The organism is Thalassotalea fonticola (assembly GCF_032911225.1).
Classification (GTDB): Bacteria; Pseudomonadota; Gammaproteobacteria; order Enterobacterales; family Alteromonadaceae; genus Thalassotalea_A; species Thalassotalea_A fonticola.
Window position 1 is genome coordinate 4,325,363 of record NZ_CP136600.1, and the last position, 57,671, is coordinate 4,383,033.

Below are 57,671 nucleotides of genomic sequence, written 5' to 3' on the forward strand. Positions count from 1 at the left end.
GGTAACTAGGGTTATTTTCGCCGAGTACTTTAAAGTCTTGTACCTTAAACGTTGAATGCCAGTTATTAGCAAAATATGATAGTTCACCTATGCGCCATAAATATGCTTCCGATTTGCTAAATTGTTTACTGCCTATATCGACTAAGTAATTATCATCACTGATATCACTGTAATCTACATACACTCGATAATCATTGGCAAATGTACCTGCATGCTGAAACCTTGCTAAATAACGGGCATCATCGTTATTTATTAATTCTTCGTCTTTATCTAAATATTCTAAATCTATTTGCCCAAATTGCTGATCAGTCAAATATCTAAATTCTGTGTTTAATTGAGTGCCACGCTTTGACATATAATACGGGGTGATGGTGGCGTCCATATTATCAGCAATATTCCAATAAAAAGGTACGCCGAACTGAGCTCCCTTATTATTAGATGAAGATATAACAGGGTATAATAAACCTGTTTTACGCTCATCTGTAAGTGGGAAGTTAAAGTAAGGAAGATAAAAAACAGGGACGTCTTTTACTCTAAATACTGTGTTCCAAGCCTCTCCTTCATTATCTTCAGTCGATAAATTAATTTCACTTGCTGATAGTTGCCAGTCAGGTACTGTTTCAACACAAGTAGTAAAGCTTGAATCTGTTAGTGTTGCGCCTTGTTCACTTATTTTTATTTCACCAGCCGCACCTCTCGCTGATGATGAATGTAATTGATATTGAGAGTTTGATAAGACCATTTTTTTATCAATGGAGCTTGCTATTAAACCATCAGAATTTATGGTCATAGAGCTATCTTGAAAACGGGTATTACCAGTAGCTGATATTTTACCATTTACTCTGTCGACCAGTATTTCGTCAGCTGCTATTTTTTTATCAGCAGAAGCTAGTTTAACCCCTCCAGAAAAACGGGTTGTCTGATTTTTTTCAACGTATGATTTTTTTGACTCTATTAAAATAGATTGTTGGTCGAGCAGTGTTGGGTTTTCTAGAGTAATAGGGGCAGGAACAGGAATAGGGCACTTGACTATTAATGGTTGAATGTCATTTTCAGCAGCGATAGCAACGCTATTAGCAGCTAATAAAATGACCAAAAGTAAACTACGGGTGTGTGACATGCATAGTCCGGTAAATAAATGCTGCTTTGATCTGCAAAATTATTAACCTCAAAGATAATTGAGTTTTTACAGACTTTTTAATTATTATTACAATACAATAAGTTTAACATAGCTTTAGGCAATAATTTTACTAATAATTCAACAAATTATATTTTAGTATTTTTCATTAAGGTATATTGTAGTTAATTCTAGTTTATTCACATCAAATTTTGGGTACTTTCTTTGTCTGCTCTAACTCGTAAGCAAAAGCTTGAAGCTTGGTTGGCTCATCTATTTCCAGATGATTTATTCAGTATTAACCCTCTAACTGGTGATGCCGGTTTCAGAATTTATTACCGTTTAATTATGGAAGAAAACAGCTATATCATCGTCGATGCACCACCTGAACAATTGAACAATTTGGCGTTTGTAAGTTTAGCCCATTGTTTTCGTTCAGCCGGATTAATTGTGCCTGAAATCATTTACTACGATGAAACAAATGGCTTTATTTGTATATCGGATTTTGGCGATACTCTATTGAGTGATCAACTTAATAAAACCACGATAGCTGAGCTCTATGAAAAAGCGATAAAATTGTTACCAAAAATTCAAAATGTAAAAGCGCAAGAACAGTGGCCACTGCCAATTTATGATGCAGCGTTTTTACAGCTAGAAATGGATATTTTCAGCGAGTGGTTATTGCAAAAGCATCTAAATATTTGTTTAACGAATGATGAAATAAAGCAATTGCAACAATGTTTCGATTTGTTGATAACAAGTGCACTAGAGCAACCACAAGTAACCGTACATCGCGACTTTCACAGTCGTAACTTAATGTTAATTGAAAGTGGTGATATCGCTGTAATCGATTTTCAGGATGCTGTTACTGGGCCATTTACCTATGATTTGGTTTCATTACTTAGAGATTGCTATGTACGTTGGGATGACGAATTGATCGAACCACATATTAACCATTATTATTTAAATAGTAATGTCGATGTTAGTTATCAGCAATTTAAGCGTTGGTTTGATTTCATGGGTTTACAACGTCATATTAAAGCGAGCGGAATTTTTGCCCGTTTATATCATCGAGATGGTAAACAGGGGTATTTAAAAGACATTCCCTTAACATTGTCTTATATAGTCGATATTGCCGGAAAGTATCCAGAGTTAAGTTGGTTAAGTCATGTAGTTAAAAATAAAGTAATCCCGAACATTAAAGCACTTGAAACTGTGAACAAGGTTGAAGTATGAAGGCAATGATTTTAGCGGCAGGACGCGGCGAAAGAATGAAACCTCTAACCGACAATTGCCCTAAACCTTTATTGAAGGTAGCAGGAATATCTTTGATAGAACATCATTTGAATAATCTTAAGGCGGCAGGCATTACTGACATTATTATTAATCATGCTTGGCTAGGTAAGCAGATAGAAGAGTATTTTGACGATGGTAAGAAGTTTGGCGTCTCAATTAAATATAGTGCGGAGCTTGATGGTGCATTAGAAACTGCCGGCGGGATTGTTAAAGCATTGCCTTTATTGGGAAATAAGCCTTTTTTAATTGTTAATGGTGACATTTATTGTCAGTACCCATTTAAACAACTACCAGTATTAAAAGAGGGGGAGTTAGCTCACTTGATTTTGGTCAAAAACCCTGAACATAACCGACAAGGGGATTTTGCCTTTAGTAATGGCAAGAGTAATGACAAATTAAAGTGGGGTAAAGAACTTACTAATAAATATACTTATTCTGGTATAGGGCTATATCAGCCTAAATTATTTGCCAATATGAAGATTGAAAAAGCACCATTAGCACCCATCTTAATTGAAGCTATGAAAAAGGATGGTATAACAGGTAGTTTATATCCCGGCTTATGGAGCGATATTGGAACACCTGAGCGACTAGCACAAATTAATAAACAAATAATGGAAAAGTAATATGCGAATTTGGGGAAAAGTATTCGGTTTTGCGCTAGGGTTTATGGCGGGTCGAATAATTGGCGCAATTATTGGTTTATGGTTAGGTCATAAGTTTGATCAAGGTATGGGCATAGACTTCAACGCGTTCAATAAACAAAACGATAATGAACGTCAAAATGCCTTTTTTAAAGCGACGTTTTCGGTGATGGGCCATATAACCAAAGCGAGTGGTCGTGTTACCGAAGATGAAATTGCCTTTGCTCGTGGTGCTATGAAGCGTTGGGGATTAAATCAAAATACCACGACAATTGCCCAACAAGCATTTAATCAAGGCAAACAGGAGTTTTTTGACTTAGATAAACAACTAAGACAATTAAAGAGTTCTTGTTTTGGTCGACATGACTTATTGCAAATGTTTATTGAAATTCAAATTCAAGCGGCCTTTGCTGATGGTGAACTGCACCCTAAAGAGCGCCAAATCCTGCACAAGATTGCACGAAGTTTAGGCATATCGGCGCGAGAATTAGACTTTTTGTTAGATCGAATTGTTGCCGGAGAACAGTTCCATCAAGGCGGCGCAAAAACGCCTCAACAAGCGAAAACCCAATTGGAAAATGCTTATAAGATTCTTGGCGTTACTTCGAACACTGAGCATAAAGACGTGAAAAAAGCCTATCGCAAATTAATGTCTCAACATCACCCGGATAAACTTGTCGCGAAAGGCTTGCCACCAGAATTGATGGAAGACGCGAAACAAAAAGCGCAAGATATTCAAGCGGCATACGAATTAATTTCCGCCCAAAAATAAACGCATTAATTGTAGGGTCAGAGTCAAATTAAATAACTTTTGATATTTAATTTGACTCTGACCCTACTTTTTAATCGTAAAATTTAGGATCGGTTTTATTTGGTCTGGTTTTAAACCTACGATGCAGCCACATGTATTGCTCAGGCTCGCGTAGAATAGCCTGCTCCACCAGTTGATTTATTCTTATAATGTCTTGTTCATCATCACCGCTTGGGAAGTTTTCAAGTGCCGGTAAAAATTCTAGAATATAACCACTATCATCAGGCAAACGTCTAGGGATCAACATTAACGTTTTTACATTTTTGACTTTAGCAAATAACATTGTGCCGATAGTCGATGCAGTATGCTCTACATTAAAAAAAGGAACAAAAATAGAACGTTTTCGGCCATAATCCTGATCAGGTAAATACACGCAAGTCTCTTTTGCTCTAAGTGCTTTTATCATACCTTTAACATCGGTTTTATCGATCATGTACTTGTTTGAACGAGAGCGACCGCTATGCTGAAAATACTCCATTAATTCATTATGATTTGGACGATAAAAAGCCACGGTTGGATGAACATGACCGGTTGCGCGACCTGAAAATTCCAGACTAAGGTAATGCAAGGTGAGTAATAAAATGCCACTGCCATCAGCTTTTGCTTGTTCTAGATGCTCTAGCCCAGAAACCGTAATTTTCCGCTTTACCCGCCAATCAGGCCACCACCAGCCCATGCCGGTTTCAAATAAGCCAATACCTGTGTTTTCAAAATTCTTTTTCAGCATTACCTGGCGTTCTTGCTCAGAAAGTTGTGGAAAACAAACAGCAATGTTTTTCTTGGCAACTTTTAAGCGTGTGCCGCCAAACTTCATCATTAAGCGGCCAACCATACGACCCATCGTAAGTTGCACTTTATAAGGCAACCAGGAAATAGTGTACAAAATGATAACACCGAGCCAGGTTAGCCAATATTTTGGCAATAGGAAGCTAAGTTTAAATTTTTCTTGTATAACTTTATTTTTGCTCAAGGATCAATCAACTCATTGAAAAGCTTATGTTACACTATACTCAATAACACAAATAATTACCTGTTTAGGTCTAAGTTGAGTATCGAACTAGCATTTAGTATTCAACTATTATATCCATTTTGGAAACCAGTATGAAAGTAGATATCCCAAATTTTAATCAAGCCCGAGTTTTAGTCGTTGGTGATGTAATGTTAGATCGCTATTGGTCTGGACCTACAGCAAGGATCTCGCCAGAAGCGCCAGTACCTGTGGTTAAAATTAGTAATCATGAAGATAGACCAGGCGGCGCAGCGAATGTGGCATTAAACATCGCCAGTCTTGGTGGTCAAGTTACGCTTTCTGGGCTAACTGGTGACGATGATGTAGCCGAAAACCTAGACACTAACTTATCAGCGATGGATGTTATTTGTAAGTTTTCTCGCAACATTGATGTTCCGACCATAACGAAATTAAGAGTGTTAAGCCGTAATCAACAATTGCTGCGCTTAGATTTCGAAGAATCATTGCATCAATTAGATAAAACTGAACTCAATAATTTAGTGGAACAAAACATTAGGCAACATCACCTTTTATTACTGTCAGATTACGATAAAGGTACGTTATCTAACGTAAGTGAAATAATTGCTTTAGCAAAGAAAAATAATATTCCGGTGCTAGTTGATCCTAAAGGCTCTGATTTTTCAAAGTATAGAGGAGCAACATTAATCACTCCTAATTTATCTGAATTTGAAGGCGTTGTCGGGCCCTGTAAAGACGAGGCTGAATTAGTCTCTAAAGGTCAGCAGCTGCTGGTTGAACTCGACCTGGAAGCTTTGTTAGTAACTCGCTCAGAACACGGTATGACTCTAATTCGAGCGAATGAAGAAGAATTACATTTACCTACTCAAGCGCAGGAGGTTTATGATGTTACTGGTGCTGGTGATACTGTTATCGCAACGTTAGCCTTGGCTGTTGCCGCCGGTTCTTCTTTTTGCGAAGCTAGTGCATTAGCAAATATTGCAGCTGGTGTCGTTGTTGGCAAAATTGGTACATCAACTGTTAGTGAAGTGGAAATTGCCCAAGCTATTTCATCTGGACAAGAAAGCGGCTCAGGTGTGGTTAGTGAAGAGCAATTAAAAATTATGATCACGCAAGCAAAACAACGTGGTGAAAAAGTGGTTATGACTAATGGCTGTTTTGATATTTTACATGCTGGCCATGTATCTTATTTAAGTCATGCTGGTAATTTAGGCGATCGCTTAATTGTTGCTGTTAACGATGATGATTCAGTAAAACGACTAAAAGGCACCGGTCGTCCTGTAAATCCTATAGACAGACGTATGGCTGTTTTAGCTGGTTTAGGTGCAGTTGACTGGGTAGTAAGTTTTTCTGAAGATACGCCGCAACGATTAATTGCCAACTTATTACCTAATACCTTAGTGAAAGGCGGTGATTATAAAGTTGAAGATATTGCTGGCGGCAAAGAGGTAATTGCAGCAGGCGGTGAAGTACAGGTGCTTAATTTTGAAGAAGGCATTTCAACCACAGAGATAATTAACACAATCCGTTTAGAGGACTAGCCGAGTTACGAGGTTAACCATGAACTTGTTTCAGGGGCTTTATTACTAACGTAACGTTCGGATAAATTCGGAACAACCAAAAAATAAAGGCGACCAATCGGTCGCCTTTAAGTTTTCATACTAGTAGTTAAGTTTAGTTACTTTGCTAAAGTTAACCCTTGGTTGATTGCCGAAATATCTTCTTCTGAAATAGTACCTGCCGCTTCTTTTAAACGAAGCATATTAGTAATGTATGAGTAACGAGTACTCGATAGGTTACGTTTAGCATTGTACAAATTACGAGTACTTTCTAATACATCAACAATTGTACGAGTACCAACCTCAAAACCCGCTTCAGTTGCTTTTAATGCACTTTCAGCTGAAATTACCGACTGTTCGAATGCTTTTACGCCTGAGATAGTGGCGACAATAGTATTGTAAGAGTTGCGCGATTCACGAACGACACCGCGGTAGGTAATTTGCATATCTTGGCTCGCGGCAACATAGTTATGTTGGGCAGCGCGAACTTTAGAGCTGGTGTTACCACCAGAATAAATTGGCACACTTAACTGAATACCGATCGACTGATCATCTTGTTCAACCCCATTAAATGTATTACAACCACCATAGGAGCCATTCGCTACATCACATTCTCCATCAGTTTCAGTCGTGCCATAACTTCCCGTTAAACTCAATGTAGGCAGATGATCGGCACTTTCAATATCAATGGCTTCTTTAGCTATATCCATGCTGATTTTTTGCGAGATTAATTGTAGATTTTTCGCTTCGGCCATTTTCTGCCAGTCATTAGCACTACTTGGTGAAGGCATTGTCGCACTGAAACGCTCAGTGTTTAATACGTTTAAATCACGAGGGTAGCTACCGGTAATTTCACGTAAAATTTCTTCTGTAGTATAAACAGAGTTTTGCGCACGAATTTCTTCTGCTACTGAGTTATCAAATTGTGCTTGTGCTTCATGAACATCGGTAATCGCGGTTAAACCAACCGAGAAGCGTTGTTTAGTTTGCTCTAATTGACGTTCAATAGCCTTTTTCTCGGCAACTGCAAACTCTAAACCATCGTATGCGGCTAATACATCAAAGTAAGCACCTGTTACGCGAGTGATCATTTGTTGTTTAACAAACTGGTAATTTATATCACTTTGATGCGCACGTTTTTTCGACGTATCCAAGCCTAACCAGCTGCTGTGATGATAAAGTTGCATGCTTAGATCAAGACTCATACGAGTTCTTTCAGTTTCTTGGGTAAAAAGATCATTTTCTTCTTCAGAATCTGTAAAAGATGCATTGGCAGATAATTTTGGCAATAAAATAGAACGTGCTTGTTCAATGTTTTCTTGCGCAGCTTTATACTGAGCTTGCGCTTTCAATGAAGTTGGATCGTTTTGTAGTGCTAACTGGTATATTTCTTGTAAATCTTGCGCGGCTACCACTGAACTAGTACTAGCTAACACAACACCAACAAATAAAGAGTTAAGTCTGTTTGTCATGAGTTTCTTTTCCATTATTTACACAAACTGATATATATTTGCTAGTTAGTGTAACTGTTTTTAATGTTATGCTGAACAATAATAAGTCAATTCAACTTTAATAAAGTGTAACAGAATTTATTTGTAACAGACTGTTATTACTTATAAGAATTACAAACTATGCCAAAAAATAACATAATTAAACAGTATTGTTCTAACGATGTCACCGTTAAGGCACGCGATATTAAGTACCAAGGTTTTTTTCGTATTGATCAATATCAAATTAAGCATAGGTTATTTAATGGACAGTGGGGGAGTTTAATTTCACGTGAAATTTTTGAACGTGGTGATGCTGTTGTGTTAATCCCCTACGATCCAGTTAACAAAAAATTGTTATTAATAGAACAATTTCGTCCTGGTGCAATTCGTACAGAATCATGTCCTTGGTGTTTTGAATTTATTGCTGGCATGTTTAGCGATAATGAAAGCCCAATAGATGTTGTTATAAGGGAAGCCGAGGAAGAAGCTAACCTAGTTGTTAATGAAAGCCAAATGCGGCATGTAATGAATTATTTATCTAGCCCGGGTGGTACAAGTGAGAAATTGTACATGTATGTAGCTTTAATGGATCTTGCTAATGTGGTTAATGGTACTATCTCTGGTCTTGCAGAAGAAAATGAAGATATAAAATCGCATTTAATGGACTTAGATGAAGCCATTAATTTATTAAATGATGGTAAAATTAATAATGCCTCAACGGTTATTGGCTTACAGTGGTTGGCGTTAAACCACCAACATTTACTAGCAACTAAATAAAACTCAAAGGTGTTCTAAATAAATGACTAAATATCGGCCAAGTTTGAAAGGACTTGATCAATCATTTGAGAAAAACTATATGCTATTAACCCGGTTATTAGGGGGAATGGATGAGCCTTGCGAAGAGCGATATTTTTTTATTACCGATGTACTTGAATATAAGGTAGCTATATTAGAGAAAACTAAGTATACCCATTTAGTTGAATTTAAACAGCTTGTCAGTCAAACCGAGTCTTTAGCGAGTAAAGTACATTTGCCCAAGCCAAGTATGACAATACGCATTTATCATGACGCTCGTCTGGCAGAAGTGATCGAAAGCCAATACATAAAGCAAATTAAACCACGATATGATTATCCCAATCAGGAAATGCATTTACCTGATGAAAAACAACAAACTCAGCATTTTTTAACCGAGTGGCTTCACCTTTGTTTAACTGAAGGTAAAGCCAATATACAAGTTAATATCAAATAGTTAAAAACATAAAAGCTACAATTGCATATGAATCATTTAACCATAGCCCAATTTTCTGATTGTCATTTATTTTCTACGAAGGATGGTATGCATTGCGGCCGTAATGTATTTAGCAATTTATCCAGAGTACTTGCGGAACTTGCTGAAATGAAGTGTCTGGATGCGGCAGTTTTCACCGGTGACTTAACTCAAGATCACAGCGTTGCATCATATCAACTATTTAATCAAGCAGTTATAGATAGCAACCTTAATTGTCCTATATATTGGTTAGCCGGGAATCATGATGAGGTTGAGTTGTTGAATGAGCACTTAATAGCAAAAAATATTCAACCAGACAAAAACATACTAATCAGTAATTGGCGGTTGCTGTTAATCGATTCTAAAAGTGAAACGCCTGCTGGTTTGGTAAACAAAAAACAGCTAGATAGAATTCGACGCCAAAATGGTAAAGATGAATACACCTTAATCTTGATGCATCATCATGCTATTGATGTTGATTACTTTATTGATAAACATGGCCTTAAAAATCAAACTGAGTTTTGGCAAGCAATTAGCCAAAACAGCTCAATAAAAGCGATTTGTTGTGGCCATATACATAGGGGCTTAAATATAGCAGCAGAAAATCAAGATTTACCGCCACTATATACCTGTCCGGCTACTTCAATTCAATTTGACCCAGAAATTGAAACAGTTGCAGCGTTAAATATAGGACCGGGTTATCGAATGTTGAAATTATTTGCCAATGGCAACATAGAAACGTCTATCAATCATTTAAGCGAATAAAGCTATAACAGAATAAGATATGAAGAAAAAAATACTGGTGATTCATGGTTTTAACAGTTCACCACAATCTTTTAAAGCACAACTAACGAAGCAATATATACGACAACACCTTTCGCATGTGGACGTAGTATGCCCTCAGTTATTATCAAATCCCAATGCAGCAATTGCGCAGTTAATGGATATTATTGATAACGATAAGCAATGCCAATGGCACTTAACCGGCTCATCGCTTGGTGGTTTTTTTGCAACCTATTTAGCTGCTAAATACAACTTAAAAGCGGTTTTGATAAACCCTGCTATAAGGCCTTATGAATTACTAGAAGATATTCTAGGAGAGCAAATCAATCCATATACTAAGGAAGTGTATCAAGTCACCTTAGAGCATATGCAGCATTTAAAGGCATTTGAAATAGATAAAATAAACGCAAAAAATTTTTTAGTTATGGTACAAACAGGTGATGAAGTGTTAGATTATCAACAAGCAGTTGATAAATATCAGCACTGCCAACTTTGCGTACAACAAGGTGGTGATCATAGCTTTATTAATTTCGATGAAATGCTGCCCGATATCGTTAACTTTTTTCAGCTGAATAAAGCGGCTATGGATTAATATTAATTTAATAAAATAATTAATGACTAAACCGAATAGTTAACTTGATTCAAATGCTTAACTGAAGTAAAAATAAAACATAAACGCTGTTATAGATAATAAAATAACTAGAAGAATTCATGACTGATCAATATAACTCCGAATCCATTGAAGTATTAAGTGGTTTAGACCCAGTACGTCGCCGCCCGGGCATGTACACTGATACCGTTCGTCCAAATCACCTCGGCCAAGAAGTAATCGATAACTCTGTCGATGAAGCATTAGCGGGCCATGCCCAAAATATTCAGGTTATCTTACATGAAGACCAATCATTAGAAGTTATTGATGATGGTCGAGGTATGCCAACTGATATTCACCCTGAAGAAGGCGTCCCTGGTGTAGAGTTAATCTTTTGTCGGTTGCATGCTGGTGGTAAATTTTCAGGTGATAACTATCAATTTTCCGGTGGCTTACACGGTGTAGGTATTTCTGTTGTAAACGCATTATCTAATCGTGTTGAAGTAACCGTAAAACGCAATCAGCAAGTGTTTGAAATGGCTTTTGAACATGGAGAAAAAGTTTCAGACCTAACGGTTGTTGGCGAGGTTGGCAAACGTAACACTGGTACTAGAGTACGCTTTTGGCCCGATGCCAGTTATTTTGACTCACATAAGTTCTCGGTTTCAAAACTCATTCACATATTAAAAGCGAAAGCGGTACTTTGCCCTGGCTTAAATATAAAGTTCAATGACAAAGTGTCTAATACCAAACACCAATGGTGTTACCAAAATGGTTTAAAAGATTATTTAGTTGAAGCGCTTAAAGGTTATGTGAGTTTACCAGAAGAGCCTTTTATCGGTGCTTTTACTTCGACTCATGAAGCTGTAGATTGGGCTGTTTGTTGGTTACCTGAAGGTGGCGAAAGTGTTGGTGAGAGTTATGTTAACTTAATTCCAACCATTCAAGGTGGTACCCATGTTAATGGTTTACGCCAAGGCTTACTTGATTCAATGCGCGAGTTTTGTGAATTTAGAAATTTAATTCCTCGTGGCCTTAAATTAACACCAGATGATATTTGGGATAAATGTTCATATATTTTATCAGTTAAAATTCAAGACCCACAATTTGCAGGGCAAACTAAAGAGCGTTTATCGTCAAGACAATGTGCTGCTTTCGTATCAGGTGTAGTAAAAGACTCTTTTAGTTTATGGCTAAATGAACATACAGAAATAGCAGAAGCACTTGCCGAATTTTGTATTTCTAATGCTCAACGAAGATTACGAGCAAGTAAAAAAGTTGTACGTAAGAAAGTTACTCAAGGTCCAGCATTACCTGGTAAATTAACCGACTGTGGCTCTGGCGAGCCAGAGCGTACAGAATTATTCTTAGTGGAGGGTGACTCTGCCGGTGGTAGTGCCAAGCAAGCTCGCGATAGAGATTTTCAAGCGATTATGCCATTGCGCGGTAAGATTTTAAATTCTTGGGAGGTAGAGTCCGGTCAAATTTTAGCATCACAAGAGATTCATGATATTTCGGTGGCTTTAGGGATAGACCCTGATTCGGAAGATTTATCAACATTAAGATACGGAAAAATTTGTATTTTAGCGGATGCCGATTCCGATGGTCTGCATATCGCTACATTACTTTGTGCATTATTCACACAGCATTTTTTACCGCTTGTTCAGGCGGGGCATGTATTTGTTGCTATGCCACCGCTATACCGCATTGATATCGGTAAAGAAGTGTTTTACGCATTAGATGAACAAGAGAAAGATGGCGTACTCGACCGAATTGAGGCCGAGAAAAAACGCGGTAAAGTAAATGTACAACGTTTTAAAGGGTTAGGTGAGATGAACCCATTGCAACTTCGTGAAACCACCATGGATCCAAATACTCGCCGTTTAGTGCAACTTACCGTTGATGACTTTGATGTTACTATGGAACTGATGGATATGTTGTTATCTAAAAAACGATCTGGCGATCGTAAGGAATGGTTGCAAGATAAAGGAAATTTAGTCGATTTTGATTGATTTCTATAAATTATCGTAAACTTTAATGAGCCTAGATAACCGCAGGTTATCTAGGCTTTAGCCCTTCGAAAAGTTCATAATTACATTTCTAATACAAATTAATACCATTTACATACAGACAACATTTAATTAACAACTATACTTGTTAACAAGTTTAGTTATTTCAGTGAGTTAGTCTTTACATATTTACTGAATGTATATTGTAAAAATAATAAAAGGTAATGTTAATGAAAAAATTATTTGTAATACTCACAGCTCTAGTTCTATCTGCTTGTTCAGCGACCGGTGATACTCCGGCGGAACAAAAGTCTGCAATCGCTGCAATGAATAACCAAGTTATTGCTGATGTAGAAAAAGCTAGCCCTGGTGCTATGGCTCATATCAAATCTGCTCCAGGTTATGCGACCTTCAGTAATGCGCAAATAAATCTTATTTTTGTAGCTGCCGGTGGTGGTTATGGCGTGGTAAATAATAATCAAACTGGTAGTAAAACCTATATGGATATGTATGAAGGTGGCATAGGCTTTGGTCTAGGCGCTAAAGACTTTAGAGCTGTATTTGTTTTTAATACGGCCGAGTCAATGAATATGTTTGTCAAAGAAGGTTGGGCGTTTGGCGCAGAAGCTGATGCTGCAGCAAAAGCAGATGAAAAAGGTGGCGAAGTTGGCGGCGGCGTGACTATTGGCGACATCACAGTATATCAGCTCACTGAAACCGGCTTAGCTTTGCAAGCAACGGTTAAAGGCACCAAATATGTTAAAAATGATGAATTAAATTAATCCACTAATCGTAATTATACGAGAATGGCAACCAAGCAATTGGTTGCCATTTTTTTGCTCTGAAGCTGGCTACATGCTGTTTGTCATTAACCCCCCATGTCCTGATGTATATCATATGTTGTGCTAAAACTTTACAACAACGGATTGAAAATTAATGATAGAAAGAACTGATGAAACATATTGTTTTATCTTTGATTTCAATTTTATTGGCTTGTTCAAACACTTCTCCACTAGCAGGGCATCAGCGTGCAGGGATATTAAATATACAAGGTTCAACTATTGCGCAAGTTGATGTTAATGGGCAAACAACATTGATCTTTATTGATACTGCCCGGTTTTGGCAAAGTGATCGACTAAATTAAGTATTAATAACTTAATGGGTTACATTTAAGAAACATTACACTAACAAATCTATCGCACTTAATTATTCATTTAAATTTATAATCACCTTATTAAAAATAAACTTAAAAGTAAGGTATTTCTATGAAGTTAATTTTGGCTTTATTCGCTGCTATTGCCGTGTCAGGCTGTTCATCTATAGCAGATACTAGATATGAAATGGCAAATAATCATATGAATCAAATTAGTAATATCGAAGAAATTAGTCCTGGAGCACTAACTGAAATCAATGATGCACCAGGTTTTGCGGTATTTAGCACTGCAGAAGTTAACTTGTTGGTTGTATCAACGGGTACTGGTCATGGTGCGGTTTATAATAATGAAACTGGCGAAAGAATTTACATGGATGTGTTTGAGAGTGGTGTTGGTGTAGGGATCGGCGGTAAAGATGTAAACACTGTTTTGGTATTTAATACCATTGAGTCATTAGAGAAATTTACTAAAGATGGCTGGGTTTTTGATAATGAGCTGGATGCTACCGGTAATGGCTCCGTTGTAAACGGTGAAAAAATTGGTGATATAACTCTGTATCAGTCAACAAAGACCGGTGTAAATTTACACGCTATGCTAAAAGGTACGCGGTTTTCAAAAAGTGAATACTTGAATTAAATTGAAATAATAAAAAAAAGCCGGAAGTATTTTAAATGCCTCCGGCTTAATTGTGTGTACAATACTAATAAATACCTAAATAACAATGGTTTTAGTATGATTGAACAAGCTGACAAAACTCTTTGTCATATCTCCATAGGTACCAACAAACTTGCAAAAGCAAGCGAATTTTATGATGCATTGTTACCTACATTAGGCATCAATCGAGTAGTTGAGCATGAGCAAGCCGTTGCTTATGGAAAGAATAATTATCCAACATTTTGGCTGCAAATTCCTTATGACCAACAACAAGCTTCTGTTGGTAATGGCTCACATATAGGTTTTATGGCAAGCAATAAACAGCAGGTAAATAATTTTTATCAGTTAGCATTAGACTTGGGTGCCACTTGTAATGGTAAACCTGGAGCGAGATCTGAATACGGAGAACCGTATTATGGTTGTTTTGTTATAGACCTTGATGGACACAGAATTGAGGCAAGTTTTTGGGATGTAGAACTGGCAAAGAAAATATACGCTAAAAATCCCTAATTTATTCACAATTTCTATTTTGTGAATATCAAAATTGCGATAAAGTGGTAATATACCAAGTTAAATAAAATAATAATAAGCTAGCTAGCAGAGTGTACTGCCACTATAGGGAAAACCATTCGTTATGTCTGATGCAATCGAATTGAGTTTAGATGGGATTGAACAACTCCCACTTAGACGATTTACTGAAGATGCCTACCTAAACTATTCTATGTACGTGATCATGGATCGTGCTTTGCCGCATATTGGTGATGGCTTGAAGCCTGTACAACGACGCATTATTTACGCAATGAGCGAACTAGGCTTACATGCCGGCGCTAAATATAAAAAATCTGCGCGTACTGTTGGCGATGTATTAGGTAAATTTCATCCACATGGCGACTCTGCTTGTTATGAAGCTATGGTTTTAATGGCCCAACCTTTTTCATATCGCTATCCATTAGTTGATGGCCAAGGTAACTGGGGGGCACCAGATGATCCTAAATCATTTGCGGCAATGCGTTATACCGAATCAAAACTATCTAAATTTAGTGAGTTATTATTATCTGAGTTAGGCCAAGGCACAGTGGATTGGGCTCCAAACTTTGATGGCACAATGAAGGAGCCAAAAACACTACCAGCTCGTTTACCGCATATTATGTTAAATGGTATTACCGGTATCGCTGTTGGTATGGCGACCGATATTCCACCTCATAACGCCCGTGAAATGGCCAATGCATGTGTGCATTTAATTGAGCAACCTAAAGCCGAGTTAGGCGATTTACTTGAACATGTTCAAGGTCCTGATTATCCAACTGATGCTGAAATTATTACCCCAAGAAATGATATTGAAAAAATATATCAAACCGGTCGTGGTAGTATCAAAATGCGAGCTGTGTATGATGTTGAACAAGGTGATGTTGTTATCACTGCGTTGCCACATCAAGCATCAGGCGGGAAAATTTTAGAGCAAATCGCGGCACAAATGACCGCCAAAAAACTGCCGATGGTAGTTGATTTACGTGATGAATCTGATCATGAAAACCCAACGCGTTTAGTCATAATACCTAGATCAAATCGGGTTGATATAGAGCAGCTAATGCAGCATCTATTTGCCACCACTGATCTAGAGAAAAACTATCGTGTTAACTTAAACATGATTGGTTTGGATAACCGTCCTGCAGTTAAAAATTTAAAACAAATTTTAGCTGAGTGGATTGAATATCGCCGCGAAACAATTCGACGTCGATTGCAGTACCGCTTAGATAAAGTGCTAGCGCGATTGCATATTTTAGATGGCTTATTGGTGGCCTATTTAAACATTGATGAAGTTATTGCGATTATCCGTGAGTATGATGATCCTAAAGCAGAATTAATGAGCCGTTTTTCGTTAAGTAAAACGCAAGCCGAAGCAATTTTAGAAATAAAATTACGTCAATTAGCGAAACTTGAAGAAATTAAAATTCGTGCCGAGCAAGATGAGCTTGCAGCAGAGCGTGATTCACTCGAGCTAACCTTAGGCTCTAAAGCGCGAATGAACACGTTAATGAAAAAAGAAATTTTAGCTGCAGCAAAAGATTATGGTGATGAACGCCGATCAAAACTGATTGAGCGTGGTGAGGCGAAAGCACTGAATGAAAAAGACTTGATGCCATCAGAGCCTGTAACTGTTGTAGTATCTGACAAAGGCTGGGCAAGAGCTGCAAAAGGTCATGATATTGACGCATCAGGATTAAGCTATAAAGCTGGCGATGAATATTTATGTTCAGCCAAAGGGCGAAGTAATAGTCCGGCTGTATTTATTGACTCCAGCGGTAGAGCATTTGCCACCGATGCACATACTCTACCATCTGCTCGAAGCCAAGGTGAACCTCTTACTGGTCGTTTCAACTTAGCTGCCGGCGAAACCTTTACGCAAGTGGTAATGGCCAGTGATGAACAGAAATACTTATTAGCATCAGACAGTGGTTATGGTTTTATCGGTAACTTTGCCGATATGGTCTCGCGTAATAAAAACGGTAAAGCGTTATTAAGCTTACCACAGGGGGCGCAAGTGCTAGCGCCTGTTGAGGTGGATGATATTGACAACCAATTATGTCTGGCAATTACCACAGAAGGCAGAATGCTGTTATTCCCGTTAAAAGATTTACCACAATTGAGTAAAGGCAAGGGGAACAAGATTATTGGTATTCCTACGGCACGCGCAAAAGCGAGAGAAGAGTACGTAACCATTTTAACTATTGTCGGCACTGATGAGCCAATAACACTCTTTGCAGGTAAACGTAAGTTAACCCTTAAACCGAGCGATCTTGAACATTATCGAGGTGAGCGTGGCCGAAGAGGTAATAAACTTCCCCGTGGGTTGCAACGCGTTGAAAACATTTCTGTAGGCAACGATAGCGACGCTTAAACTACAAATAGTACCAACTTCAAATAACCCCAAAATACAATGTTTTGGGGTTATTTTTTGTGTATAATTGCGCCCTTATTCTTATTTTTAGGTTTTTGTGGGGCTTAAATTGTTAGCAGTAGTTCGTATTTTATTAGTAACCATCGCACTTTTGGTGATTTGTACCGTATCAATTTTGATGTGTATGGTAATTCCGTCTAACCGTAATAAGGCACACTACACCGCTCAGTTTGTTGGTGCATTGGCGAAACTATTTGGCATTGATGTAGAGATCAGAATGCCAAAAGAAGTCGAAGAGCTAGGCCCCGTTGTGTATGTTGCCAACCATCAAAATAATTACGATATTTTTACTGTAAGTGCGAGTTTACCTAAGCGTACGGTAAGTGTTGGTAAGAAAAGTCTGCGTTTGATCCCATTTTTTGGGCAAATGTATTGGTTTACCGGTAATATTTTGTTGGATAGAAATAATCGCTCTAAAGCCCATGGCACTATTTCTGCGACTGCCGATAAAATTAAAGAACGTAAAATTTCAGTATGGTTGTTTCCTGAAGGCACACGTAGTTATGGTCGTGGTCTGTTACCGTTTAAAACCGGCGCTTTTCATACCGCGAAACAAGCTGGCGTGCCAATAGTACCTGTATGTGTTAGCAATACCCATGATATGGTTGATTTAAACCGCTGGGATAATGGTAAAATGATCATTGAGTTTATGGCACCAATTAATATTGATGACGATTCTCGTGAATCAATTCGTCATATTGCCAATAACACCCACGAATTGATGCTCGCTAGAATTACTGATCTTAGTATTGAATCGGGCAATGAAATAATTAATGCTGAAACAGCAAAAGCAGGATAACTCGATGACAGAGCAAAGCGATACAAGATTAAATGCAGAAGAATTAAACGAATTACAAGAATGGTATGCTCATACAGAAGCGCTAGTAAATGAATTACTTGAAGATGGTTCGAACGATGAAGCCATGCATACCATCGAACACCACTTTGCCAGCTCAAGCTTTGAAGTGCTTGAGTCTGCAGCGATTGCAGCATTTAAACTTGGCTTAGAAGTTGAAGAACCAGAAGAAGCAGTGTTAGAAAATGGCGCTCGAGTTTTCGCTTTTGACATTGTTACAGAGCAATACCTTGATGAAGAAGATATCAAAGTAGAAACTAAAGCAATGTTCGAACTGGCGAAAAAATGTAATGTAGATTACGATGGTTGGGGAACTTACTTCGAAGAGTAGCTACTAGAGGGGATTTGATATGCAATGGTTAACGAATATTCTTCAGCCACAGATATTAGCTTTATTAATTCCGGTGATTGGTATAATCGCCTTTTTTGGCCATAAGGCTTTAAAGTCTCACCATCAACATTTAGAGCGTATGGAAAAGATCCGAAAAGGTATCGACCCTGATGCAAATGAATAAAACTCATCCATAAAAAGCGCTATTTAAGCGCTTTTTTTGATTCAGGGAATAATCAATGCAAATCACCATGGATGGTAATAGATTTGTAGATTCAGGGAATAATCAATGCAACGCCTTTCCATACATCCTGTATCCAAGGCATATAATACGTCCCTGTATAAATCACCATGGACCGTTCCATAACATCCAGTGATCATGGCATATATAACTTCTATGTTGAAAACGGTACTAGATTTGTAGATTGAGTAATAATTATTTTAAAAAGAATATTCTAAACCGACAATTAACAATACATCGTCGCTTTCTGGTAGCACACCATTCTCATCAGGGATCGGATCTTCGACTCGATCAACAATGGCTTTTAGCTCAATATCAAAATCTTTAACCACTTCAATATCGATACCTGTCTCTAAATGGTGAATTACTGAGCCAGACTCTTCACTAACAAATTTTGCGTTGTACAAAAATACATATTCAATATCGTCGGTAATATCACGTTCATAATTAGTACCAACAACCAATACTGGTGTTGTATCATCCTCTTCTTCATCTGCAGCAACATGATCGAAGGTGGTATATTGAACACTCGGACCGGCATACACATCCCATTTAGAGTCAGGTTCATCATAAATAATGTAACCTGCGGCAACACCTAAAGTTACTTGATGTTCGATATTAGTAAACTCGTTGGTATAATACTCAAAGCTGGGTAAACGGAAGAAAAAATTACGTGAGTAATACCAATCGTATGATGTATTAAAACGATGGTTCTCTTCAGTTTTTACTGTTTCACCCGTTTCCGGATCTTCAACTTCAGCAAAGATGCCTGTGTAACTTAACATTGTTCGAGATGTTGATGTTAAACGTCTGGCATTAGCTTGTAAGGCGTAATCAAAACGCTCAGAGTTACCACTCTTAAAATTCATACCTAAGCTTATATTACCGTCCCAAAGGCTCTCATCACTATGCTCTGATGCTGCAACGGTTAATAAGGTACTTCTAGGTATTGATACTCCTGGTTTGTCGATAAATGATACTTTATCTTCAGTTATCAATAATTGACCTTCATGGATTTCATCATTATCTAGGCGTATGCTCATAACATCTTTCGATCTAAGCTGAGCAATGTCTTTCATTTTAATGGTAACAATACCAAACTCATCGCTATCAAACTCCACTTCATCTTGATACATGGAGATGATATCACCGGCAACTAATTCACCATTTTTTAGTAGTATCCAGTCAAATTTTTTCGGAATTGCCGGCACATTAATTGGCCACTCAGGTGCAACTGAAGCTTCTTCTGCATTAACTACACTAGGCAAAACCGAGCTAGCAACAGTTACTAGCAAAATAGCTGGATAAAGTTTGAATTTTAATTTCATATAACTACGAATTAAACATTAATGTTTAGTATTTTAAACTACTATAACTTGAGTACACCTAAAAAAAAAGGTCAGTATAAAACTGACCTAGATTTAGTGATTTACAGGTAAACCACTGGTAAGCAACCGGTATATTAAAGGTTGGAAATTGTTTGTTTTTGCTCAGCTAACTTAGCTAGCATAGACTCAGCTTCGGCCAGTTTTTCTTGTTCTTTAGCAATAACCGCTTGTGGCGCTTTACTGACAAAGTTATCGTTGCTTAATTTACCACGGGTACGGGCCACGTCTTTTTCAAGCTTTTCAACGGCTTTACTTAAACGTGCCAGTTCAGCTTCAACATCAATTAAACCTGCCATTGGTATAAGCACGCTCATATCGCCTATTACGGCAGTTGCTGAAACTGGGCCATTATCATCGCTAGCTAATACTTCAATAGTGTCTAATTTCGCTAACGCACTTAAAAATGGTTTGTTGTCTTCTAAACGACGCGCATCTTCAGTATTCACTCCTTTAAGGAATACCGGTAATGGTTTGCTTGGCGCAATATCCATCTCACCACGAATATTACGAATAGCAATAATGAAACTTTTTACCCATTCCAAATCGTTAATTGCTTGCTCATCTAATTGCTCAGCATCAAATTGTGGGAAGCTTTGTACCATAATGCTATCTTCACTGAAATTAGCATTGGTAAGCGGTACGACGCGTTGCCAAATAGTTTCGGTGATGTAAGGCATTATTGGGTGCATTAAGCGTAATAATGCTTCTAATACTGTCACTAATGTATGACGAGTACCGCGTTGCTGTGCTTCATTACCTTTAAACAATACCGGTTTAGTTAGCTCAAGGTACCAGTCACAGAATTGATTCCAAGTGAACTCATATAACGCTTGTGACGCTAAATCGAAACGAAAAGAATCGAATGCCTCATGAACTGTTTTAACCGTTTGCTGGAATTGACCAATGATCCAACGATCAGCCAAAGATAATTCCATCTCACCACCAGCCAAGCCACAATCATGCTCTTCTGTATTCATTAATACATAACGACTGGCATTCCATAATTTGTTCGTAAAGTTACGGTAACCTTCAAGGCGCTTCATATCCCAGCTGATGTCACGTCCAGTAGATGCACATGCTGCTAAAGTAAAGCGTAGGGCATCAGTACCGTGAGCTTCTATGCCTTGTGGAAATTCTTTTTTGGTTAATTTTGTAATTTTTTGCGCCAGTTTGGGCTGCATCATATTACCAGTACGTTTTTCCAGCAAGTCTTCTAAGCCAATGCCATCGATCATATCTAACGGGTCGATCACGTTACCTTTTGATTTACTCATCTTATCGCCATTTTCATCGCGAATCAGACCAGTAACATAAACCTTTTTAAATGGTACTTGTGGTGTGCCGTCTTCATCTTTAACAAAGTGCATGGTCATCATGATCATACGGGCAACCCAGAAGAAGATAATATCGAAACCAGTAACCAACACATCAGTTGAATGGAACTTCTTCATTGCTTCTTCGTTGTCTGGCCAGCCTAAGGTAGAAAATGTCCAAAGTGCTGAAGAGAACCAGGTATCTAGCACATCATTATCTTGTGATAACGTAACAGCAGCATCTAAATTATTATTAGCGCGTACTTCCTCTTCGCTACGACCAACATAAACACGACCAGTGTTGTCATACCAGGCTGGAATTCTGTGCCCCCACCATAGTTGACGAGATACACACCAATCTTGAATGTCGCGCATCCAGGCAAAATACATGTTTTCATATTGCTTAGGCACGAACTCAATATCGCCATCTTCAACAGCTTTAATTGCTGGTTTGGCTAAAGTTTCTGCACGAACGTACCACTGGTCTGTAAGTAGTGGCTCAATAACAACACCTGAACGGTCACCATATGGTACGGTTAAGTCGTGATCTTTTACTTCATCTAATAGACCAAGTTCTTCGAATTTTGCCACGATAGCTTTACGGGCAACAAACCTGTCCATGCCAGCAAATTCTTGCGGGAGAGCAGGGCTGTATGCGTTTGAAACTTCACCATTACTGGCATAAATTTCTGCTGCCGATAGTATTGCTGCATTGCTATCAAAAATATTAATTAATGGTAACGAGTGGCGTTTACCTACTTCGTTATCATTGAAATCATGGGCAGGAGTTATTTTTACACACCCCGTGCCTTTTTCAATATCAGCATGCTCATCGCCAACAATAGGAATTAAACGGTTTACTAATGGTAATAAAATATTTTTACCAATTAAATCCTTATAACGTTCATCATCAGGGTTAACTGCAACGCCAGTATCACCAAGCATAGTTTCTGGACGTGTGGTGGCAACAACAATATAGTTTTTGCCATCAGCTGTTTTAACACCATCTGCTAATGGGTAGCGAAAATGCCACATGTGGCCTTTTTTGTCTTTGTTTTCAACTTCAAGATCTGAAATTGCAGTGTGCAATTTAGGATCCCAGTTTACCAAACGCTTACCACGATAAATTAAGTCATCTTCATATAAGCGGACAAACACTTCTTGCACGGCATTGCTCATGCCAGCATCCATGGTAAAACGCTCTCGGCCCCAATCGATTGAATTACCCAAACGGCGCATTTGCTTACCAATAGTGCCGCCAGACTCTTCTTTCCATTCCCAGATTTTATCGATAAACGCATCACGACCATAGTCATGACGGGTTTTATCTTCTTCGGCGCCAATTTTTCGCTCAACCACCATTTGCGTAGCAATGCCCGCATGGTCTGTACCCGTTTGCCATAACGTTGATTTACCTTGCATACGTTGATAGCGAATTAAGGTATCCATGATCGTTTGTTGAAAGGCATGGCCCATGTGTAGGCTACCCGTTACATTCGGTGGTGGAATAGCAATACAATAGCCATCACCTTCGGTAGTAGGACTAAAATAACCTTTCTCTTCCCAAGAAGAGTAAAGCGTTTGTTCGATATCAGCAGGGTTAAATGTTTTTTCCATGGTCTTCTATTTTTTACGCAGCTTGTACGGCAGGCGTTGTGCTTACATTAAAACCAAGCTGTTGATATGCGCGATATCTTAACCGGGCTAATTTTTTTAGCGCTTCGTCTGTTGGTACAAAGTCGATGATTTGTGAGAATTGACTGGCGAAGCTTGGTACTTGGCCAGACAAGTTAATTAATATATTTCTATTGTTCGTTGGTGCTTGCCAACTTATTTCAACGGGCGAACCACTATTTAAACCTTCACCAGGTAAATTATGTGGAACAAAACTGTTAGCATCAAATGCCCAGAGTAATTCATCAATTTTGTGCGCCATTTGTTGGTCATCACAAAAGATAAATACCCGTTGGTTTTGTCGGTAAAAGTCAGCGGCTTTTACGCAGGCTAAATTTAAATAACCAGTCAGGTGATCTTGTTCACTTTCAGTGTCGCTGTTTGCGTCGAGCAAATTAAAGAAAACCTGACCTGTCATGTTATTCGCCTTGTTCTTGACCGCTACGGTTTAACAAGAATTGGGTAAGCATACTAACCGGACGGCCCGTTGAGCCTTTGTTAGCGCCACTACGCCATGCGGTACCGGCAATATCTAAATGAGCCCAATGATACTTTTTAGTAAACTTAGATAGGAACACTGCTGCGGTAATTGTACCGGCTGCACGCCCGCCTAAGTTGGTAAAGTCGGCAAATGGACTGTCGAGTTGATCAGCGTAATCATCCCATAAGGGCAAACGCCATGCTCTGTCACCACTTTGATCTGAAGCGTTTAGTAGCTCATGAGCAAGTGGGTTATGAGAGCTTAATAAACCTGTGGCATGTGCGCCTAGAGCAATAACACAAGCACCGGTTAAAGTGGCTACATCGACAACAAGTTCTGGCTCAAAACGTTCTACGTAAGTTAATGCATCACAAAGAACCAATCGACCTTCAGCATCAGTATTTAATACTTCAACCGTTTGTCCTGACATAGTGGTTAATACATCGCCTGGACGGTATGCATTGGCATCCGGCATGTTTTCACAGCCCGCTAATACGCCAATAACATTAATTGGTAAGTCAAGTTGTACTAGTGAGTTCATCGCACCTAATACGCCGGCAGCTCCACCCATATCATATTTCATTTCATCCATAGCTTCTCCTGGTTTTAATGAAATACCACCTGAGTCAAAGGTTAAACCTTTACCAACAAGTACAATCGGTTTTGAATCATCGCCAGCGCCATTGTAGGTAATTACGCTCATTAATGATTCATTAACACTACCACGACCTACGGCAAGGTAAGAACCCATGCCCAGGCTTTCCATTTCAGCTTCATTAACCACATGAGTGCTGACTTTATCATTATTGGTGGCTAACTCTTCTGCTTGTTTAGCAAGGTAAGCAGGGTTACAAATGTTTGGTGGCAAGTTTGCAACGTCTTTACATACGGTAATACCGGCAGCAATGCCTAAACCGTGACTGATTGCTCGCTCACCCATAGGCAATTCACGACGAGTGGGTACATTGAAAACTATTTTACGAAGTGGACGACGTGCTTCTTCTTTACGAGTTTTTAAGCTATTAAAACTGTATAAACAATCTTGAGTTGCTTCAACTGCTTGACGAACTTTCCAGTAAGTGTCTCGGCCTTTAACGTGCAATTCTGATAAGAAACATACGGCTTCCATTGAGCCAGTTTCGTTAAGAGTGCTAATAGTCTTACTTATAATTTGACGATACTGGCGTTCATCCAGCTCACGCTCTTTGCCACAACCTACTAATAAAACGCGTTCGCTTAGAATATTCGGTACTTGATGTAATAATAACATCTGTCCTGATTTACCTTCTAAATCGCCACGACGTAAAAGGTTAGAAATATAACCGCCGCTGATCTCATCAAGTTGCTCAGCTACAGCTGACAAACGACGTGGCTCATACACACCAACTACGATGCAGGCACTGCGTTGTTTTTCTGGGCTGCCACTTTTTACACTGAACTCCATGAACACTCCTATTTAATACTTACTTTATGTTTAATTGCTTGTTTTTGGCTTATTTTGTCACTTTCAACTTGCTAAAATCTGCCTTTAGCAGATAGACTAAATAAGGCCTTTCGTTTTTATTTTCGCTGTATAAGCTATTATTATAGCTAGATTCAGCGCTGTTGCATTTTGGTTGCTAAACGAAACCAAAATTAATTATATATAAAAACGGTAAGTTTACTCAAAAATTGGCCAGTTGTCAGAAAAAAACTAAGTTTTTTGGATTAAATCAGTGATTATTTTTCGATATTTGTTAAATGAAGTAGGCAGAACACAGCTTGGTGTTTTCTTTGTGTTAATGACCATCTTCATCAGCCAAAAGTTTGTCCGTATTCTAGGTGATGCGTCTGATGGCGATTTCCCTGCGCAAATGGTTATAACCTTTATGGGCCTAACCATACCTCACCTTATGGGCATTCTATTACCACTTAGCTTATTTCTTGGTATTTTACTGGCTTATGGCCGTATTTATGCTGAAAACGAAATGACGGTTTTGCATGCTTGTGGTGTTAGTGAATGGTATGTGGTCAGAGTGACACTTGTTATTGCGTTTATCACCGCAGTTATCACTGGTGCATTCACACTTTACCTTTCACCATTAGCGGCTGAAACCGAATATCAAGTAAAAGAACAACTATCTAAAGATGTTGGTATTGCAGCATTGTCGGCGGGACGATTTCAAAAAACCAATAACGATGAAGCCGTAGTGTTTATCGAAAAAATTAATGATAACAATGAACTAGAAAAGGTGTTTGTCGCGCAATTGCCTAAAGGTGATGATGGCAAACAAGATCAGGTAAATGTAATTTATGCGGCCAAGGGTAAGGTCATTGAAGATGAAAGTGGTGCGCAGCGATTAATATTAGATATGGGCAATCGTTATCAAAAAAACAACATAAGTAAAGAATTTCAAACGTTATCTTTTGCTAATTATGAAATGCAAATTAAAGATCAAAAAGTAGAAGAACGTTTACGTAAATTAAGCGCAATTCCAACACTAGAATTATTAACAGATCCCTCGCATGAGGCTGCGGCTGAAGTGCAATGGCGCTTGTCCTTTCCGTTGTCAGTATTTATTTTAACATTGATCGCCGTACCATTGAGTGTTGTTAACCCTAGGCAAGGTAAATTTGCCAAAATGTTCCCTGCGCTTATGATGTTTTTAGGCTATTTCATTTTATTAACCAGTGCTCGTTCAGCAATGGATGACGGAAAAATTGCTCCAGAAGTGGGTTTATGGCCAATCCATTTAACCGCTTTATTTTTAGGATGGTCCCTACTTATAAAAAGTCGCGGTAGTGGTAAACGCTTAAAAGCCAGAATGTCTAGAGGTAAAAGCTAATGCGTATTTTAGACATCTATATTGGCAAAATTATCGCAACGACAACGTTTTTAACACTGGCTGTGTTAGTTAGCGTCAGTAGTATCATTAAATTTGTTGAACAAATGAGAGCGGTTGGCCGTGGTAGTTATGATTTAATTGATGCTGCCTTATTTGCTTTTTATGCAATGCCCAGAGATATCGAGATTTTTTTCCCTATGGCCGCGCTTGTTGGTGGCTTAATTGGTTTAGGGATGATGGCAAGTAATAGTGAATTGGTAGTCATGCAAGCTGCTGGTTTATCAAAAATACAAATTATTAAATCAGTGATGAAAACTGCAGCAATCTTGATTGTAATGAGTATGGCCGTTGGTGAATGGCTAGCGCCGCAAGGTGAAGCAACAGCTAGAGAGTTAAGAGCGCAAGCAATATCTGAAGGCAGCTTAATATCTTCTAAAAATGGGGTGTGGGCGAAAGACGGTGAACTTATTGTGCACATTACTGAGGTGGCAGATACTGGTACCTTAAAAAATATATCACTGTATAAATTTGATCAAAACTTACAAATGCAACAATGGTTAACGGCGAAAAATGCCAATTGGGTTGAAGACCATTGGCTATTGCATGATATAGAGATCTCTGAGTTTGCCCCGCAGCGTATTAATAATTCTATTGCAGATACGCAGGAATGGCAATCCTCACTCACACCAGAAAAATTAGGTGTAGTGACCGTAAAACCAGAAGCTTTATCGGTTCAAGGCTTGATAAGTTATTTAGATTACTTAGAGGAAAACAACCAAGATACTAGCCGTTATGAACTCGCCTTTTGGCGTAAACTGATGCAACCCATTACAGTCGCAGTCATGTTATTAGTGGCACTCTCTTACATTTTTGGACCACTTCGCTCGGTATCTATGGGCGCGAGAATTATGATGGGCATCGGGACAGGCATCACTTACGACTTTGCCAATCGAATGTTTGGTTCTATTAGTCAAACATTTCAACTGCCCCCATTTATTGGTGCTGTATTACCGAGTCTATTATTTGTTATGGTGGCTGTGTATTTGTTAAGACGCAAAGCTTAATTATCTCCGCTAAACAAAGCTAGAAAAATCACACCGTCAAACTGGAGGAGCCCTGGCGACATCCTGTACCCCCACCAGTAATAGTGTGCTTATAAAAATATTTTTTAGAGTCTCTGTACGCGTCGGGAGGTCCCTGATGTGGCTGCTCGGCAACTGCTCCTGAGTTGCACTACCTCATGTATCCAGCAGTCGTCCTCAGGGGGACTGCGTTCTTTTTAGGGAGAGGTTTGGTCTGCAATTCGCTCAGTTTAGCAAGTATTCAGCTGAATATTAATATCTACTTTATTTCGCCACTACGGGCTTTATTCGCTTCTAAGCTAAGCACAACTACTTCAGTGTCGGAAAATCTATCTTGTAGGGATAACTTGTTTTTACGATCAAAGATCACTATTAAATTACCTAAACCCATTAGGGTGAAAAATAAGCGCTTAACCCCCGTTTTCTTGGTAATTTTACTACCGTCAAGGTTTTGCACACGCAAACGCCAGGCTCGCATACCAATAGTTTGACCACTCTTAGCCCAAAAAAACACAAAGAAAAAACCAACCCAAAACAAACCCCAGCCAGTAATTATTGACTCATAAAAAAATGAATTGTTTTTTAAATCTATCGCATGCTCATAGCCTTGGTTATCAATAACCCCTTGCACAAACAAAAGCCCGAAAACCACAAATGCAATAGCACCGGCAAACATGTAAACGGCGATTGACAACAAAAAATCATAAACGTATGAGCCTAAACGACGCCTGAAACCTGCTCGAGGAAATGTTTCCATAAAATATTTAAAATGCCTAAATCAATTATGGCGCAAGTGTAGCATTTGCTATTTAAAAGGCAAAGAGGTTCCATATTTCTATCTGCGCGAGTACATAGTAACTATAAGTTTTTACCAGTGTTGAATTGTGCTTTCATTTTTAGAGTTAAAAATACCTGCCATTTTGTGGCGTTAATTATCGCTGGTACCTAATGTTTTAAATAAGCCAATGCTAAGGTAGAACATGTGAATCCTGGTAAGCTTCATAGCAGGTGACGGTTGGAGTTGAGAAGCACCGATTAGACTATAGTTAGAGGAACTGAACTAACGTATTGGTTAGCGCTTGTTTAAATTTTTTACAGTGATGTTCTACATTTTATTACTATTAATCTCAGTCTTATGCAGAGCTGAACAGCCTTTATCATCCGTTGATAATGTCGCTATCGCTCTTGAGAGGCAAACGCCTTTGAATCAAAATGTAGATTTAGATGGGCTTGTTTTTGCCAGTAAGAAGTCATTTTTTAATGCTTTTTTTATTGGTGGAGAGTTCACTTTCCTAGAAGAAGAAGTTGGCGATAGTCAATTTACGTTAACGCAACAACAAGTTATTTTAGGGTATAGGTATCCTGTTTCAACCAAGTTTGAAATGCGTTTGAGCATTGGCGGTATTCGAGAGGAATTAGAGCATACCAGCCAAAACTTTAATAGTAAGAGCGATGACGCATCTTTACAGGTAAAACTCACAGGGATATATGATGTTAATTTTATCCATTCATTGGGTAGTGCCTTGCATCATTATGAGCTTTATAATATTGAAAGATATTATTTAACCTTATTTTATCAATTTAAATTAACTCGAAAATGGCAAATTTATAGTCATCTGGAGTTAGGGTATAACACCAAGGTTGAGCATGATATTAATGGCTATCAATTACAACTTAAGTATGCCTTTTAGTTGTTCTCAGCTTTAAAGACTAAACATTACGGTAACCCCTGACTCACTTACTGGAATTACCCAGATGCTTTGTTGCGTGATATATAAAGCAAAACCACCAAATTTTTTTTCCACATATAAAGAATTTTTACCGCAAGATACTTCTCTTAATTCTCGGCCACCAGCGCCACTAATCACCATGTTTGGTAGCTGTGATTGTTCAATGTATTCTAAATTGTGTTCATGGCCTGACAGGTATAAGGGGACGTTGTAATGTATTAGTTGTTGTAAGAAATTGCCCTTTAAAATGTCTGTATCGCCATGACTACCATTTGAAAAGATAGGATGATGGCCAAAGACAATGTTAATTGCATTTGATTGTTGGTTTAGTTTTGAGCTGAGCCAAGCTAATTGTTCTAATTGTACAACCCCGAAAGTCATTGGCGTCGTGTCGGTAGCAATAATGTTTACCTGTAATGCTGAATCAGTATCAGCAATAGTTGCTGCATAATAGGGGCTTGGGTAAAACATATTTGAATGCTGTGCGCTAAAATCTATTAAGGCGTTAATACTGCCATCATGGTCATGGTTACCCGCGACAATATACCAAGGTAATTCATTTAATGAGAGTGGACCGTATATATCATGAAATTTTTGCATTCCGGCAATATCATCACTGTTCTTTAATCCTGAAGGGTAAAAGATATCACCAGTGTGAATGATGGCATCTAAGGGGAATTGTTGATGGTAGATATCTAAAATGTTGGCGCTGGTTAATTGATTCGAATCGCCGGTACCAGTATCGCCAATCACATAGAGGTGAATACCTGCTTGCAAAAAAATATTCGCATCAAAATCTTTTCCTTTGGTAGAGCAAACTCCACTAACTTGCTGTTGTACAGATTTATCGTCATCACCATTACAGCTTGAAATCAACAACAATACTGGGAAAAAGTAATAAAAGATTAACTTTTTAACATGCATGTTTCTCAGCCATTTAAAGCAGGTAACTAAATTATAGTCGGTAATTTTACTTTGTATTTATTCGGTCTTGCTCAGTTTACTCACCACACTTTCAATTGTTCCATTAACCAACTGCGTACGAATACCTGTACCTTCAACAACATCATTTATGCTTCTAACAATCTTGCCTTGTTCATCTCTGGTAATTGAATAGCCTCTGGCAATAGTTGCGAGTGGGCTTACAATATTTAAATTATGGGCAAATTTGGCTAGTTGCAATTGCTTGTTATCTTTAAGTAATAATTGCGCTCTTGTTAAACGACTCGCTAAATCGTAGAGCTTTACCTTAGCTAGCTGTACCTGCTGTTTTGGATTAGCACTCGATAATCTTTGTTGCAGTAATGTCGTTTGATTGTTTCTCTGGGCTTGTTGGGTAACGGTAATCTGATTTAAGCGCATAGTTAAATCATCAGCTCGTTGTTGCTGGTTTTGTAATTGTTTAACTGGGCTTGCCAGAGCTAATTGATGATTGAAGTACTGAAAGTTAGCTTTATGATCTTGCAGCGCTTGTTTGATTAAATGAGTTAAACGCTGGCGATAATGATTTATCTGGGTAAGTAATTGTTGGTTATCATTTGATACTAATTCCGCCGCTGCCGAAGGGGTAGGGGCGCGCATATCAGCAACATAATCAGACAAACTGGTATCAACCTCATGGCCTACCGCGCTGATAACCGGAATGTCACAATCAAAAATGGCTCTAACTACGGGTTCTTCATTAAAGGCCCATAAGTCTTCAAGAGAGCCTCCTCCTCTACCAACGATTAATACATTACATTCATCACGTTCATTAGCATTGTATATGGCATCACTAATTTGCTCTGCGGCTAAATCACCTTGTACTAGAGTAGGGTAGATCACAACTTCTATACTTGGATTTCTGCGCTTTAATACAGTGAGAATATCTTTCACTGCTGCGCCTGTGCTTGAGGTAATAATACCAACGGTTTTTACAAAATCAGGAATAGGCTGTTTATAGCGTTGCTCGAACAAGCCTTCAGCCATTAACTGGTTTTTCAACAATTCAAATTTTTGCCGAAGTAAACCTTCGCCAGCATCTTCCATTTGCTCAATAATTAATTGAAAATCGCCGCGCGGCTCATAAAGTGAAACCTTGGCTTTTACTAATACCTGTTGGCCGTTTTGTGGCTTAATTCGAGTGTAGCGATTACTGCCTTTAAACATAGCGCAGCGTACTTGTGCTTTACTGTCTTTTAACGATAAATACCAATGTCCAGAGCCTGCGGCGATGAAATTAGATATTTCACCACATAACCATAGGGTTCTTAGTTCGCTTTCTAAGATAAAACGTACTTTTTTGGTAAGCTCGCTTACCTGTAATATATGCTGTTTGCTCTGTTCTAAATGGTTCATTAGCTGCTTTTGTGATTATTTTTGAAATAAATGCTGTTTTTTACAAAATTTAAGTTTACCTAAGCGGGCAAAGTGGTTAAAATCCATTCGCAATTATTACTCCTATCTATTGGAGTACGACTCCCACATAAGCGAGAATGTTGCAATGCTAAGAATAGCCCAAGAAGCCCTAACCTTTGATGATGTACTACTTGTACCTGCCCACTCAACGGTTTTACCCCATACTGCAAGCCTAAAAACCAAACTTACCAGTAAGATTGAATTAAACGTGCCTATTTTATCTGCGTCTATGGACACAGTAACTGAAGCCCGTTTAGCTATAGCCTTAGCGCAAGAAGGTGGATTAGGTTTTATCCATAAAAACATGACTGTAGCAGAACAAGCTGCCAATGTTCGTCAAGTTAAAAAGTATGAAAGTGGCATTGTGACAGATCCTGTTACAGTTAGTCCAGATATTAGCATTCGTGAAGTGTTTTACCTTGCCGATGAGTTAAAATTCTCAGGTTTCCCTGTTGTCGATGGCGATAATAATCTTGTCGGTATTATTACTTCACGTGATTTACGTTTTGAAACAGACTTAGAAAAGAAAGTGTCCGACTTAATGACACCTAAAGATAAGTTGATTACCGTTAAAACTAATGCTGGACGTGAAGAAATTCTTAACAAAATGCATGCTAACCGTATTGAAAAAATCTTAGTGGTAAATGATGATTTTGTAATTATCGGCATGATCACCGCAAAAGATTACCAAAAAGCAGAAAGTAAACCAAACGCCTGTAAAGACGAACTTGGTCGTTTACGTGTCGGTGCTGCTGTTGGCGTTGGCGCAGGTACTGATGAACGTATCACGGCACTTGTTGAAGCTGGTGTTGATATCTTACTTATCGATACGTCACACGGACACTCACAAGGTGTTTTAGATAGAGTAAAAGAAACTCGTCAAGCTTTCCCCGATTTACAAATTGTTGCGGGTAACGTAGCGACTGCTGACGGCGCGAAAGCGCTAGCCGACGCTGGTGTTAACGCTGTTAAAGTTGGTATCGGCCCTGGTTCAATTTGTACAACTCGTATTGTTACCGGTTGTGGTGTGCCACAAATTACCGCTATTTCAGAAGCGGTTAAAGGTTTAGCTGGTACCGATATTCCTGTAATCGCCGATGGCGGTATTCGTTTCTCTGGTGATATAGCTAAAGCATTAGTTGCCGGTGCACACTGTGTAATGGTTGGTTCAATGCTTGCTGGTACTGAAGAAGCACCAGGTGAAGTTGAACTTTATCAAGGTCGATACTACAAATCGTACCGCGGCATGGGGTCACTGGGTGCAATGAACCAAAAAGAAGGTTCATCTGATCGTTACTTCCAAAAATCGGACGAAGCAGACAAATTAGTGCCAGAAGGCATTGAAGGCCGTGTTGCTTACAAAGGTCCTATGGCTGCAATCATTCACCAACAAATTGGCGGTATTCGCAGTGCTATGGGCTTAACCGGTTCTGCTGATATTGAAGAAATGCGTACTAAGCCACAGTTTGTGAAAATTACTGCAGCAGGCATGGGTGAGTCTCACGTGCACGACGTTACCATAACCAAAGAAGCGCCAAATTATAGATTGGGATAATTTTTCTATAGGAGTGGTTATTTGTCCCAATTTCGATTTTTAGTGTACTCATTTGCAAGAAACTCCGTGCACTAAAAACCGAACTAGAAACAAATTCCTCACTCCGGGCATAATCAATAGATAAATATGTTTTTGATTAAATCCAATAGTTAAATTATTACAACGTTAAGAAAATTTATATTTAATATTTAAGAGCTAAAAGAAAGCTTTTGAATCAAACAAAGAGAAAAGACTAATGAGTCAAGATATTCATGATCATCGAATTCTAATTTTAGATTTTGGTTCACAATACACTCAGTTAATTGCACGTCGTGTACGTGAAATTGGTGTTTACTGTGAACTTTGGGCATGGGATGTAACTGAAGAGCAAATTAAAGGCTTCAACCCGACAGGTATTATCCTGGCTGGTGGTCCAGAGTCTGTTACAGAGCATAACTCTCCACGTGCACCTGAATACGTATTTAACGCTGGCGTACCTATCTTAGGTATTTGTTACGGCATGCAAACTATGGCCGAACAACTTGGCGGTGCAGTACAAAGCTCTGAGCATAAAGAGTTTGGATACGCATCAGTTGAAGTATTAGGCGAGTCAGCTTTATTTAAAAATATTGAAGATTCAATTGGCTCTAATGGTAATGCATTATTAGATGTATGGATGAGTCACGGTGATAAGGTATCTGCAATTCCTGCAGGCTTTAATACTATTGCGCAAACACCAAGCTGTGCATATGCAGCTATGGCGAACGAAGAGAAGCAATTCTACGGCGTGCAATTCCACCCGGAAGTAACTCATACTAAGCAAGGTATGCGTTTACTTGAGCATTTTGTGGTTGATATTTGCCAATGTGAAAAGCTTTGGACCTCAGCAACAATCATCGAAGATGCTATCGCTAAAATGAAAGCTCAAATTGGCGATGATGAAGTGGTACTTGGGTTATCCGGTGGTGTTGATTCGTCAGTTGTAGCAATGCTTTTACATCGCGCAATTGGTGACAAGCTTACCTGTGTATTTGTTGATAATGGTTTACTTCGCTTAAACGAAGGCCAACAAGTTATGGATATGTTTGGTGATCACTTTGGTCTTAATATTATTCATGTAGATGCTGAAAATCGATTCTTAGATCGCATGGCAGGCGAAAGCGATCCTGAAGCTAAACGTAAAATTATTGGTAATGTTTTTGTAGAAATTTTTGACGAAGAAGCGGGCAAATTAAGTAATGCTAAATGGTTAGCGCAAGGTACAATTTACCCTGATGTTATCGAATCTGCAGCATCAGCTACCGGTAAAGCGCATGTGATCAAATCACACCATAATGTTGGCGGTTTGCCTGAAGATATGGAACTTGGTTTAGTTGAACCATTACGTGAATTATTTAAAGATGAAGTACGTAAGATTGGCTTAGAACTAGGTTTACCATATGACATGTTATATCGTCATCCATTCCCAGGACCTGGCTTAGGTGTTCGTATTTTAGGTGAAGTGAAAAAAGAATATGCAGACTTACTACGTCGCGCTGATCACATTTTCATCGAAGAATTACATAAACACGACTTATACAAAAAAGTAAGCCAGGCATTCACAGTATTTTTACCGGTACGATCTGTAGGTGTTATGGGTGATGCTCGTAAATACGATTGGGTGGTGAGTTTACGTTGTGTAGAAACTATCGACTTTATGACTGCTCGCTGGTCTCATTTACCATACGATTTCTTAGGGTTAGTATCTAACCGAATTATTAATGAAATTGATGGCATATCGCGTGTTGTTTACGATATCTCTGGTAAGCCACCAGCCACTATCGAGTGGGAATAATTTAAACTAGGACCAGTAAACTAGGGTCAGAGTCAAGTTTTTAAAAGCCTGCATTAGCAGGCTTTTTTAGTAAGGGGGGGGGACTGAATTAACTTAAGATTATCATGTATGGCTTAATTAACTTGACTCTGACCCTGTTTTTTATTTCAAATTTTGTTCAGCATAGTATTGCATTGCTTTACTGAAATGCTCGGCTAAACCTTCACCAAACTGATCAAAAGCCACCTTTTGATCATTATCATTGGCAATACTGTTGGCCATGGCATTAAATTTATCTTTGCTGATCAGTACCGATTTTTTTTGCAATGTTGATAAGGCAAATGTTGTATAGGCGAGGTAATGCTGGACAACAGCTTGCATCTCAGTTGAATCAATAGCTAACGTAAGTGTTTCAGCAATTTCTGCATTAACCGCTTCAGCCTTTTCTTTAAGTTGCATGGTTTCATCCATGGTTAAGTTCGCTAACTGCTCAAGACGTTGATCCACTTTATCATCACCAACACGTTCACGCGCTAGTTGTTCCTGACGTTCTAATTCTGCATTTTCAAATTCGTTGTCATTGTCTTTTTTATTTAGATCACTCATTGATATGTACCTTACTCTTAATTTTTAATGGCGCAATGTTGCCATAATGACTTAACTATAGCTATAGTAATGCCCTTTACATTTGTTTTTAAGGTTCATCATGATTTTATACGGTTCAACAACTTCTCCTTTCGTTCGACGCATTCGCTTATTTACGCACAGTATTCCCGTTGATTTCGTGGTGATGGATATTTTTGCCGGTGAAGACCGCAAAGTCCTTATCGAAAAAAATCCTACCTTAAAGGTGCCGTTTTTAGTAGATGGTGAGGTTAATGTTTATGATTCAAGAGTGATTCATCGCTACATTACTGATAAGTTCGAATTAACAGCGATAACTTGGCAACAAGAAAACACCTTAACCTTAATAGATTCAATTAGTGATTCGCTAGTGTCGATGTTTTTGCTTAGTCGTAGTGAAATTGACACTAGCGAGGATAAAATGTTTTTTAATTTGCAGCGCCAACGCAGTGAGATGGTTTTTGCTCAGCTTGAAAAGCAATGCTTAGCAGGAGAATTCGACGAATGGCATTATCCGAGTATTTGCTTGTATTGTTTGATCGATTGGGCACATTTTAGACCGCTTGTTGATTTTGCCGCTTACCCAACATTGTTAGAATTCTATAAAAATAATAGTAATCGTGAAGAGGTGAAAGAAACTGACCCAAGAGACTAGATTGGTTTAAAGAAAGACCAGATGCTTTAACTCCTGGTCTTTTTTGTTTGAGCGATTAACCAATAAACGCTAAATAACCCTGTAGAATTATTAAGTTGGCGATATCGATAAAGAATGCACCAACAATTGGTACCACCATAAATGCTTGTGGCGACGGTCCATTACGAGAAACCAAGGTACCCATGTTCATCACCGCAGTTGGGGTTGCCCCCATGCCAAACCCACAATGGCCACCGGCCATTACTGCCGCATCATAGTTTTTACCCATAAATTTATAGGTAATAAAGTAAGCAAATAGCCCCAGCATAATTGTTTGGCATACTAAAATAATAAGTAGCGGAATGGCTAAATCAAAAATTTCCCAAAGCTTTAAGCTCATTAGTGCCATAGATAAAAACAGTGCTAAAGAAACCGTACCTAGTATATCGACTGTTTCGTTATTAATTTTATAAGTTTTAGTGGATTCAGTGACGTTGGTGATGATTACACCGATAAATAATGCGTAAACAAAATTTGGGATCATTAAAGATTTTATCTCGAATGCGTCAATAAATTCTTTAAAGTATTTAGCCCCACCCACACAAATTAGTAATATAAACAATGTTTCAGACACTTTCTTGGCAGTAACTTTGTCTTCTTCTAATTGATTGTAAGTTACCAGTTCTGGATGAGTATCATGGTGATGGCCACCTTTGCCAAATTCAGACTCCAAACCATTTTTATCGATAATGCGCTGTGCTACTGGGCCACCGATTATGCCGCCCATAACTAAGCCAAAGGTTGCTGCAGCCATAGCCAATTCTAATGTTTGAATTCCGTACATTTCCTGGAACGTTGCAGCCCAGGCCGCGCCTGTACCATGGCCTCCTGATAAAGTAATAGAACCGGCTATTAATCCCATTAATGGTTCAAGCCCTAGTAATGACGCAAGACCTACTCCGACTCCGTTTTGGACAATAATATATAAAGAGGCAACACCTAAAAATATAAATACTTTTGCACCGCCCTGAGCAAGAAGTTTAAAGCTTGCCGACAAACCTACCGTTGAAAAAAACAGCAACATAAAAGTATCTTGTAAAGGTAAATTAAAAGTAATTGTTGTACCACTTGCATGCAATATAGTGATAATGATCGCTATAACTAATCCGCCTAATATAGGCTCAGGAAAATTGAATCGCTGTAATGGTTTAATTGAGTAGTTGATGAAACGCCCAATAAAGAGCACTAATATAGCGATAATTAATGACTCTATCGCATCGACTTCAATAACATTGTTCATAAGTTATTATTAACCTTTAATATATTCAGTTTTGGTTTGAAGGACCTTTTTAACTATAGAACAAAGTTTCTGTGATAGATTTTTTTTGACTGTTTTTTTCAATACATATCATTTATTTTACTTTTTAGGTCATACCGTGCTGTCTATTAAATAGACGAATGTCTAAAAAAAGCTCAGCTGCAGATTACAAATTCAAGCGCTTTTAGTGCTAGGTGTAACTGTTCTTTCTGGTTTTGTTCGTTGTTGTTTTTGTTTTGTATAAATAGCGTATTCAAGATGTTTTGATTTGTTTTTGTAGGGGCTTTATTACTAGAGATAATGAACTAAATCATTATGATTGCTCATCACAATCGTTGATATAGAAGTAGAGTTAAATAATGAACGCAATTAAAAATTCATTATCAGCTAAGGTTTTTCTTGGTTTGATATTTGGTTTAATCATAGGTTCGATGATTCAGTACGTTATCCCACCATCATGGGCAATGGTCTCATTTACAACAGAAGCTGCTGGCGGCTTAGGTGGTATGTTTGTATCAATGATAAAATTGATCGTTGTGCCATTAGTATTCATTTCTATCACTTGTGGAATTTGTGAATTAAAAGATTTATCAAGTTTTGGTCGTTTAGGCACTAAAACGTTTGGTTTATATATTATAAATACCATGTTAGCGATTGCCGGTACTATCGCCGTTGTAACTTGGTTAAAACCAGGTGTCGGTGTTAACTTAGGCGCAATGGCAGAATCCGTAACACTTGCCGCTACAGAAACGCCTAATATGTGGCAAATGGTGATTAATATTATCCCATCAAACCCGTTTGAAGCATTTGCGAAAGGCGATATGCTACAAATCATCTTTATGGCCATCATGACCGGTATTGCTATTCAAGCACTCGATAAACGCGGCGGTCCAGCGATTCGTACCTTTAAAATGGCTAATGAAGTCATGATGAAACTAATTACGTTAGTTATGTCACTTGCGCCATACGGTGTGTTTTTTCTAATGATTTCATTAGGTGCAACACTGGATTCAAGTAAAATGTTCGCAGTTGCCGGTTATATTGCACTGGTTGTAGCATCATTTATCTTTATGTTTATGGTTGTTTACCCAACAGTTGTATATTTGTCTACAGGTATTAAACCACTAACGTTTATCAAGCACACTCGTGAGCAAATCATGTTTTCATTATCAAGTGCTTCTTCAAACGCCACAATACCTGTAACGTTACGTACGGTTGTTGAAAAGTTAGGTGTGTCTAAATCTGTTGCTGGTTTTGGTGTGCCACTTGGCGCTACCATGAACATGTCTGGTGCTGCTATTTACACGACGATTGCAACAATGTTTGTGGCCAATGCTTATGGCATGCCAATGAGCCCAGAACAAATGCTACCATTGGCATTCACCGTATTATTACTTTCAATAGGTGCCGGTGGAGTTCCTGGTGGTGGTATCGTTTCAATCGGTATTTGTTTGCACACATTCGGTTTACCGGTTGAAGCATTAGCCATTGTTGCAGCGGTTGACCGTATTTGTGACATGTTCTGTACAACGGCTAATGTTGTTGGTGATACTGCAATTAACACTATTGTGGCAAAGTCAGAGGGTGAAATTCAATTATCTGTTGAACCTCAAATGGCGACAGCCAGAGTCGCTTAATAAACCCATAGAATTTTCAATTCAAGGATGAATTAACTTAAAAATGCCAAGGACGGTGTATATTCTGTTTACTACAGGGATGATGAGATAAAACTGTCATGGGCCATTACTGCTCCTTGTGAACATGGCATATACAGCTTCCATGTTGAAAACGCCCTTAAGTTTGTAAAGAGGGGGGAATGCAAATTGTTCTTAAATCATTTCCCCAGCATCAAAGCTGCATAAGTACCAGTTAGCTTTGTCATCCCAGTAAACTTTACCTTTTTCTAATTTCATCAAGCCCATTACAGGTTGTTGTTTTAAATAAGGCTGCCAATTAAATAAATTTTTATTACGGCTATACCAGCCACTGATCATTAATTTTATTTGTTTATTATTAACCTTAATAATTACAGCTTGGGCTTGAGCTTTAGCTGTATGTGAATTTATGTACCCCGATTCATCGGCAACTTTGTAAGTGACCATGCTATCGCGACAGATTTCCTGGTTAATATTGAATTCCAGTTTAACTGGATCATTAGTATTACTATTATTTGAAGCGATATCATTATTAATTGGAACTGGCGGAAAATTATTGCTTGTTGGTAATTCGCTCTCTTTTATTTGAATTTTATCCAATTGTTGTTGCACGTCAGAAGGATCAATATCTGCTAATAATACTTGAATGTCTGTTTTAATTTCTGGCTGTTCAGGCTCTTGAGCACAAGCATATAGAATGAATACTAAACCGGTATATAAAAATGAAGTTTTTAATAATTTATTGTTTTTATACATATTTTGACGTTTAATCTTTATTTTTTTGTTTTTTAGTTTAGCCATGTTTAAATAAACTTTCAGTTTGCATACCTGATTTATTGACTTTTCAATAGCATTGTTTCATTTATGAGCAGTTAAGCATAACAATTTTACAACAAATTAATTAATGTAATTTGTTTCTATTTACTCTATAATCGCGCCAATTTTTGACATATATATTAATTGAGGGCTTATCATGGCTATCGAACGTACTTTTTCTATCGTAAAACCAGACGCAGTTGCTAAAAACGTAATTGGTTCTATCTACAACCGTTTTGAATCAGCTGGTCTTAAGATCGTTGCAGCTAAAATGATGCACTTAAGCCGTGAAAAAGCTGAAGGTTTCTACGCAGAACACTCTGAGCGTCCTTTCTTTGGTGCTTTAGTTGACTTCATGACTTCTGGTCCTGTTATGGTTCAAGTTTTAGAAGGCGAAAACGCTGTTCTTAAAAACCGTGAAATCATGGGCGCTACTAACCCTGCTGAAGCTTTAGCAGGTACTTTACGTCACGATTTCGCTGAGTCAATCGACGAAAACGCATGTCACGGTTCAGATGCTTTAGAATCTGCTGCACGTGAAATTGCTTACTTCTTCTCTGATGAAGAAGTTTGTTCACGCACTCGTTAATTTAAACGAGCACTGAACTAGGAGTAAAGCACTAGGTTTATCAACTGTGCTTGTTCCACAAAAGGATTTTACTGTTTAAGGTAAAATCCTTTTGTTGTTTTAAGGCCTGTTTGTAACCAGCCTTAACAAAATCATAACAAAGCTAAATTGTTTCATTTGCTCGAAAAGTGTACAATTTGCACCCTTGAAATATTAAGTGAAGAGATTTACATGACCGACAATGCTGTTAAAAAGGTTAACTTACTAAATTTTGATCATCAGATGATGCGCGAATTTTTCGAATCAATTGGCGAAAAAGCTTTTCGTGCCGATCAGGTAATGAAGTGGATTTACCATTTTGGTTACGAAGATTTTGAGCAAATGACTAACCTGAACAAAGCATTGAAGCAAAAACTTGCCCGAATATGTGAAATCAAAGCACCAACCATTTCAGAAAAGCAAGTTTCTGAAGATGGCACTATAAAGTACGCATTATTACTTGAAGGTGGTCAAGAAGTTGAAACGGTATGGATCCCGGAAAAGGAGCGCGCTACTTTATGTGTTTCTTCACAAGTCGGTTGTGCGCTGGAATGTACGTTTTGTGCAACAGCAACACAAGGCTTTAACCGTAACTTGAATGTTTCTGAAATTATCGGCCAAGTTTGGCGTGTAGCTAATGATATTGGTGCAACTCGTATCGCCGGTACTCGTCCTATCACCAACATTGTAATGATGGGCATGGGTGAACCTCTGCTTAATATGAAAAACCTTATCCCGTCATTAGATACGTTTTTAAATGACTTAGGTTATGGTTTATCGAAGCGTCGCGTAACAGTAAGCACTTCGGGTGTTGTTCCTGCATTAGATATGCTTAAAGAAAAAATTGACTGTGCCTTAGCTATTTCTGTTCATGCTCCTGATAATGCATTACGTGATGTGTTAGTGCCAATCAATAAAAAATATCCATTAGAAGACTTTTTAGAAGCGAGCCGACGTTATATTGATGGTTCAAAAGCCAATAAACAAGTGACTGTTGAATATGTAATGTTAGATCACGTTAATGATTCAACCGAGCAAGCACATGAGTTGGCGAAAGTGCTTGAAGGCACACCAAGTAAGATTAACCTTATTCCGTTTAACCCATATCCAGGGTCACCTTACTCAAGACCGAGCAATTCTCGTATCGACAGGTTTGATAAAGTGCTACAAAGTTATGGGCTTACTGTTATCACTCGTCGCCCTCGTGGTGAGGATATTGACGCCGCTTGTGGTCAATTGGCCGGTGATGTATTTGATCGAACTAAACGCAGCGTTAAAAAACAACTGCAAGCTGACGAAATTTCTTTGAAAATGGTGTAATAGGTTTAATAGCAGGGTACACTGATGTTAAGTGTCACCCGCTTTATAACAATAACAAATATACCAGTGAGTTGCCGTATGCGAAAATTAGTACAAAATTCAGGGAAGATAGCATTTATTTTTATAGCCCTTGCTGGGCTTAGTGCCTGTGTTACTCAAAACTTTTCTGAAGATAAACCGGTTGTCGAGCGTGATTTCAATGACGATCAAAAAGCTCGAACTCGTATTTCTTTAGCTTTAGGCTATTTAAAAATGGGGAATACCGCACAAGCCAAGTATAACCTAGAAAAAGCCAAACAATTCTCACCAAATCTTGTCGATGTTTACACCGCTTTTGCTCATTATTATGAAAGTGTCGGTGAGTTTGAAAAAACTGAACAGTCATATTTAGAAGCACTGTCATTAGAAGATGAGGATGCTGATACTCTGAATAACTTTGGCGTGTTCTTATGTCGTCAAAACCGAGTAAACGAAGCAGAAAAATACTTTTTAAAAGCCATTGAAGTCCCGACCTATATTCGTGTTTCAGAAAGTTATGAAAACATTGCTCTTTGTCATTTGAAAGTTGATCAATACAGTAAAGCTGAACACGCGTTAAAGCGTAGTATTGCGCATAGCCCTAATAGCCCATCAAGTTTAATGCAAATGGCGCAACTGCAATACGCAAAAGGCAGTTATGAAAAAAGTTCTAATTACCTGAGCCGCTTCGAATTAGCAACAAGGCGGTTTACCCCGCAAGCAATTGCCCTGGCATTTAAAGTTCAGAAAAAACTGGGTAATGAAGAAGTGTCTAACAATTACGCCACTATGCTACTGAAAATGTTCCCTGATTCAAGCCAGGCTAAAGAATATTTAGATAATGAATTAGTACAAATAGAAGCGGATGAGTTGGCACTTAAATACCGAAAATATAAGCTTATAAATTCAGGTGTTAAGATAAATAAAAAGCCTATCGTTGTAGTCAATAAAGCAAAACCGAATAACCTTAACGCTGACGGTTTTAAACGAAGTGCGCCGACAATTACCGTAGTTAATGAAAAGTTAGTTGATGATGCAACTATCGCTCAGCAAACGGGTCAAAGTATTGCAAAGAATAGCCAAATTGATGCTCAGATGGCACCTAAAGCAGGACAATCACAGCCCGCTTCTCCATCGGTAACCAATGCGCCTAAAGCCGCAGCACCGATCAAATCAACACCGGTTAAAACTGTGGTGGTAAGTGCTAAGCCTAAATTAAACAGTGCAACCAAAGCTCAAACACCTGTGCCGGTAGCACAACAGAGTATTAGAATTGCTGATTTAGATAACCCTGTCCATACGGTACAAAAGGGTGAGAATTTATATCAAATATCAGTAAAATATAACATAACCATTAGTACTATTCGTCGCTGGAATGATCTTAAAAAAGAGACTATTCAAGTTGGCCAAGTGCTTAGATTAACGAAACCATAATTAGACTGAATATGAGTGACAACCAAGAACCTATTGATATCAGCGATGATATTGTTGTTATAGGGCCAGGCCAGATGTTGCGTGATGCTCGTACTGCGCTGGGGCTATCTGAAGCAGAAGTTGCTGAACATTTAAACCTTCGCCTTGCACTAATTGCCGATATTGAAAACGAACAGTTTGATGCTAATATCCCGTCAACATTTCTACGTGGGTATTTAAAAAACTACGCTAGATTTGTTGGTGTTAGTCAAGCTGATATTATTGCCAGTTATGAAATGTTAGCTGTAGCCGAAAAGCAGGGCGGCGAGATGAAAAGTTTCTCGCAAAGCACTCGCAAAAAAGCTGAAAATAATCGTTTAATGATGACTATTTATTTTATTGGCTTTGCTTTAGTCGCGTTATTTATTGTTTGGTGGTGGCAAGAGTCTAATGTTACTGCCCAAGAAGTTGTGGAAAATATTCCTGAGCAAACACAAACCTCCACTCCCTCTAAGATAGAAGTTCCACAAGTAGCCACTGATGCTGCAGCGACAAATACCAGTGAATTAACTGAAGAAGAACCTGCAGATAAAGCCTTTGAACAACATATGGCTAATAACGTTGAACCTCAAAATTCTGATACAGAATCGGTTGAAGTGAGTAAAATAGAAACACTACCAAGTGTGGCAGTAACTGCACCAGTAACTGAACAAGTCAGTCAATTAGAACAATTAGTGTTTCAATTTTCAGGTGATTGCTGGGTAAATATCTTTGATGCTGATGGTGAACGTTTAGCATGGGGCATTAAAAAAGCGGATTACATTATGACCTTGAACGGCAAGGCTCCTTTTTCAATTACCTTAGGAAAACCAGAATTGGTTTCAATAGATTATAATGAAGTAGCTATTGATATGAACCAATTCCAGCAAGGTCAAATTGCCAAATTTACTTGGCCCAAGTCATAGCAAAAAACATTGACAGTCTTTGTTATAAATAGATGAAATTATGTCAAGTAAACTTGGCTAAATTATTGAGTAATTATGTTTAGTGAAACCCCAATAAAGCGCCGTAAATCTACCCAGATAATGGTCGGCAATGTACCTGTAGGTGGTGATGCGCCAATTACCGTGCAGTCGATGACTAACACCTTAACTACAGATGTTGACGCAACCGTTGCGCAAATTCGTGCCCTAGAGAATGTTGGCGCTGACATCGTTCGGGTGAGCGTGCCAACTATGGATGCCGCAGAGGCATTTAAATTAATTAAACAGCAAGTGAAAGTACCGCTAGTTGCTGATATTCATTTTGACTACCGAATCGCTTTAAAAGTGGCTGAATATGGCGTTGATTGCTTGCGTATTAATCCTGGTAATATTGGTAATGAAAATAGAATTCGCTCAGTTGTAGAAGCCGCGCGCGATAAAAATATTCCAATTAGAATTGGCGTCAATGGTGGTTCTTTAGAAAAAGACCTGCAAGAGAAATACAAAGAGCCTAACCCTGAAGCGTTGCTGGAGTCAGCACTTAGACATGTTGATATTCTTGACCGACTTAACTTTGATCAATTCAAGGTGAGTGTAAAAGCTTCGGATGTATTCTTAGCCGTTGGTGCTTACCGTTTACTGGCCAAACAAATAAATAATCCATTACATTTAGGCATTACTGAAGCTGGCGGATTTCGCTCTGGTGCCGTTAAGTCGTCCGTAGGTATGGGAATGTTATTGGCTGAAGGTATAGGTGATACCTTGCGTGTTTCTTTAGCAGCAGACCCGGTTGAAGAAATCAAAGTTGGTTTTGATATTCTAAAATCATTACGACTGCGTAGCCGGGGTATCAACTTTATTGCTTGCCCAAGTTGTTCTCGTCAAGAGTTTGATGTTATTTCAACCGTTAATGCACTAGAAGAGCGATTAGAAGATTTAATCACCCCTATGGATGTATCGATTATCGGTTGTGTAGTTAATGGCCCAGGTGAAGCAACGGTTTCAGATCTTGGTTTAACCGGTAGTGCTCGTAAAAGTGGCTTTTATCTAGACGGTGAACGTCAACGCGAACGGATTGATAATGACAATATTGTTGATACGCTTGAGCAAAAAATTCGAGCTCGTGCCAGCCTTTTAGACGCAAATAATAAAATAGACGTTAAAGAAGTGTAAATAGGCGAACTACCTGAGAGTAATAATAGCGTAATGTGTTGTAAGAATGAGCACTTTTACCCTATAATGCCGCCTTTAATTTAATAAATTGCCAATGGTGTAAATACTAATGGCAATACTGATGAGAGCATCAAAAGTGAGTAAAGCGATTCAAGCAATTCGTGGTATGAATGACTGTTTGCCCGGTGAAACCAATAAGTGGCAAATGGTAGAAGACGCAATGCGTCGTGTTGCCGGTAATTATGGTTATGCAGAAATTCGTATGCCGGTTGTTGAATCAACCAACCTTTTTAAACGCGGTATTGGCGAAGTAACTGATATTGTTGAAAAGGAAATGTATACCTTTGACGACAGAAATGGCGATAGCCTGACATTACGTCCAGAAGGTACCGCAAGTTGTGTACGTGCTGGTAATCAACATGGTTTGCTTTACAACCAAGAACAGCGATTATGGTATATGGGGCCAATGTTCCGCCATGAACGTCCGCAAAAAGGTCGTTACCGCCAGTTCCATCAGTTTGGTATTGAAAGCTTTGGTATTGCAACGCCTGATATCGATGCAGAAGTTATTATGTTAAGTGCCAGACTTTGGCGGGAACTTGGCATCAATGAATTTGTCACACTAGAGTTGAATTCGTTAGGATCAAATCAAGCGCGAGCTGATTATCGTGATGCACTAGTTAAATTTTTAACGATACATGAAGATAAATTAGATGAAGATTCTAAACGCCGTATGCATGCAAACCCGCTACGGGTGTTGGATAGTAAAAATAAAGACGTACAAGCGCTGTTAGTTGATGCACCTAAGTTATCTGAATATTTAGATACAGAGTCAACTGAACATTTTGCCAATTTATGCCAGCGTTTAGACGCTGCTGGTATTAAATACAATATCAATGAGCGCTTGGTTCGTGGCTTAGACTACTACAATCGCACTGTGTTTGAATGGGTAACTGATAGCTTAGGCGCACAGGGTACTGTTTGTGCTGGTGGTCGTTACGATGGCTTAGTTGAGCAGTTAGGCGGAAAAGCAACGCCAGCTGTGGGGTTTGCCATGGGTATTGAGCGTTTAGTGTTAATGCTCACTGAGTTAGATAAACTAGCTAATATCCGCGCAACCACAGATGTTTATGTCGCTATGGTTGGTGAAAATGCGGAGCTTGCTGGAGTAGCATTAGCCGAACAATGGCGTGATGAGGTGCCTGGCATCCGTATTCAAAGTCATTGTGGTGGCGGTAAATTTAATAAACAAATGAAACGTGCAGATAAATCGGGTGCACAGGTTGCAATTATTTTAGGCGACTCTGAAATAGAACAACAGCAAGCTACGATAAAATATTTGCGTGAAAGTAAAGAACAGCAAACTGTGCCATTTAATAATGTTGCACAGCTATTAGAAGAATTAATTTAAGGGTAGAACAGTGGAAACTTATCAAACTGAAGAGCAACAAGTAGAAGCAATCAAAGGCTATTGGAAAGAAAATGGTAATTCATTAATTGCTGGTTTAGTTATTGGTTTAGGTGGTTTTATTGGTTGGAACTACTACCAAGACAGCGTGGTTGAAGCACAGCAAGTTGCTTCATACCAATTTCAACAGACTATGGAAGCCTTTGAAAGTAAAGAAACCGATTTCAGAGCAAATACCCAAGCATTTATTGATGCTAACTCATCTACTGCTTATTCAGCATTTGCTGCATTCGCATTAGCCAAGGATGCTGTTGAACATAAAGATTTTACTGGTGCTGAAGCTCAGTTAAACAAAGCTGTTGAACTTGCCGCCAGTGAAAACATTAAAGCTATTGCTTACTTGCGGTTAGCTCGTGTACAAGTGCAACTTGAAGCATTTGATAATGCACTAGCTACCTTAGCGCAAACTATGCCTACAACATTTAAGGCAAGCATTGAAGAGATCAAAGGCGACACTTACCTTAAACAAGGTAACACTGAGCTTGCTCGTGCAGCTTATCAAGCCGCAGCCGATGCTGGTGGTTTACAAGCTAACCCAACATTACAAATTAAATTGGATGATTTAGCGGTTAACGTAGCCGGTTAATGGAGAGTTTTGTGACATTTTTTAACAAACGAATTTTAACCGCTTTACTACTTTCTAGCGCTTTAGTTGCTTGTTCATCTGATGATGATGAAGAAGAGTTACCGGCCTTTGCCGAATTAACTGAAATTGAAGAGCAGTTTGAACCTGAAGTTATTTGGGATGAAGGTATTGGCGATGGTGTAGAACACTATTTCTCACGCTTATCTCCTACAATTGCCTATGGCAAAGTGTTCACTGCAGACCGATTAGGTGATGCCTATGCGCTTGATTTAGCAACAGGTGACGAGCTATGGTCTATTGACTTAAGTGATGTTAACGATGAACGTAGTTTCTTCGATGATCGCGTATCAGCTCGTATTGCTGGCGGCGCATCTACAGGCTACAACAAAGTTGTTTGGGGTAGTGAAAATGGCGACGTGTTTGCCTTAAATGCTGAAACTGGCGAGCTAGAGTGGCAAGTTAAGGTTCCAGGTGAAGTTATTTCAAAACCTGAATTTGATAGTAACTTAGTAATCATCAATACCGCCTCTGGCGCCTTAGTTGCGTTAGATGTAACAACCGGTGAAGAAGTATGGAAAGCAGAGCAATCGGTACCTCCGTTGTCATTACGTGGTGTTAGTGGCGTAGCTATTAATTCGGGTGGTGTGTTTGTTGGTTTAGCATCTGGCGAAATTGGTGTATTCATTATTGAAAATGGCCAACAAGGTTGGACGAAAGAAATTGGCGAGCCTAGTGGCTCTACTGAATTACAACGCATAGTCGATGTTGATGTAACTCCAGTTATTTTTGGTGATAAAGTTTTCGCGATATCTGCAAACGGTAATTTAGCGGCAATCGATCTTCGTAGTGGTCGAGAAGTATGGAAGCGCAAGTACTCGTCTTACCGTAAATTAACAATTTCAGGTAACCAAATTTTTGCTACAGACATACAAGGTCACTTGTATGCGATTAATCGTAATTCTGGTATGGAATTATGGAGTAATCTAGCACTGACGAACCGTGGTACCACTGGTGCCGCAAGCGTTGGTGATTACGTGGTTGTTGGTGATTTTGAAGGTTATTTACATTGGATAAGCAAAGAGGACGGCACTATTGTTGCCCGTCATCACGTTGATTCAAGCGGTATTTACGTAACACCTGTTGTGCATGAAGGCTTGTTATATGTACAAAGCCGTGATGGTGATTTAGAAGTGATTAAAACACCAGAAATCATTAAGGCTAGTGCCGAGTAAAGTTAGAAGGCGATAATTAATCTATCGTCTTTCTGACAGTTTGCTAAAATTATTAACGGTCGCACATTTCATGTGCGACCGTTATTTGTTTCATTTTATTGAGTTTTTAAGCTCTATATCTAATTTTTTGAGGTAGCCATGCTTCCTGTTGTAGCCCTGGTTGGGCGCCCAAATGTTGGTAAATCAACATTATTTAACCGCTTAACTCGCACACGTGATGCACTAGTTGCTGATTACCCTGGTTTAACCCGTGATCGACAATACGGCCAAGCGAACGTTGAAGGTTTGCCGTTCATTGTTATTGATACTGGTGGTATTGAAGGTAATGAGCAAGGCATTGACGCCAAAATGGCAGAGCAATCTCTTCTAGCAATTGAAGAAGCTGATGCAGTACTGTTCATGGTAGACGCCCGGACAGGTTCAACTTCTGCCGATATTGCGATAAGTGAGCATTTACGCAAGCAAAGTAAAAAAGTTTTCTTGGTTGCCAATAAAATCGATGGCGTTGACGCTGACTCTGCCGTAGCTGAGTTTTACGACATCGGTTTAGGTGAAGTGCATCCTATTGCCGCTGCCCATAATCGCGGTGTTACTCAGTTAATTAATTTAGCCTTGGCGCCACATATTGAAGAACTTTCTGCACAGGTTGAAGAAACTGAGATTATCGATTTAGCCGAAGGCGAAGAATATGATGACTCTGCAGAAACGCAACAAGACGATAAAATCAAACTGGCCATTATCGGTAAGCCAAATGTAGGTAAGTCAACACTAACTAACCGCATACTAGGTGAAGAACGGGTTGTTGTTTATGATATGCCAGGTACTACGCGTGATAGCGTATACATTCCAATGGAACGTGGCGATCGCGAATATACTTTAATTGATACTGCTGGTGTGCGCCGTCGTAAAAATATGACCGATGCTGTAGAGAAGTTCTCCGTTATTAAAACCCTACAAGCCATTCAAGACTCGAATGTAGTTATGTTACTTATCGACGCGCGTGACGGTATTACAGACCAAGATTTAAGCCTATTAGGTTTTGTGCTTGAGTCTGGTCGCTCATTAGTACTTGTTATTAATAAGTGGGATGGTTTAGATACTGACATTAAAGACCGAGTTAAATCTGAGCTTGATCGCCGTTTGGGCTTTATTGATTTTGCCCGTATTCATTTTATTTCAGCCTTGCATGGCACTGGTGTTGGTAACTTGTTCGAATCGGTTGAAGAAGCATTCGACTCTGCAACTAAACGAACTTCAACTGCGATGCTGACGAAAATATTGGAAATGGCGGCGTTTGATCATCAACCGCCGTTGGTTCGTGGTAATCGAATTAAGCTTAAGTATGCTCATGCTGGTGGTTATAACCCGCCATTAATTGTTATTCACGGTAACTTGGTAGATAGCTTACCGTTGTCGTACAAACGCTACTTAATTAACTATTTCCGTAAATCACTTAAAATTATGGGCACACCAATTAAAGTAGAGTTTAGAGGTACAGCTAACCCGTTTGCTGGTAAACGCAAGCTAACTTATACCGAGCGTAAGAAAAAAGCGCGTGAAACACAAGGCTGGAGTGACGAAGCTAAAGCCAATAAAAAGTAACTGTTTTTATAACTATCAAAGGCGACTATCTAAGTCGCCTTTTTTTACATCAAGGATGATGGAATGCCGACTTGCCATGGATGGCAATTAAGTCGGCTCACATCAAGGGTGAGGGAATGCAAACATCCAAATCTAATACAGTCATACCTTATTTACGTCATTTCCGCGTAGGCGGTAATCTAAAATCAACCATTCAAGCTTTTTTACAGGCAAAAAAAATGCCACCTAAGAAGGTGGCATAAAAAATAGCATTTCAGGGAGGAAAACTATATAAAGTTAACTGTGTTTAATAATACACGAACTGAAAATTAACTCTGTTATCCAAATGTAAAAGTAATAGCAAAGTTGTTTTTATGCATGTTAACCATTGATTTGTACAAAACATAAGCAGATAAACCACAACTCAAAAAAAACGCTTGCGAGTTAATACAAGTAATCTATAATGCCACTCATCAACTTACACAGTTGAGCATGTGTTGCCGGAGTGGTGGAATTGGTAGACACGACGGATTCAAAATCCGTTGCCTTCGGGCGTGCCGGTTCAAGTCCGGCTTCCGGTACCATTTAAAACCTAGCTATTGCTAGGTTTTTTGTTTCTAGTGTTTTAAAAAGTCTATTTATTCAATTTCTCTGATGCGTGTTTGTGCTTTCTTTATAGCATCATCAAGTAACCATTTAAGTTTTATTCTAACTTCTTCTAGTTGTGTTTTGTCTGATAGATTTTTTAATTCTTCAGGGTCGTTGTGATGATCGTATAATTCAGCACCCATGATGCCATCACCCCATTCACTATAACGGTACCTGTCGGTACGTATTGAATGCCCCCTAATTTTTGTATAAGCATATTCACCATTTTCTCCGCGGTTACGATTTAAAATTGTTGAGTATGCAGATGTTCTAACAACTTGAGTGGTGTCTTCTAAGCTTGGCGTTAAGTCAAAACCTTGTAAATATGCTGGCGGTGTTAAATTGGTTAATGCTGCCAGGGTAGGGTATATGTCTAATAGTTCGGTTGGGGCATTGATAACATTATGGCCCTTGGTGATTTTGGGTACTTTAATTATCATTGGTGTACGGGCTGAGCCCTCAAATAAACTGCCCTTTTGCCACAAGTCGTGTTGACCAAGTTCATAGCCATGATCTGACAAAAATACGACTATAGTGTTATCTGCTAGTTCTAACTCTTCAAGTACATCCATAACCCTACCTATTTGAGCATCTACATAACTAATTGCCGCATAGTAACCTCGAATAATTTTTTTTCGTTGTTCAATGGTTAAACTACGTTGGTGGGGCCTATCTTTTAATGCAATGGCAGGGATGTCATAACGATCGTTTTTTGGCGCAACATATGGTTTGATGTTTTCTAGCTCATAAAGGTCAAAGTATTTTTGTGGGGCTACAAAAGGTGTATGCGGGCGGTAAAAACCAGCGCCAATAAAAAATGGCTTACCTGTTTTGCTAGGGTGGTGCTCTTTTAATAGTTTGATTGTTTCATTAGCCACTATGCCATCGGTGTGCAGTTCATCGCCTTCTTGAGTTGCAAGAAAACTTAAAACACCACCAAACGATTGATTTTTTAACGCATCAGGGTTAAATGATTTAACTTTAGGCTCTAATGTTGCCTTATCAACACCAATTGGGTTAACCGCTTCATGCCAAGATAATTCATCATCTGCGCCAGAAGTACCAATTTGATTTGGGACCCCTTGATGATAAATCTTACCAACTCTTGCGGTAAAGTACCCCTGTTGCTTAAACATTTGCGGCATAGTTGTTACGTTGGGAATATGCGGGCGAAAGTGCGAAGTTAATTGCGTGTGTGAGCCATGGGCGATAACACCTGTCTGATCAGGATATAAACCCGTCATAAAGCTTGCTCTACTTGGTGTACACAGTGGTGCCTGACTATACGCTTTGGTAAAAACAGCTCCATTGTTAGCAAGCGCATCGATATTCGGGCTTTTAACCAGAGGATGCCCATATAGACCCAAGTCATTGTTCATATCATCAACAGTAATGAATAAAACGTTCAAAGGGGGTTCTATAGCAACAGCCTCACAAAAAATAAAGCTGATACATAAAACGACTAGTTTTGATAAAGTTCGCATTTTTCGCCTTCTTGCAATTATTATTTTAAACTAACAATTAATGATATCGTTGTCATTGCTTCATGGTATAAGATTTTAACTGTGAAATAAAAGCAAAAATTTAATAAAAATAATTAAGCCGACCTTTTTGTCCTAAATAAATCCCTGTATACTTCTTGTCTATGAGTAGTATTGCACCCCTGTCATCGAACTCGATGTTATTCCATAAAACAATTATCCACCCGTCTAGTAAAGAATGGGTCGTTTTTGTGCATGGTGCTGGCGGCAGTTCGTCAATTTGGTTTAAGCAAATTAAAGAGTACAAAAAGCATTTTAATTTAGTCTTTATTGATTTACGCGGTCATGGCCGTTCAGCAGCTGTTACTTTTAAAGAGTTACTCAAGAGTGGATATACCTTTAATGACGTTGCCCTTGATATTGTGCAAGTGCTCGATCATTTAAAAATAAAAGGTGCTCACTTTGTCGGGATCTCTCTGGGTACTATACTAATTCAAAAGCTGGCAGAGCTTGCGCCAAATAGAGTTAAAACAATGGTGCTGGGTGGAGCGGTGACTCGTTTTGATTTTCGCTCGAATACGCTGGTGAAGCTTGGCGACTTTTTTAAGCACGTAATGCCTTATATGTGGCTGTACCGACTATTTGCCTATATTTTAATGCCGCAAAAAGGTCAGGTAGAATCACGTAGCATGTTTATTAAAGATGCGAGAAAGCTTTGTCAAAAAGAGTTTAAGCGCTGGTTCAAATTAGCTGCCGATGTAAACCCCTTAATGAAGTTTTACAAAGAAAATGAAATCAACAAACCGACGCTATATTTGATGGGTAAGAATGATTATATGTTTATGCGTCCGGTGAAAGAAATGGTCGCTAGGCACAAAAGCAGTCAACTCACCGAAATTAGTGATTGTGGTCATGTATGTAATGTTGAAAAGCCAAAAGAATTTAATCAACATTCGATTGAATTCATCAAGAATAATGGTTGAGCGGGACAATGTTTTTAGAATAAATAACTAAGTCCAAGCAATATTAATAATCCTCCTAAATATTTACTAATTATTTCACCTTTTGGAAATGCCTTTTCTACCAGCACAACTAAGGTAAGTACTAAAATCCATTGTAAGTTCATCACTCCGGTAACAAATAAAATAGCCATTAAAAACCAACAACAACCCACACAATAGCTGCCATGTTTAATGCCTAAGCTGATAGCACTTTTTATACCCGCTTGCCAGTCTCCTGTCAGTAGAGAAAGTGGCGAACGACATAGTTTTAAACATTGCTGTTTTAACGGCGTGAATTGATAAATACCGGCAATTATTAAGATAATGGCACTAAATTTCAGGTTAGCACTATTCATCATTGGGCTAAGAAGCTCTAGGTGATGTAGCCAGGTTTGTACAATGGTGATTGCTAAGCTATAAACTGTCCAGGCAATTAGGTAACCCAAAGAAAAGAATATAGTAGGGGTGTAGCTAGCCCCGTTTTGTTGTCGTTGTTGGTTGATTTTATTGATGAGCAAAATAACGGGCAGAGCAGACGGCAGCATCATGCCAGCCATCATTATCGCCCACATCATAAACAAAAGAGCAATATCAGCATTCGACCAAGTAGCTACAGGAGCCATATTCATGGTCATACCGTAAAGCATGTAATACCAGCTCAAATAAATGAGCAGGCCTATGGTCATTAATACTAAGCATTTATTAACAATATTTTGCAATCGTAAACTCTACACGTTAAGCATTAGGCCAGTTAACAGTTGCTTTTGCCGCAAAGGTGTCTGAATAATTAAACGATAAATTGCCATGCTCTACCTTTAACGATGTTGTTTTGCCAACAAAGCCATCATTCCACATAAAACCGCCACCAGGAAAGGTGATATGAACTCTATTTTCTTCACCTGTTACCGGGTTTATATGCGGGGTTTGACCCGCTTCTAGAATACCTGAAATAGAGACGGTTGACGTATGATCTTGGGGATCCATTTCAATATCACTAATTATTGGACCATCGAATTCTGAAAATAGTGTTGCTATGGCTTCAACCGGCATGCCGCCAGCTTGGCCTGAGAAAATAGTTGCTAAAGCCGTTACTTGCTCTTCAGTGGCGACTCTATCAATAAATAGTGCGCCTTTGCCACCGCCATCATGCATAGCTTTTGGCCACATAGCGACAAACACCGCTTTTAACCCAGATAAATCTAGATCGTTAAAATGGCCTTTTATCACCTGCCAGCCTAAAATTGCATCACAACCGCCATTATCACTACTAGGGAAACCGCCGAATTGGCATCCACATCCATGACTGCAGCTACAACTTTCAATTTGGTGCATGGATAATGCCCACGGGTATTCGTTAGACATAATTAACTCCTTTATAAAAGTGGGTTAAGTATAGACTATAAGTTGTATGTTTTTTTAGGCAGAAACGAAATGTTATTCGTGAATAAAATGCTGTTTAAGCGAATTGTTCCAACCGTTAATTTAAAATTTATTAACGGCTGAAACTTGGCTGTCTACCTTGAACTTACCTTAATAACCACGATGTCTTGAGCCTTATCTGCAGGCACGTATTGCGCAATTTCAGTAAAAGACACCGGATTTTTCTTGTAAGCATTGATAAATTTTGCCGTTCGTAGTGAATTATAAGAATATGCGAAATCAGCGATGTTCTGTTCATTACACTTAAGATGATTGGCAATTACCTGATAAGTAAAACCATTATTTTTAACCGTTCTCGTATAGCGAAGCAAATTGTCTTGAACAGCTGCCACACAAACTTTAGTTAACGGATGATCATCAGAAGCAACAAACTTATACTGGCTAGCAAAAGTTGCAGGTGATATCCCTATTAATAGGGCGATAATCGACAATTTGGTAAACTTCATAATACCCTCCTTTACCAATTGTGAACAACATACTGTCTTAGCAGGTGCAGAGAGTTACCAGAGCACAAAAGCTAAGGGGTACCTAAGTATAGTAAAGATTCTGGATTTTGATCTATTGCTGCATAGGTATATTTATTGGGTAAAACGAGTACTGTTAAGTAATTGTATTAGCGTTTTATTTTAAATAAACGCTTCGTTAAGAAGCGCTTATTGATGAATACTCTAGCACTAATTAAGTAAATGTTTGTGCGGAAAGTAATTCATCACCAGTTAGTTTTTCACGATTTTTAGCAAACCATAAATAAAATATTGGTAATACGATTAGTGTAAATACAGTACCAATAAGCATGCCTGCAACTAATATAATGCCAATACTGTTACGAGCTTCGGCCCCCGCTCCGGTTACCAAAACTAAAGGGAAATGACCAAAAACGGTAGCACCAGTTGTCATCAAAATTGGTCGTAATCTCGTTGTTGCTGCAATAATAACTGCTTCAAATTTACTCTTGCCTTGCTCTTGAACATGATTGGCAAATTCAACAATTAAAATACCATTTTTGGTGATCAGGCCAACAAGAGTAATTAGACCAATTTGTGAGTAAATGTTTACTGTAGTTAATTCTATAAACGGTATTAATAAAGCGCCAGAGAGAGCTAATGGCACACAACCTAGTAATACAACAAGCGGATCACTAAAACTATTAAACTGCACCGCCAAAATCAAAAAAACGATAATTAATGACACCATTAATACTGTCACTAATGTATTGCCTTCTTTCCTGATTTGCCGTGACTCCCCAGCATAATCAAGTCGATAGGATTTTGGTAAAATATCTTGGGCAACTTGCTCAATGGCAGTTAATGCCTCTTCTTTACTAAATCCTGGTAACAAACCACCATAAATTTTCACTGAATTTACTTGGCTAAAAGTGGTAAGTTGCCTAGGACCTGTCACCCAATTTAATGAGGCAAAGCTAGATACCGGAATGAACCCGCCATTGGCCAGCTTTATATTTAGGTGCAGAATGTTTTCTGGTTTACCTCTTACTTCGCTCTCAACCATAGGAATAACTTGATATGCTTTACCGTTTGAATCAAAGCGGTTAACGTAATTACTTGATAAGAACACACTTAATTGTTGGTTCACATCATTAAAGTCCAAATCAAAATCAGCAAGTTTTGTTCGATCAATTTTCAATTCTATTTTTGGCAAATCTATTTTTAGATCAGAATCGGCAAACAAGAACATACCACTTTTCATTGCACTGCCAACAAGTTGGTCGGCATATACTTTCATTTCTTCATAAGGCGATGATGATTTTAATACTATTTCAACATCAAATTGTCCTGCGGTTGGTAAAGAGGGGGGTAATATTGGCAGTGAATTCAAACCAGAGTTTTGAACCAAATTCATATACACAGGAGGAACGAGTTCAGCAATGTTTTCATCACGTTGGTTCGGCTTCACAAAACCTAAGCCACCAAAGCCACCACTATTAAATATTACCTGCCACATTTCTGTTGCGTTTGGGATTGCCAGCAAGCCGTCAACCATTTTAGTGGTATTTTCAACGTTATATTCTAACGATGATTGTGGTGGTGATTGCACAATGATAATAATTTGGCTTTGATCTTCTATAGGCGCCAACTCTTTTGCTGAAAACAAATAAAACGGCACTGCCAATAAACTTATAATTATGGCAATAAAGAAAACCTGATATTTAACATCAAATATTTTGTTTAAAAGCTTGGCGTAAGTATTTTGCAATTTAGTGAATATATTATTCACCTTAATGGTTAGTTTTCCTTCTTCTCCACCTTTAGCAGATACATGCGCACTCATTATTGGTGATAAAGTGATTGCCACCACGCCAGAAATGATAACGGCTATAGCTAAAGTAAAAGCAAACTCTTTAAATAACATCCCTGTTAACCCAGATAAGAAGCCGATGGGAGCATATACGGCTGCCAAGGTTAATGTCATTGATATAATTGGCACCAGTAACTGTCTTGCACTAAGTAACGCCGCTTGTCTTCTGCTCATCCCTTCGCGCATGAATCGTGACACATTTTCAACCACTACAATAGCGTCATCTACCACTAAACCAACACACAAAACAATAGCTAATACGGTTAACAAGTTTAATGAAAACCCCATTAACGACATTGCTGCAATGGCACCTAAAATTGATATAGGTATAGTAATCAAAGGCACTAACGCAGCCCTGAAAGAGCCCATTAAGAA

Annotated in this window: 52 protein-coding genes and 1 tRNA gene (2 of these 53 running past the window's edge); 35 read left to right on the top strand and 18 right to left on the bottom strand. The window is 38.7% G+C overall.

Features of this window, described 5'->3' with window-relative positions; translation table 11 throughout:
- Window positions 1-1,120: the 5' portion of an LPS assembly protein LptD gene (gene lptD, locus RI844_RS17760; protein WP_348395981.1), read on the bottom strand. It extends 1,166 nt beyond the left edge of the window; only the first 1,120 of its 2,286 coding nucleotides appear in the window; its start codon is at window positions 1,118-1,120; the stop codon falls past the left edge of the window.
- Between the two features lie 222 nt (window positions 1,121-1,342).
- Here lptD and RI844_RS17765 point away from each other — a divergent pair, with 222 nt between their 5' ends.
- Genes RI844_RS17765 through djlA form a run of 3 tightly spaced genes read left to right on the top strand, consistent with a single transcriptional unit; the run spans window position 1,343 to window position 3,826 of the window.
- Window positions 1,343-2,353, top strand: a complete 1,011-nt coding sequence (locus RI844_RS17765; RefSeq protein ID WP_348395982.1) for an aminoglycoside phosphotransferase family protein — start codon at window positions 1,343-1,345, stop codon at window positions 2,351-2,353.
- The gene (gene murU, locus RI844_RS17770; protein WP_348395983.1) at window positions 2,350-3,036 is read left to right on the top strand and encodes an N-acetylmuramate alpha-1-phosphate uridylyltransferase MurU; all 687 of its coding nucleotides are present in this window, start codon (window positions 2,350-2,352) and stop codon (window positions 3,034-3,036) included. Before RI844_RS17765 ends, murU begins: the two co-directional genes overlap by 4 nt.
- A 1-nt stretch (window position 3,037) precedes the next feature.
- Window positions 3,038-3,826, top strand: a complete 789-nt coding sequence (gene djlA / locus RI844_RS17775) for a co-chaperone DjlA (protein WP_348395984.1) — start codon at window positions 3,038-3,040, stop codon at window positions 3,824-3,826.
- A gap of 70 nt (window positions 3,827-3,896) precedes the next feature.
- Here djlA and lpxL read toward each other — a convergent pair whose 3' ends face one another.
- Window positions 3,897-4,835 carry an LpxL/LpxP family Kdo(2)-lipid IV(A) lauroyl/palmitoleoyl acyltransferase gene (lpxL, locus tag RI844_RS17780; RefSeq protein WP_348395985.1) on the bottom strand — a complete coding sequence of 313 codons (939 nt, stop codon included), beginning with the start codon at window positions 4,833-4,835 and terminating at the stop codon, window positions 3,897-3,899.
- Between the two features lie 131 nt (window positions 4,836-4,966).
- On the opposite strand from lpxL, the gene hldE reads away from it, so the two are divergent.
- The gene (hldE, locus tag RI844_RS17785) at window positions 4,967-6,394 is read left to right on the top strand and encodes a bifunctional D-glycero-beta-D-manno-heptose-7-phosphate kinase/D-glycero-beta-D-manno-heptose 1-phosphate adenylyltransferase HldE (protein WP_348395986.1); all 1,428 of its coding nucleotides are present in this window, start codon (window positions 4,967-4,969) and stop codon (window positions 6,392-6,394) included.
- A 137-nt stretch (window positions 6,395-6,531) separates the two neighbouring features.
- On the opposite strand, the gene tolC is transcribed toward hldE, so the two are convergent.
- A complete protein-coding gene (tolC, locus tag RI844_RS17790) occupies window positions 6,532-7,884 on the bottom strand; it encodes an outer membrane channel protein TolC (protein ID WP_348395987.1) in 1,353 nt (450 codons plus the stop codon).
- A 159-nt stretch (window positions 7,885-8,043) separates the two neighbouring features.
- On the opposite strand from tolC, the gene RI844_RS17795 reads away from it, so the two are divergent.
- The 13 genes from RI844_RS17795 (at window position 8,044) to RI844_RS17855 (ending at window position 18,688) form a co-directional block, all read left to right on the top strand.
- Window positions 8,044-8,679, top strand: a complete 636-nt coding sequence (locus RI844_RS17795) for an NUDIX domain-containing protein (RefSeq protein WP_348395988.1) — start codon at window positions 8,044-8,046, stop codon at window positions 8,677-8,679.
- A 22-nt stretch (window positions 8,680-8,701) separates the two neighbouring features.
- Entirely contained in the window at window positions 8,702-9,151 is a 450-nt protein-coding gene (locus RI844_RS17800; RefSeq protein ID WP_348395989.1) for a DUF1249 domain-containing protein, read from the top strand.
- Between the two features lie 27 nt (window positions 9,152-9,178).
- Complete coding sequence (locus RI844_RS17805; RefSeq protein ID WP_348395990.1) at window positions 9,179-9,934, top strand: metallophosphoesterase; 756 nt, start codon at window positions 9,179-9,181, stop codon at window positions 9,932-9,934.
- Window positions 9,935-9,953: 19 nt separating this feature from the next.
- Window positions 9,954-10,544, top strand: a complete 591-nt coding sequence (locus RI844_RS17810; RefSeq protein ID WP_348395991.1) for a YqiA/YcfP family alpha/beta fold hydrolase — start codon at window positions 9,954-9,956, stop codon at window positions 10,542-10,544.
- 119 nt (window positions 10,545-10,663) lie between these two features.
- Window positions 10,664-12,553 (top strand): DNA topoisomerase IV subunit B, encoded by a 1,890-nt coding sequence (gene parE, locus RI844_RS17815; protein WP_348395992.1) that lies wholly within the window; start codon window positions 10,664-10,666, stop codon window positions 12,551-12,553.
- A 221-nt stretch (window positions 12,554-12,774) separates the two neighbouring features.
- Window positions 12,775-13,332, top strand: coding sequence for a lipid-binding SYLF domain-containing protein (locus RI844_RS17820; protein ID WP_348395993.1), 558 nt, complete (start codon window positions 12,775-12,777; stop codon window positions 13,330-13,332).
- Window positions 13,333-13,502: 170 nt separating this feature from the next.
- A complete protein-coding gene (locus RI844_RS17825) occupies window positions 13,503-13,694 on the top strand; it encodes a hypothetical protein (protein WP_348395994.1) in 192 nt (63 codons plus the stop codon).
- A gap of 121 nt (window positions 13,695-13,815) precedes the next feature.
- The gene (locus tag RI844_RS17830) at window positions 13,816-14,340 is read left to right on the top strand and encodes a lipid-binding SYLF domain-containing protein (RefSeq protein WP_348395995.1); all 525 of its coding nucleotides are present in this window, start codon (window positions 13,816-13,818) and stop codon (window positions 14,338-14,340) included.
- A 96-nt stretch (window positions 14,341-14,436) separates the two neighbouring features.
- Entirely contained in the window at window positions 14,437-14,868 is a 432-nt protein-coding gene (locus tag RI844_RS17835) for a VOC family protein (RefSeq protein WP_348395996.1), read from the top strand.
- A 124-nt stretch (window positions 14,869-14,992) separates the two neighbouring features.
- The gene (parC, locus tag RI844_RS17840) at window positions 14,993-17,257 is read left to right on the top strand and encodes a DNA topoisomerase IV subunit A (RefSeq protein WP_348395997.1); all 2,265 of its coding nucleotides are present in this window, start codon (window positions 14,993-14,995) and stop codon (window positions 17,255-17,257) included.
- Between the two features lie 109 nt (window positions 17,258-17,366).
- Entirely contained in the window at window positions 17,367-18,116 is a 750-nt protein-coding gene (locus RI844_RS17845; protein WP_348395998.1) for a 1-acylglycerol-3-phosphate O-acyltransferase, read from the top strand.
- A 4-nt stretch (window positions 18,117-18,120) separates the two neighbouring features.
- A complete protein-coding gene (gene rraB, locus RI844_RS17850) occupies window positions 18,121-18,504 on the top strand; it encodes a ribonuclease E inhibitor RraB (protein WP_348395999.1) in 384 nt (127 codons plus the stop codon).
- Between the two features lie 19 nt (window positions 18,505-18,523).
- Window positions 18,524-18,688, top strand: coding sequence for a hypothetical protein (locus RI844_RS17855; protein ID WP_348396000.1), 165 nt, complete (start codon window positions 18,524-18,526; stop codon window positions 18,686-18,688).
- Window positions 18,689-18,945: 257 nt separating this feature from the next.
- On the opposite strand, the gene RI844_RS17860 is transcribed toward RI844_RS17855, so the two are convergent.
- The 4 genes from RI844_RS17860 to pepA form a co-directional block, all read right to left on the bottom strand.
- Window positions 18,946-20,073 carry a DUF481 domain-containing protein gene (locus RI844_RS17860; RefSeq protein ID WP_348396001.1) on the bottom strand — a complete coding sequence of 376 codons (1,128 nt, stop codon included), beginning with the start codon at window positions 20,071-20,073 and terminating at the stop codon, window positions 18,946-18,948.
- A gap of 134 nt (window positions 20,074-20,207) precedes the next feature.
- Window positions 20,208-23,063 (bottom strand): valine--tRNA ligase, encoded by a 2,856-nt coding sequence (locus RI844_RS17865; protein ID WP_348396002.1) that lies wholly within the window; start codon window positions 23,061-23,063, stop codon window positions 20,208-20,210.
- Window positions 23,064-23,076: 13 nt separating this feature from the next.
- Window positions 23,077-23,538 carry a DNA polymerase III subunit chi gene (locus RI844_RS17870; protein ID WP_348396003.1) on the bottom strand — a complete coding sequence of 154 codons (462 nt, stop codon included), beginning with the start codon at window positions 23,536-23,538 and terminating at the stop codon, window positions 23,077-23,079.
- Between the two features lies 1 nt (window position 23,539).
- On the bottom strand, window positions 23,540-25,045 hold the full coding sequence (gene pepA, locus RI844_RS17875) for a leucyl aminopeptidase (RefSeq protein WP_348396004.1): 1,506 nt from the start codon (window positions 25,043-25,045) through the stop codon (window positions 23,540-23,542).
- A 271-nt stretch (window positions 25,046-25,316) separates the two neighbouring features.
- On the opposite strand from pepA, the gene lptF reads away from it, so the two are divergent.
- Together lptF and lptG are read left to right on the top strand one after the other, a co-directional pair.
- A complete protein-coding gene (lptF, locus tag RI844_RS17880) occupies window positions 25,317-26,426 on the top strand; it encodes an LPS export ABC transporter permease LptF (protein ID WP_348396005.1) in 1,110 nt (369 codons plus the stop codon).
- Entirely contained in the window at window positions 26,426-27,490 is a 1,065-nt protein-coding gene (lptG, locus tag RI844_RS17885) for an LPS export ABC transporter permease LptG (protein WP_348396006.1), read from the top strand. The genes lptF and lptG overlap by 1 nt, the downstream gene beginning before the upstream one ends.
- A 277-nt stretch (window positions 27,491-27,767) precedes the next feature.
- Here lptG and RI844_RS17890 read toward each other — a convergent pair whose 3' ends face one another.
- A complete protein-coding gene (locus tag RI844_RS17890) occupies window positions 27,768-28,265 on the bottom strand; it encodes an RDD family protein (protein WP_348396007.1) in 498 nt (165 codons plus the stop codon).
- 322 nt (window positions 28,266-28,587) lie between these two features.
- Here RI844_RS17890 and RI844_RS17895 point away from each other — a divergent pair, with 322 nt between their 5' ends.
- The gene (locus tag RI844_RS17895) at window positions 28,588-29,199 is read left to right on the top strand and encodes a hypothetical protein (RefSeq protein WP_348396008.1); all 612 of its coding nucleotides are present in this window, start codon (window positions 28,588-28,590) and stop codon (window positions 29,197-29,199) included.
- Window positions 29,200-29,211: 12 nt separating this feature from the next.
- Here the strand turns inward: RI844_RS17895 and RI844_RS17900 are convergent, their stop codons facing one another.
- Both RI844_RS17900 and xseA read right to left on the bottom strand, forming a co-directional pair.
- On the bottom strand, window positions 29,212-30,162 hold the full coding sequence (locus tag RI844_RS17900; RefSeq protein WP_348396009.1) for a metallophosphoesterase: 951 nt from the start codon (window positions 30,160-30,162) through the stop codon (window positions 29,212-29,214).
- Window positions 30,163-30,219: 57 nt separating this feature from the next.
- Complete coding sequence (xseA, locus tag RI844_RS17905) at window positions 30,220-31,575, bottom strand: exodeoxyribonuclease VII large subunit (RefSeq protein WP_348396010.1); 1,356 nt, start codon at window positions 31,573-31,575, stop codon at window positions 30,220-30,222.
- Between the two features lie 145 nt (window positions 31,576-31,720).
- On the opposite strand from xseA, the gene guaB reads away from it, so the two are divergent.
- Window positions 31,721-33,190, top strand: coding sequence for an IMP dehydrogenase (gene guaB / locus RI844_RS17910; protein ID WP_348396011.1), 1,470 nt, complete (start codon window positions 31,721-31,723; stop codon window positions 33,188-33,190).
- 235 nt (window positions 33,191-33,425) lie between these two features.
- Window positions 33,426-35,003, top strand: coding sequence for a glutamine-hydrolyzing GMP synthase (gene guaA, locus RI844_RS17915; RefSeq protein WP_348396012.1), 1,578 nt, complete (start codon window positions 33,426-33,428; stop codon window positions 35,001-35,003).
- A gap of 141 nt (window positions 35,004-35,144) precedes the next feature.
- Here guaA and RI844_RS17920 read toward each other — a convergent pair whose 3' ends face one another.
- Window positions 35,145-35,588 carry a TipAS antibiotic-recognition domain-containing protein gene (locus tag RI844_RS17920; RefSeq protein ID WP_348396013.1) on the bottom strand — a complete coding sequence of 148 codons (444 nt, stop codon included), beginning with the start codon at window positions 35,586-35,588 and terminating at the stop codon, window positions 35,145-35,147.
- 100 nt (window positions 35,589-35,688) lie between these two features.
- On the opposite strand from RI844_RS17920, the gene RI844_RS17925 reads away from it, so the two are divergent.
- On the top strand, window positions 35,689-36,261 hold the full coding sequence (locus RI844_RS17925) for a glutathione S-transferase family protein (RefSeq protein ID WP_348396014.1): 573 nt from the start codon (window positions 35,689-35,691) through the stop codon (window positions 36,259-36,261).
- A gap of 55 nt (window positions 36,262-36,316) precedes the next feature.
- Here RI844_RS17925 and gltS read toward each other — a convergent pair whose 3' ends face one another.
- The gene (gltS, locus tag RI844_RS17930; RefSeq protein ID WP_348396015.1) at window positions 36,317-37,540 is read right to left on the bottom strand and encodes a sodium/glutamate symporter; all 1,224 of its coding nucleotides are present in this window, start codon (window positions 37,538-37,540) and stop codon (window positions 36,317-36,319) included.
- A gap of 386 nt (window positions 37,541-37,926) precedes the next feature.
- Between gltS and RI844_RS17935 the strand changes: the two genes are divergently transcribed.
- Window positions 37,927-39,195 carry a dicarboxylate/amino acid:cation symporter gene (locus RI844_RS17935; RefSeq protein WP_348398382.1) on the top strand — a complete coding sequence of 423 codons (1,269 nt, stop codon included), beginning with the start codon at window positions 37,927-37,929 and terminating at the stop codon, window positions 39,193-39,195.
- A 192-nt stretch (window positions 39,196-39,387) separates the two neighbouring features.
- Here RI844_RS17935 and RI844_RS17940 read toward each other — a convergent pair whose 3' ends face one another.
- Complete coding sequence (locus RI844_RS17940) at window positions 39,388-40,014, bottom strand: hypothetical protein (protein ID WP_348396016.1); 627 nt, start codon at window positions 40,012-40,014, stop codon at window positions 39,388-39,390.
- Between the two features lie 172 nt (window positions 40,015-40,186).
- Between RI844_RS17940 and ndk the strand changes: the two genes are divergently transcribed.
- From ndk to RI844_RS17990, 10 genes are all read left to right on the top strand, one after another.
- Window positions 40,187-40,618 carry a nucleoside-diphosphate kinase gene (gene ndk, locus RI844_RS17945; protein WP_348390714.1) on the top strand — a complete coding sequence of 144 codons (432 nt, stop codon included), beginning with the start codon at window positions 40,187-40,189 and terminating at the stop codon, window positions 40,616-40,618.
- A gap of 210 nt (window positions 40,619-40,828) precedes the next feature.
- Window positions 40,829-41,956: a bifunctional tRNA (adenosine(37)-C2)-methyltransferase TrmG/ribosomal RNA large subunit methyltransferase RlmN gene (locus RI844_RS17950; protein WP_348396017.1), complete on the top strand. Its 1,128-nt coding sequence runs from the start codon at window positions 40,829-40,831 to the stop codon at window positions 41,954-41,956.
- Between the two features lie 78 nt (window positions 41,957-42,034).
- Window positions 42,035-43,408 (top strand): type IV pilus biogenesis/stability protein PilW, encoded by a 1,374-nt coding sequence (gene pilW / locus RI844_RS17955; protein WP_348396018.1) that lies wholly within the window; start codon window positions 42,035-42,037, stop codon window positions 43,406-43,408.
- 11 nt (window positions 43,409-43,419) lie between these two features.
- Complete coding sequence (locus tag RI844_RS17960; protein ID WP_348396019.1) at window positions 43,420-44,352, top strand: RodZ domain-containing protein; 933 nt, start codon at window positions 43,420-43,422, stop codon at window positions 44,350-44,352.
- A 75-nt stretch (window positions 44,353-44,427) separates the two neighbouring features.
- Complete coding sequence (gene ispG / locus RI844_RS17965) at window positions 44,428-45,543, top strand: flavodoxin-dependent (E)-4-hydroxy-3-methylbut-2-enyl-diphosphate synthase (protein ID WP_348396020.1); 1,116 nt, start codon at window positions 44,428-44,430, stop codon at window positions 45,541-45,543.
- Between the two features lie 136 nt (window positions 45,544-45,679).
- The gene (gene hisS, locus RI844_RS17970; protein ID WP_348398383.1) at window positions 45,680-46,954 is read left to right on the top strand and encodes a histidine--tRNA ligase; all 1,275 of its coding nucleotides are present in this window, start codon (window positions 45,680-45,682) and stop codon (window positions 46,952-46,954) included.
- 10 nt (window positions 46,955-46,964) lie between these two features.
- Window positions 46,965-47,597, top strand: a complete 633-nt coding sequence (locus tag RI844_RS17975) for a YfgM family protein (RefSeq protein ID WP_348396021.1) — start codon at window positions 46,965-46,967, stop codon at window positions 47,595-47,597.
- Window positions 47,598-47,608: 11 nt separating this feature from the next.
- The gene (bamB, locus tag RI844_RS17980; RefSeq protein ID WP_348396022.1) at window positions 47,609-48,829 is read left to right on the top strand and encodes an outer membrane protein assembly factor BamB; all 1,221 of its coding nucleotides are present in this window, start codon (window positions 47,609-47,611) and stop codon (window positions 48,827-48,829) included.
- A gap of 138 nt (window positions 48,830-48,967) precedes the next feature.
- A complete protein-coding gene (der, locus tag RI844_RS17985) occupies window positions 48,968-50,431 on the top strand; it encodes a ribosome biogenesis GTPase Der (protein WP_348396023.1) in 1,464 nt (487 codons plus the stop codon).
- Window positions 50,432-50,909: 478 nt separating this feature from the next.
- Window positions 50,910-50,994, top strand: a tRNA-Leu gene (locus RI844_RS17990).
- Window positions 50,995-51,048: 54 nt separating this feature from the next.
- On the opposite strand, the gene RI844_RS17995 is transcribed toward RI844_RS17990, so the two are convergent.
- Window positions 51,049-52,467: a sulfatase gene (locus RI844_RS17995; RefSeq protein WP_348396024.1), complete on the bottom strand. Its 1,419-nt coding sequence runs from the start codon at window positions 52,465-52,467 to the stop codon at window positions 51,049-51,051.
- 236 nt (window positions 52,468-52,703) lie between these two features.
- Here RI844_RS17995 and RI844_RS18000 point away from each other — a divergent pair, with 236 nt between their 5' ends.
- A complete protein-coding gene (locus RI844_RS18000; protein ID WP_348396025.1) occupies window positions 52,704-53,522 on the top strand; it encodes an alpha/beta fold hydrolase in 819 nt (272 codons plus the stop codon).
- A gap of 14 nt (window positions 53,523-53,536) precedes the next feature.
- Here RI844_RS18000 and RI844_RS18005 read toward each other — a convergent pair whose 3' ends face one another.
- From RI844_RS18005 to RI844_RS18020, 4 genes are all read right to left on the bottom strand, one after another.
- Window positions 53,537-54,259 (bottom strand): DUF2182 domain-containing protein, encoded by a 723-nt coding sequence (locus RI844_RS18005; protein ID WP_348396026.1) that lies wholly within the window; start codon window positions 54,257-54,259, stop codon window positions 53,537-53,539.
- A gap of 16 nt (window positions 54,260-54,275) precedes the next feature.
- The gene (locus RI844_RS18010; RefSeq protein ID WP_348396027.1) at window positions 54,276-54,902 is read right to left on the bottom strand and encodes a DUF1326 domain-containing protein; all 627 of its coding nucleotides are present in this window, start codon (window positions 54,900-54,902) and stop codon (window positions 54,276-54,278) included.
- Window positions 54,903-55,054: 152 nt separating this feature from the next.
- Window positions 55,055-55,426: a DUF3718 domain-containing protein gene (locus RI844_RS18015; RefSeq protein WP_348396028.1), complete on the bottom strand. Its 372-nt coding sequence runs from the start codon at window positions 55,424-55,426 to the stop codon at window positions 55,055-55,057.
- 232 nt (window positions 55,427-55,658) lie between these two features.
- Window positions 55,659-57,671: the 3' portion of an efflux RND transporter permease subunit gene (locus RI844_RS18020; protein WP_348396029.1), read on the bottom strand. Its footprint extends 1,074 nt past the window's final position; 2,013 of the gene's 3,087 nt are visible here — the last part of the coding sequence; its start codon lies off the right edge, out of view — the gene reads right to left on this strand; its stop codon occupies window positions 55,659-55,661.

Bases quoted from the DNA above. Each gene is read 5' to 3' on its own strand.
- RI844_RS17825 (WP_348395994.1), top strand. From the start codon at position 13,503: ATGAAACATATTGTTTTATCTTTGATTTCAATTTTATTGGCTTGTTCA.
- RI844_RS17830 (WP_348395995.1), top strand. From the start codon at position 13,816: ATGAAGTTAATTTTGGCTTTATTCGCTGCTATTGCCGTGTCAGGCTGT.
- RI844_RS18015 (WP_348396028.1), bottom strand. From the start codon at position 55,426: ATGAAGTTTACCAAATTGTCGATTATCGCCCTATTAATAGGGATATCA.
- RI844_RS17800 (WP_348395989.1), top strand. From the start codon at position 8,702: ATGACTAAATATCGGCCAAGTTTGAAAGGACTTGATCAATCATTTGAG.
- RI844_RS17795 (WP_348395988.1), top strand. From the start codon at position 8,044: ATGCCAAAAAATAACATAATTAAACAGTATTGTTCTAACGATGTCACC.
- RI844_RS17865 (WP_348396002.1), bottom strand. From the start codon at position 23,063: ATGGAAAAAACATTTAACCCTGCTGATATCGAACAAACGCTTTACTCT.
- xseA (WP_348396010.1), bottom strand. From the start codon at position 31,575: ATGAACCATTTAGAACAGAGCAAACAGCATATATTACAGGTAAGCGAG.
- RI844_RS17820 (WP_348395993.1), top strand. From the start codon at position 12,775: ATGTTAATGAAAAAATTATTTGTAATACTCACAGCTCTAGTTCTATCT.
- RI844_RS17835 (WP_348395996.1), top strand. From the start codon at position 14,437: ATGATTGAACAAGCTGACAAAACTCTTTGTCATATCTCCATAGGTACC.
- RI844_RS18000 (WP_348396025.1), top strand. From the start codon at position 52,704: ATGAGTAGTATTGCACCCCTGTCATCGAACTCGATGTTATTCCATAAA.
- murU (WP_348395983.1), top strand. From the start codon at position 2,350: ATGAAGGCAATGATTTTAGCGGCAGGACGCGGCGAAAGAATGAAACCT.
- RI844_RS17870 (WP_348396003.1), bottom strand. From the start codon at position 23,538: ATGACAGGTCAGGTTTTCTTTAATTTGCTCGACGCAAACAGCGACACT.
- RI844_RS17920 (WP_348396013.1), bottom strand. From the start codon at position 35,588: ATGAGTGATCTAAATAAAAAAGACAATGACAACGAATTTGAAAATGCA.
- RI844_RS17900 (WP_348396009.1), bottom strand. From the start codon at position 30,162: ATGCATGTTAAAAAGTTAATCTTTTATTACTTTTTCCCAGTATTGTTG.
- ndk (WP_348390714.1), top strand. From the start codon at position 40,187: ATGGCTATCGAACGTACTTTTTCTATCGTAAAACCAGACGCAGTTGCT.
- RI844_RS17925 (WP_348396014.1), top strand. From the start codon at position 35,689: ATGATTTTATACGGTTCAACAACTTCTCCTTTCGTTCGACGCATTCGC.
- RI844_RS17890 (WP_348396007.1), bottom strand. From the start codon at position 28,265: ATGGAAACATTTCCTCGAGCAGGTTTCAGGCGTCGTTTAGGCTCATAC.
- RI844_RS17860 (WP_348396001.1), bottom strand. From the start codon at position 20,073: ATGAAATTAAAATTCAAACTTTATCCAGCTATTTTGCTAGTAACTGTT.
- RI844_RS17950 (WP_348396017.1), top strand. From the start codon at position 40,829: ATGACCGACAATGCTGTTAAAAAGGTTAACTTACTAAATTTTGATCAT.
- ispG (WP_348396020.1), top strand. From the start codon at position 44,428: ATGTTTAGTGAAACCCCAATAAAGCGCCGTAAATCTACCCAGATAATG.
- guaA (WP_348396012.1), top strand. From the start codon at position 33,426: ATGAGTCAAGATATTCATGATCATCGAATTCTAATTTTAGATTTTGGT.
- gltS (WP_348396015.1), bottom strand. From the start codon at position 37,540: ATGAACAATGTTATTGAAGTCGATGCGATAGAGTCATTAATTATCGCT.
- RI844_RS17810 (WP_348395991.1), top strand. From the start codon at position 9,954: ATGAAGAAAAAAATACTGGTGATTCATGGTTTTAACAGTTCACCACAA.
- pepA (WP_348396004.1), bottom strand. From the start codon at position 25,045: ATGGAGTTCAGTGTAAAAAGTGGCAGCCCAGAAAAACAACGCAGTGCC.
- parE (WP_348395992.1), top strand. From the start codon at position 10,664: ATGACTGATCAATATAACTCCGAATCCATTGAAGTATTAAGTGGTTTA.
- RI844_RS18010 (WP_348396027.1), bottom strand. From the start codon at position 54,902: ATGTCTAACGAATACCCGTGGGCATTATCCATGCACCAAATTGAAAGT.
- der (WP_348396023.1), top strand. From the start codon at position 48,968: ATGCTTCCTGTTGTAGCCCTGGTTGGGCGCCCAAATGTTGGTAAATCA.
- lptG (WP_348396006.1), top strand. From the start codon at position 26,426: ATGCGTATTTTAGACATCTATATTGGCAAAATTATCGCAACGACAACG.
- pilW (WP_348396018.1), top strand. From the start codon at position 42,035: ATGCGAAAATTAGTACAAAATTCAGGGAAGATAGCATTTATTTTTATA.
- guaB (WP_348396011.1), top strand. From the start codon at position 31,721: ATGCTAAGAATAGCCCAAGAAGCCCTAACCTTTGATGATGTACTACTT.
- djlA (WP_348395984.1), top strand. From the start codon at position 3,038: ATGCGAATTTGGGGAAAAGTATTCGGTTTTGCGCTAGGGTTTATGGCG.
- hldE (WP_348395986.1), top strand. From the start codon at position 4,967: ATGAAAGTAGATATCCCAAATTTTAATCAAGCCCGAGTTTTAGTCGTT.
- RI844_RS17805 (WP_348395990.1), top strand. From the start codon at position 9,179: ATGAATCATTTAACCATAGCCCAATTTTCTGATTGTCATTTATTTTCT.
- tolC (WP_348395987.1), bottom strand. From the start codon at position 7,884: ATGACAAACAGACTTAACTCTTTATTTGTTGGTGTTGTGTTAGCTAGT.
- RI844_RS17855 (WP_348396000.1), top strand. From the start codon at position 18,524: ATGCAATGGTTAACGAATATTCTTCAGCCACAGATATTAGCTTTATTA.
- parC (WP_348395997.1), top strand. From the start codon at position 14,993: ATGTCTGATGCAATCGAATTGAGTTTAGATGGGATTGAACAACTCCCA.
- RI844_RS17960 (WP_348396019.1), top strand. From the start codon at position 43,420: ATGAGTGACAACCAAGAACCTATTGATATCAGCGATGATATTGTTGTT.
- rraB (WP_348395999.1), top strand. From the start codon at position 18,121: ATGACAGAGCAAAGCGATACAAGATTAAATGCAGAAGAATTAAACGAA.
- RI844_RS17940 (WP_348396016.1), bottom strand. From the start codon at position 40,014: ATGGCTAAACTAAAAAACAAAAAAATAAAGATTAAACGTCAAAATATG.